We start from the raw sequence: 56,365 nt of genomic DNA, 5'->3' as shown, positions 1-56,365 counted from the left end.
ACGCTCGACGACGTCGCGGCGCTGCTCGCCGCCCTCGACCGGGTGCCCGTCCTCTTCGGCCTCGACGTCGAGCAGGGGCCCGCCGCGGTCGAGCTGACCCACGACGAGCCGGCGACGGCTGGAGCGAGCTGAGATGGACCTCTACCAGGAGCTCATCCTCGAGCACTCCAAGCGACCCCACCACGCGGGCCTGCGCGAGCCGTTCGACGCGGAGGTCCACCACATCAACCCGACGTGCGGCGACGAGGTCACCCTGCGGGTCGACGTGACGGGCGAGGGCGAGGACGCGGTCGTCACCGACGTGTCCTACCGCACCCAGGGTTGCTCGATCTCCGTCGCGTCGACCTCCGTCCTCGCCGACGAGGTCATCGGCCACCCGGTCACCGAGGCCCTCGAGACCTTCGCGGCGATGCGCGAGATGCTCACCTCGCGCGGCAAGGTCGTCGGCGACGAGGAGGTCATCGGCGACGGCGTCGCGCTGGCGGGGGTCTCGAAGTACCCCGCCCGCGTCAAGTGCGCCCTGCTCGGTTGGACCGCCTTCACCGACGCCCTGGCTCGCGCCGGCGTCGACATCTCGAACCGGGCCTCCGTCCCGGCCACCCTCCCGACCTCCCCCCAAGGAGTGCAGTCATGACCCAGACCGCCACCGGCTCCGGCAGCTCGGCCAACCCGGCCAACGTGGCCGACGTCGAGGAGGCCCTGCGCGACGTCGTCGACCCCGAGCTCGGCATCAACGTCGTCGACCTCGGTCTCGTCTACGGCATCACCGTCGACGCCCAGTCCCACGCCGTCATCGACATGACGCTGACGTCGGCGGCCTGCCCCCTCACCGACGTCATCGAGGACCAGACGGCCCAGGCCCTCGAAGGGCTCGTCGCGACGCATCGGATCAACTGGGTGTGGATGCCCCCGTGGGGCCCCGACAAGATCACCGAGGACGGGCGCGAGCAGCTGCGCGCGCTCGGTTTCAACCTCTGAGCCGCCGGCCCGGTCGATGACCACCCGCGTGGTCGAGGTCGCCCCCGAGCGCCTCGACCGGTGGCTCGCCGGGTTCGCCGAGCGGCACGGAGCGGTCGATGTCGCCACGGAGGAGACTCCGGGCGGCATCGTCGTGTCAGCCATGGCCGCCGACGGGTCGACCGCCGTGGCGACACCCTTCGCGTACGACCCCCTCGGTCTCGTCCTCATCCGCAGGGGCGGGTATGCCGTCGGGCTGGCCCACGCGGGCGCGTTCACCTCGTCGAAGGTGGGCACGCGGAGGGTCCAGTCCCGCACGGCCGCGGGCGGCTGGTCGCAGCAGCGCTTCGCCCGCCGCCGCGCCAACCAGGCCGACGAGCTGGTCGGCGCGGTCGTCGCGCACGCGCGGACGGTGCTCCTCGGGGACGACGAGTCGCCGCGGACGGGAGCGAGCGGCATACCCCGTGGTCTCGTCGTCGGGGGAGACCGGGCGCTCGTGGGCGAGGTGCTGGACGCGCCGGCGCTGCGGGCCCTCCGTGGGCTGCCCGTGCGCGAGCTCTTCGACCTGCCGGACCCGCGGCGCGACGTCCTCGAGACCGCCCTGCGCCGGGGCAGGGCGGTCCGGATCGCCCTCACCGAGACCACCCGGCCCGCGACCCCGGGCGCCTAGTGGCGTGGCCACGCCGTCCCCGACGACGCGCCACGCGGCTCGCGACGGGCTGCCTCAGCCGACCGTCGCGACGCCGAAGGTGTTGCACTGGTTGATGTCGCCGGTCTCGTAGCCCTGCATGAACCACTTCTGGCGCGCCGCCGCCGAGCCGTGGGTCCACGTCTCCGGCGTGACCCGGCCCTGGGCGGCCTGCTGGATCCGGTCGTCGCCCACAGCCGAGGCCGCCGAGAGCGCCGACTTGATGTCGGCATCGGTGATCGGCTTGAGCAGGGTCGTCCCGTTCGCGTCCGTCGTCTCCGTCGCGTGCTTGACCCACGTCCCGGCCAGGCAGTCGGCCATGAGCTCGATGCGCACCGCACCGGAGTTCGCCCCCTGCGGGTCCTGCTGGGCGCGGTTGAGGATGCCGAGGAGGTCCTGGACGTGGTGGCCGTACTCGTGGCCGATGACGTACTCCTTGGCCAGCTGCCCACCGTCGGCGCCGAAGCGGCTCTGCAGCTCCTGGAAGAAGCTGGCGTCGACATAGACCTTCTTGTCGAGCGGGCAGTAGAAGGGCCCGACCTGCGCGTTGGCGGTGCCGCAGCCGGACGGGGTCTGGCCCTGGTAGATGACGGTCTTCACCGGCTCGTAGTTGAGGTTGTACTTGGGCAGGGTCTTGGTCCAGTAGTCCTGGACGCTGTTGACCGTCGCAACGATGAGGCAGACGTCGTCCCTGTTGGCGTCGGCGCCCGTCTTGCACTGCGAGAAGGCCGAGTCCTGCACCTGCCCGGCCGCGGCGACCTGGTCGGTCTGCAGCTGCTGTGAGGGCACGCCGTTCGTCGTCGAGCCGGAGTCGCCACCGCCGAGGAGCCGGCTGCCGCCGAAGATCATCACGAGGATGAGGACGATGAGCCCGCCGATCCCGCCGCCGACCTGGATGCCCCCGGGGAAGCCGCCACCTCCGCCACCCCCACCGCCGAAACCGCCGCTCCCGCCGCTCTCGACCTGCGAGGTATCGAGCTGGGCATTCTCGTTGAAGCTCATGTCACCGCTCCTGGGCTCGGGGGACCGGCGCGTCCCGGGTCCACACCCGGTTCAGCCTAGTGCGGTGTCCGTCCTCGCGCCGGGGGCGCCCCGGGCATGTCACGACGGATCAGGAGACGACGACGGCGTCGGGGTAGGCCGTGGTGAGGCGCATCCTGACCGTGACCGTGTCCCCGACGCGCGGTGGCGCCACGCCCTCAGGCAGGGCGAGGAGGCTGCACTGCATGTGTGGCGGCTCGGCGAACCGGGGCGAGACCCCGGCGACGGTGAAGGGCGAACGGACGCGGTGCGCTGCCTCGAGCACACCCTCTGCCACGGCGATCGCGCGCGATCGCGCGGTCGCGGCGGAGGCGGGCGACTCCATCGCCACGCCATGGGACGTCCCACCGCTCACGACGACGAGGTGGCCGGCCGGCAGCGGCCGCTGGCGGTAGCCCGCCGTCTCACCCTTGGCGACGGGCCGGACGTCGAGGACGTGCGCCCGGACCTCGTACGCGGAGCGGTCGGCGAGCCACAGGTCCGTGCCGACCCGGGCGAGGAACCGGTGCTCGGGGTAGCGGCTGCGCAGGCTGGCCAGCTCGGACGGGGACACGTGCGAGAGATACCAGCGGCGCATGCCGGGGGCCGCCTCGATGAACGAGGTGATCTCGGCGACGTGGCCGGTGCCGAGGGGAAGGTGGAGGGTGACGCCGAGGGCGTCCGACGCGGCCACGAGGTCACCGAGGGCGGCGGCCGGCGCGCCGAAGCGCTTCATGGAGGTCAGCCCCTCGACGACGACGCGGGCCGTGGGCTGGAGGACCCGCAGGTGGTCGAGGTCGGGGCGCGTGGTGATCGTGTGGACGAGGCGCCGGTTGCCGAGGTCGGGCAGGTCCGCGTGGATCGCCGCGCGGTACGGCTCCATGACGAGGATGTCCCGCCCGAAGGCGGCGAGCGCCGACGGGACCTCGACGTAGGTGCCGACGGCGATCATCGGCACGTCGAGCCGCGAGGCCTCGGCGCAGAGCAGGTCCCGGCCGAACCCGTAGCCGTTGCCCTTGACGACCGGGACGATGCCGGGTCGGGCCGCGACGACGGCGTCCATGGCGGCGCGCCAGCGGGCGCCGTCGACGTGGAGCGTGAAGGTCATGCTCACCGCCTCTTCATGTAGAGCGAGAAGGCCTTGTAGAGAACGGGGTTGAGCGGGAGGTCCCACTCGCCGGCGAGGCGGACGGCCTCGCCCCCGGTGCCGACCTTGAACCGGATGAGCCCGATGTGGGGGTTGTCCGACGCCACGGTGTTGGTGATCCCGCGCAGGTCGTAGGTGGTGCAGCCCGCCGCGATCGAGTCACGGAGCATGCGCCACTGGATCGCCGTTGAGGCCTGGAGCTCGCGCTTGGCGGCGGTCGAGGCGCCGTAGGAGTACCAGGCGTGGTCGCCGACGCGGATCCAGAGCGTCGCGGCGAGCACGTCGCCCTCGTGCTCGGCGAGGTAGACGCGGATCCGGTCGGGGTCCTCGGCGGACAGGGCGGCATACATCTGCTCGAAGTAGCCCACCCCTCTGGGGGTGAAGCGGTCGCGCTCGGCCGTCTCGACGTAGACGCGGTGGAAGGCCGGGATGTCGGTGGCGTCGCCGACCCGGACCGTGACGCCGTTCTTCTCCGTCTTCTTGATGTTGCGCCGCCACAGCTGGTTCATTCCGGCGAGGACGTCGGCCTCGGAGCGACCAGCGAGCGGCACCTGGAAGACATACTCCGGCTGGCCGGCGGTGAAGCCGTCCTCGGCGGCGAGGTGCTCGAAGCCGAGACGGCGCAGCGTCGCGACGACCGCCGTCCCGACCGGCTCGACGACGTCGGGCCGGGCCTGGTCATAGCGCCGGATCGCGTCGTCGCCGATCGCCTCCTTGATCGTCGGTGCGTGCCAGCGGTGGGTCGCGACGGGCGGCCCGATCCGCAGGGCGAAGGCCTTCGATGCCTTGAGGTGGTCGCGCAGCGCCCGGAGCAGCTCCACGAGGCGCGGGGAAGCCCAGTCGATGCAGGGCCCCTCGGGGATGTAGGCGAGCGACCGGCCGATGCGCGGGAGGGAGCGGTAGAGCACGAGGGCCGCGCCGATCATCTGCTCGCCCTCGAACCATCCGACGGACCCGTGGCGCCAGTCCTGCTTGACCTGACCCCAGGCGGGGGTCTGCAGGAAGCTCGCCGAGGGCTGGGTGCGCAGCCACGCGAGGTGCTCGGCGGCGGTGATGTCTCGGACGGTGATGGGCGCGGTCACGGGGGCTCACGCTACCCGAGGCCGGACCCGCCGGTCGTCAGCCCCAACCCATCGTGCGGGGGTCCGGAGGCAGCCGAGGGTTGAGCAGGTGCGCCACGAGGGCGGTCCAGCCCGTCTGGTGCGTGGCGCCGAGCCCCTCGCCGGTGTCGCCGTCGAAGTACTCGGAGAACGTCGGGTGCTCCGACCAGAGCGGGTCGTCGCTGGATTCGATCCGGGCGCCGTCCGACGGCCGGCGGCCGTCGACCGGACGGAAGAGGGCGGTGAGTCCGGAGTCGATGACGTCGGCCGCCTCGTCGAGCGTGAGGTGGCGCCCCGAGCCGGTGGGGACCTCGACGGTGAAGCTGTCGCCGAAGAAGCGGCCGTACGTGCGCAGCTTGTCGGCGAGCAGGACGTTGACGGGGAACCAGACCGGGCCGCGCCAGTTGGAGTTGCCACCGAACATCCCCGTGCGCGACTCGCCCGGCTCGTACTCGATCGAGACCGTCTGACCACCGAGCGTCGCGGTGACGGCCTCGCGGGTGGCCGCCGAGAGCGAGCGGATGCCGTACGGCGAGAGGAACTCCTCGGTGTCGAACATCCGCTGCAGGATGCGCCGCAGCCGCCGCGGCGGGACGAGGGTGAGGAGCATCCGGCCGTCGGACTCGCGGGCGAGGAGCGGCTTGACGAGCTCGGGCCGCCGCTGCTGGAGCCACCGGAACCGGCTCGTCAGGTCGGGGCACTCGTCGAGGACCCACGCGGGGATCTCCGTCGCCCCGAGGATGGGCAGCAGGCCAACCATCGAGCGCACCCGCATGTGCGGCGCCCTACCGTCGGGGTGGACGAGGACGTCGTAGTAGAAACCGTCCTCCTCGTGCCAGAGGGACTTGTCGTGGGAGCCGAAGTGCCGCATGGCCTGGGCGATCGCGAGGAAGTGCTCCATGAACTTCGTCGCGACGTCGTCCCACGCCTTGTCGGTGCGGGCGAGCTCGAGGGCGATCTTCAGCATCTGCTGGCAGTAGAAGGCCATCCAGCTCGTCGCGTCGGACTGCTCGAGCCGGAAGCCGGGGGGCAGCGGTGCGGACCGGTTGAACAGGCCGATGTTGTCCATCCCGAGGAAGCCGCCCTCGAAGAGGTTGGAGCCGTTGGCGTCCTTGCGGTTGACCCACCACCCGAAGTTGAGCAGGAGCTTGGTGAAGACGCGGACGAGGAACTCGCGGTCGCGGTAGCCGTCGATCCGGTAGACGTGCCAGGCCGCCCAGGCGTGGACGGGCGGGTTGACGTCGCCGAACTCCCACTCGTATGCCGGGAGCTGGCCGTTGGGCGCCATCGCCCACTCCCGGCACATGAGGAGCAGCTGCTCCTTGGCGAAGTCGGGGTCGACGTGTGCGAGCGGGATCGTATGGAAGGCGAGGTCCCACGCGGCGAACCACGGGTACTCCCACTCGTCGGGCATCGACAGGACGTCGGCGAGGGCGAGGTGGCGCCAGTGGGCGTTGCGCCCGTGCGTGCGCTGCTCGGGGCTCGGTGGCCCGACCGGGTCGCCCTCGATCCACTGGCGCACGTCGTAGCGGTACAGCTGCTTGCCCCAGAGCAGGCCGGCATACGCCCGTCGGGCGACGTGCCGGTCGACGTCGGGCAGCGAAGGGTGGATGACGTGGGCGTAGAACTCGTCGGCCTCGGCGGCGCGCTCGGAGAGGACGGCTTCGAAGTCCTCCCCGAAGGTGCGCGGGCCGGGGTCGGCGGGGGAGAGGCGCAGGTCGACGGTCACCGTCTCGCCGGGCTCGACGGCGTCCCACCGGTACCAGAACGCCGCCTTGCTGCCGTACCCGCCGGGGTTGACCGCGGCGCGGCGCCCGTGGACGACGCGGTCGTTGATGCCGTCCTTGGGGTAGTGCGACTGGTTCTTCGTGCCGTAGAGGCGCTCGGCGTTGGTCTCGTTGTCGCAGAAGAGGACCTGGGGCGACCCGGCAGCGACGAGGACGTAGCGGCCGAGGAAGCCGTGCGTCACCTCCGCGGCTCGGCACCCGCGCGGGGGGCGACCGTTGCGACGGACCTCGCGCAGCTCGGTGACCCTGTCGTCGGTGCCCCAGGCCCACGTGTTCCGCAGCCAGATCGTCGGCAGCAGGTGCAGGGGCGCGGCCTCGGGGCCGCGGTTCGTCGCCGTGATGCGGATGCAGACGTCGTCCGGGCCCGCTTTCGCGTACGTCAGCATGACGTCGAAGAACTCGTTGCGGTCGAGGATCCCCGTGTCGGCGAGCTCGAACTCGCGCTCGGAACGACTGCGCTCGCGGTTCGCCCGGCGGAGCTGCTCGTAGGGGTACTCGGCCTGCGGGTAGCGGTAGAGCCACTCCATCCAGCTGTGGGTGGGCGTGCCGTCGACGGCCCACCAGTACTCCTTGGCGTCCTCCCCGTGGTTGCCCTCCTCGTTCGTCAGGCCGAAGAGGCGCTCCTTGAGGATGGGGTCCTTGCCGTTCCAGAGGGCGAGGGCGACGTTGAGGAAGCCGTACCGGTCGCTGATGCCGCCGAGCCCGTCCTCGCCCCAGCGGTAGGCGCGGGAGGCGGCGTGGTCGAAGGGGAACTCGGACCAGGCGCTGCCGTCGGGGGAGTAGTCCTCCCGGACGGTGCCCCACTGGCGCGCGGAGAGGTAGGGGCCCCAGAGACGCCACGGGCCGTCCGGGGCCGGTGACTCGGCGAGCCGGGCGTGCTCCGGGGTGAGGTGCTCGGGCTCCGTGGGCCCTGCGCTCGACGCGTTCATGCCCACCATGGTGGGCCATCGATGTGTCGGCGTCGTTACCCGCTGTTTCCGAGGGCATCTGCCGGGTCCCCCGACCACGGGGACCCTGCGCGACCCCGTCGCGGACTTGACCTTCAACCGGGTTGAGACGCGAGGGTTCTCGTCGTGAGCACCTGTGAGCACGACGACGAGCCCTTTCTGACCATCGGCGAGGTCGCCCGAGACAGCGGCCTGTCGGCGAGCGCCCTCCGCTTCTACGACCGTCAGGGTGTCCTCGTGCCCGCCGAGGTCGACCCGTCGTCCGGCTACCGCCGCTACACGGGGGCGCAGGTCCGCTCGGCGCGTCTCGTCGCGGGCCTTCGGCGCGTCGGTATGCCGCTGGGCGAGGTCGCGCTCGTCCTCGAGCAGGACGCCCGGGGCCAGGTCTCGGGCGCAGCCGCCGTCGTGGCCGCGCACGAGCGCCGGCTCGAGGAGGGCCTGGCCGACGCGCGGTGGGAGATCCGTCGCACCCTCGCCCTGCTGACCGGGGAGTCGGTGCCTGGAGTGGTCCGTGTCGCCGTGATGGCCCCCGCCCTGGCCCGGGCTGTCCGGTGCGTCCGGTTCGCCGTCGCCGACCCGGAGGGCGCGCCCGTCGTGGGGGCGCCGGGTGGCGCGGACCACGTCGTCCTCACGGGGGTCCTCCTCGAGATGGGCTCGTCGGGCCTGCGCCTCGTGGCGACGGACCGCCATCGGTTGGCCATCGGGGTGGCTCCCGTCGTGGAACCATCCCTCGCGCCCCAGGACCCCACCGGCCGCGTCGTCCCGACGGCCTGGCTCGACGCGGTCGTGGCGGCGTCGGCGCGGGACGACATCATCGAGATCGTCCTGCACGAGGCATCCGTCGAGGCATTCGCGGGCGGCGCTCGGCTCCAGAGTGCCTGCGTGCCGGGCACCTTCCCCGACTACCGACCGATCGTCGACCCGTACCTGTGGTCGAAGCCGGAGGCGACCATCGACGCCGGATCCGCCGGCGCGACGCTGCACGCCGGGCACCACGTGGACGCGGACGGTCTGGCCGCCCTCGTCGGGGCGCATTCCGGAAGGGCTGTCCTCGGCCTGCGGGTGCAGGACGGGTCCGTGGTTCTCGCGCAGGACTCCGCTGCTGCCGACGTCCACGTCGACCCTGGGTTTCTCCACGAGGCGCTCGTGGCGGTCGACGGACCCCCGGCCCTCGTCCTCGACGGTCCCGTCCGGCCCCTCGCGATCCGAGGGGCAGATGGCGGCTTCTCGGTGCTCATGCCCGTCGCGCAGCCGTGAGCGTCCTCGTCCACCTGTGCCGCGCCTGCGGTCACCAGCACGCCTGGCACGAGCCGCCGAACCGCGGCTACACCGGCTGCTCCTGCTGCCGCTACGGCAACGCTGACCTCGACCCCGAGCCGACCGAGCTGCCGACGATGACCGCGCCCGGCGGCATACGTGAAGGACTGTGGCCCCCTGACAGCGAGCGCAACGCGGGCAGTGTGCACGCCTCGCGGACGTGCGGGTGCCCGCGCTGCCGCGAGGCGGCTGCGCGACAAACGCGTCGAGACCACCCTCTCGACGCTGGCAGAATGGAGGGGTTGACTGGCCGCTGACGAGGTGCGGCACATGAGAGGGGAACGCCGTGATCGTCGCCACCGGGATCGAGCTTCGCGCTGGAGCGCGACTGCTCGTCGAGGACGCCAGCTTCCGCATCGATGCGGGCGACCGCATCGGCCTCGTGGGGCGCAACGGCGCCGGCAAGACGACCCTGACGAAGGTCCTCGCGGGGGAGGGCCAGCCTGCCGCGGGGACCGTGACGCGCACCGGCCCGGTCGGCTACCTGCCGCAGGACCCGCGCACCGGCGACCTCGAGATCCTCGCCCGCGACCGGATCCTCTCCGCCCGGGGTCTCGACGAGATCGTCCGCCAGCGCTCCGAGGCCGAGGTCCGGATGGGCAGCGACGACGAGCGGGTCCGCGACAAGGCGATGCGCAAGTACGCCCGGCTCGAGGTCGAGTTCGAGGCTCAGGGTGGATATGCCGCGGAGTCGGAGGCCGCGTCGATCGCGAGCGCGCTCGGGCTCGAGGAGCGGATCCTCTCGCAGCCCCTCCGGACGCTCTCGGGTGGTCAGCGCCGCCGGGTCGAGCTGTCGCGGATCCTCTTCTCCGGCAACGAGACCCTGCTGCTCGACGAGCCGACCAACCACCTCGACGCGGACTCGATCGTCTGGCTGAGGGAGTACCTCCGCGCCTACAAGGGCGGGCTCATCGTCATCAGCCACGACGCGGAGATGCTCGACGCCGTCGTCAACAAGGTCTACCACCTCGACGCCAACCGCTCGGCGCTCGACGTCTACAACGTCAACTGGAAGACCTACCTCCAGCAGCGCGAGACCGACGAGAAGCGCCGCCGCCGTGAGCTCGCCAACGCCCAGAAGAAGGCGAGCGCCCTGCTCGCCCAGGCCGACAAGATGCGCGCCAAGGCGACGAAGGCGACCGCGGCCCAGAACATGGCCAAGCGGGCCGAGCGGCTCCTCGCCGGCGTCGAGGGGGAGCGCGTCCAGGACAAGGTTGCCAAGCTGCGGTTCCCGAAGCCGGCGCCCTGCGGCAAGACGCCACTGCGCGCCTCCGGCCTGTCGCGGTCGTACGGGTCGCTCGAGGTCTTCACCGACGTCGACCTCGCCATCGACCGCGGGAGCAAGGTCGTCGTGCTCGGCCTCAACGGCGCGGGCAAGACGACTTTGCTGCGGATGCTCGCCGGCGTCGACCAGCCGGACACCGGCGAGGTCGAGCCCGGGCACGGGCTGCGGCTCGGCTACTACGCCCAGGAGCACGAGAACCTCGACGTCGAGCGCACGGTCCTGCAGAACATGAAGTCCTCCGCGCCCGACCTCGGCGAGACCGACGTGCGCAAGGTGCTCGGGTCGTTCCTCTTCTCGGGCGACGACGTCGACAAGCCGGCCGGGGTGCTGTCGGGCGGCGAGAAGACCCGGCTGTCGCTCGCGATGCTCGTCGTCTCCTCGGCCAATGTCCTGCTCCTCGACGAGCCGACCAACAACCTCGACCCGGCGTCGCGAGCGGAGATCCTCGGTGCGCTCTCGACGTACGAGGGCGCCGTCGTCCTCGTCACGCACGACGAGGGGGCCGTCGACGCTCTGGAGCCCGAGCGGATCCTCCTGCTGCCCGACGGGGTCGAGGACCTGTGGGGGCCCGACTACAAGGACCTCATCTCGCTCGCCTGAGCAACATAAGCAGAAGTGTTCGGTCACATAATGGACGCTTATTGTATTTTCTTGTCGGCTCGAGGACTCTTGGTGGCATGCCCGACGACCACCGCCTCGACTGCCCGTTCTGCGGCAGTGACGACCTGACGCCGCTGCCCGACCCGACCTCGGCCTGGTCGTGTCTCGCGTGCGTCCGGGTCTTCCGCGTCGAGCTCGTCCAGCCCGCCTCGGTCACCGGGTGGGGCGTGCTCCGCGTCCGGCCCACACCCGCTGCCGCATGAGGTGACCGGCCGGTAACGTCTCGGCCATGACACACCCCCATCTCACCGTCGAGACGGACGGCCCGGTCCGTACCCTCACCCTGGCGAACCCCGGGCGCCGCAACGCGCAGACGCCCTCGCTCTGGCGCGCGCTCGCCGAGCAGGCCGCGGCGGTGCCCGACGACGTCCGCGTGGTCGTCATCCGGGGGGAGGGGCCGTCGTTCTCCGCCGGGATCGACACCGCGATGTTCACGCCCGCAGGCGTCGACGGCGAGGAGAGCATGGTCGAGCTCGCCTCCGGCGGCCCCGAGTCCATCCAGGCGGGGATCGAGCGCTTCCAGGCAGGCTTCACCGGGTGGCAGCGCTGCCACGCCGTCGTCGTCGCCCAGGTGCACGGCCATGCCATCGGCGCCGGCTTCCAGCTCGCCCTCGCCGCCGACCTGCGCGTCGCGGCGACGGACGCGAGCTTCGCGATGCGCGAGACGAGCCTCGGCCTCGTGCCCGACCTCGGCGGGACCAAGCCCCTCGTCGACCTCGTCGGCTACGCGCGGGCCCTCGAGCTGTGTGCGACCGGCCGCGCCGTCAGCGGGCAGGAGGCGCTCGCGATGGGGCTCGTCAACGCCGCCGTCCCGCTGGACGAGCTCGACCGGGCGACGGCCGAGCTCGTCGGTCGCCTCGTCGAGGCCCCTCGAGACGCCGTCCGGGCGCTCAAGCCGCTCCTGCGCTCCGCGGTCGACGCCGACCACGCCACCCAGACCCGGAGGGAGCGCGAGGCGCAGACCGGCCTGCTCCTGTCGATGCTCGCCTCCTTCCGGCGGTGACCCAGGCGGACACGGGGAATCCCTGTCACCGCTTCGCGGTTTGATCGAGGGAGACGAAGGAGACCACCGTGGGCATGCAGCCTTGGATGGCGATGCGATCGATGTCGCGTGACGCGTCCGTCGCAGAGAAGACCCTGGCGCCGGGGACGCGGCGCCGCGTCCTCACGTATGCCGGCCCGTACCGTCGACCGATCATCGCCTTCCTCGCCGTCGTCGTCCTCGACTCGGTCCTCGTCGTCGCGGTGCCGCTCCTGCTCAAGCGTCTCGTCGATGACGGTGTCATCCCCAAGGACTCCGGGGTCGTCGTCCGGCTCTCCCTCGTCGTGGCGGCCATCGCCGTCCTCGACGCGATCCTGACCGTCGTCTCCCGGTGGTACTCCTCGCGCATCGGGGAGGGCCTCATCAACGACCTGCGCACCGAGGTCTTCGCGCACGTCCTGCGCCAGCCGATCGCGTTCTTCACGCGCGCCCAGACCGGCTCGCTCGTTTCGCGGCTCAACAACGACGTCATCGGGGCCCAGCAGGCCTTCACATCGGTGCTGTCCAACGTCGTCAGCAACGTCGTGTCCGTCGCCCTCGTCATCGCCGCGATGGCGTCCCTGTCGTGGCAGCTGACCCTCGGCTCCCTGGTGCTCGTGCCCGTCTTCCTCATCCCCGCCCGGCTCATGGGGCGCCGGCTCTCCACGCTGGCCCACCGCCAGATGACGCTCAACGCCGACATGGGCACCCGCATGACGGAGCGCTTCAACGTCGCCGGTGCCCTGCTCGTCAAGCTCTTCGGTGTTCCCGCTCGCGAGGAGGCCGAGTACGCCGAGCGCGCCGGCCGGGTCCGCGACATCGGGATCCAGATCTCGCTCAACCGGTCGATCTTCATGGCGGTGCTCACCTTCGTCGCCGCGCTCGCCACGGCCATGGTCTACGGCTTCGGCGGGGTCATGGCGGTGGCCGGCACCCTGTCGGTCGGCACCCTCCTCGCCCTGTCGGCGCTCCTCGCCCGGCTCTACGGCCCGCTGACCTCGCTCTCCAACGTTCGCGTCGACATCATGACGGCGCTCGTGTCCTTCGAGCGGGTCTTCGAGGTGCTCGACCTCCAGCCGCTCGTCGCCGAGCGGCCCGGGGCCGTCGACCTGCCTCCCGGACCTCTCGGGGTGCGGCTCGAGCACGTCGCGTTCCGCTACCCGTCCGCCGACGAGGTGTCGCTCGCCTCGCTCGAGTCGACCTCGTCCGGCGACCGCAAGGCAGGCGGCCCCGTCCTGCACGACATCTCGCTCGAGGCCCGGCCTGGCCAGCTCGTCGCGCTCGTGGGACCCTCCGGCGCGGGCAAGACGACGCTCACCTCGCTCGTCTCGCGCCTCTATGACCCCACCGAGGGCACTGTCCGGATCGGCGGTCTCGACCTGCGCGACGTGACGCTGGCCTCGCTCCGTGACCGGGTCGGCGTCGTGACGCAGGAGGCGCACCTCTTCCACGACACGATCCGCGCCAACCTGCGCTACGCCCGGCCGGACGCGACCGATGCAGAGATCCGCTCGGCGCTCGAGGCCGCCCAGATCAGCGGACTCGTCGACGAGCTGCCCGAGGGCCTCGACACCGTCGTCGGTGATCGTGGCCACCGCCTGAGTGGCGGCGAGAAGCAGCGCCTCGCGATCGCCCGGCTGCTCCTCAAGGCGCCCGACGTCGTCGTCCTCGACGAGGCGACCGCCCACCTCGACTCCGAGTCCGAGGTCGCAGTCCAGCGGGCCCTCGACGCCGCGCTCGCCGGCCGGACCTCGATCGTCATCGCACACCGCCTCTCGACGATCCGCCAGGCCGACCTCATCGTCGTCCTCGAGAAGGGCCGGGTCGTCGAGACCGGCCGGCACGAGGAGCTCCTCGCGAGCGGTGGTCTCTACGCAGACCTCCACGCCACCCAGTTCGCCACCACGAAGAACGGGTCGCACGCCGAGCCGGCCCTCGACATCGCGTGACCCCACTCGTCCCGGCTCGGGGCGGTGCAGCCACGGTGGCGGGACCACCGGTGGACGAGGTCTGACGCCGTCAGGCGTCTTCCTCGTCCCAGATCCGGACCTTCTTCGGCTTGCGGGCCGGCATCGCCTCGCGCCCCTCCGGGCCTCCCGTCTCCGCGCCCGCAGCGAGCTCGCGGCGCATGGCCCAGACGACGAAGACGAGCCCTGCGGGCATGGTGAGCCACCACTGGTAGGCATAGGCCTGGTGCGGGCCCAGCCCCTCCTCCGGGCGGGGGAGGAGGGCGAGAGGGTGCTCCCCGCGGGCCGGGGCCGGCGACTGCGCCCCCACGACGACGTAGACGTCCGCCGGTCCCACGGCGGGACGCTGGACCCGGGCGTCGGCGACGCTGATGCTCGCCAGCTGCGGCGGGGGAAGATCCCGGCCGAGACTCGGCTCGCCCGTGCGCAGCCAACCCGTGACCGTGACCTCGCCGGTAGCCGGTGCGTCGACGGGTGGCGTGGTCTCGGCATCGGCTGCGTTGGGCACCCAGCCCCGGTCGAGGAGCAGCGTCGTCCCGTCGGTCGTGAACGGGGTCAGCACCTCGAAGCCGACCGTCTGGTCGAGCGTCCGGTTGCGGACGAGCAGGTCGGCGCCGGCGGCATACGTGCCGGTGACGGTGACGTGCGTCCACTCGCGCTCGGGCGTGAGTGGACCGGCCGACAGGGCGTTCGCGAGCGGGACGGGCGGCGCACCGTAGTTCTCGGCGATGGCGGTGACCTTCGTCAGCTTCTCCTCGTGGCGTCCCCACTGCCACCGGCCGAGGAAGAAGCAGGCGACGGCGAAGACGATCGCGACGAGCGTCCCGATGATCCATCGACGAGTGAGCCAGAGCCGAAGCACCCTACGACGCTACCCGGCCTAGAGTGGGCCTCATGACGCGCCTCCCCGATCCGACCGCACGGCCCGAGGGCCTCGACGACCAGTTCGGCCGTCGCGCCCGCGACCTGCGCGTGTCGGTCACCGACCGGTGCAACCTGCGCTGCACCTACTGCATGCCGGCCGAGGGGCTGCCCTGGATGCCCAAGGACGAGATGCTGACCGACGAGGAGCTCCTGCGGCTCATCGGCCTCTTCGTGCGCGACGGAGTGACCCAGGTGCGCCTCACCGGGGGCGAGCCGCTCCTGCGGCGTTCCCTCGTCGACCTCGTCGCCGGGATCGCCGCCCTGCGACCGCGGCCCCGGATCGCGATGACGACCAACGGCGTGGGACTCGAGCGCGTCGCCACCGGCCTCGCCGCGGCCGGCCTCGACCGGGTCAACGTCAGCCTCGACACGATCGACTCCACCACCTTCACCCAGCTGACCCGCCGTGACCGGCTCGCCGACGTCGAGGCCGGACTGCGGGCCGCGGCCGAGGCCGGGCTCACCCCGGTCAAGGTCAACGCGGTCGCGATGCGCGGCGTCAACGACGCCTCCGTCGGCGACGTGCTGGCCTGGTGCCTCGAGCGCGGCTACGAGCTGCGCTTCATCGAGCAGATGCCCCTCGACGCCCAGCACGCCTGGGACCGGCGCGACATGGTCACGGCCGACGAGATCCGGGCACGCCTGTCCGAACGCTGGACGCTGACACCCCTCCCGGCGGCCGAGCGGGGGAGCGCCCCCGCCGAGCGTTTCCTCGTCGACGGCGGCCCGGCCACGGTCGGGATCATCGCGAGCGTCACCGCACCCTTCTGCGCCGCCTGCGACCGCACCCGGCTCACCGCCGACGGGCAGGTCCGCAACTGCCTCTTCTCGACGACCGAGACCGATCTGCGCGGGCCGATGCGCGCGGGAGCGAGCGACGAGGAGCTGCTCGACCTCATGCGCGGCGAGATGTGGCGCAAGCGCCGGGGGCACGGCATCGGCGAGCCCGACTTCGTCCAGCCCGAGCGGCCCATGTCGGCGATCGGCGGCTGACGTCCCTCCACGAGCCCGCCGGGCGCCGTGCTCGGAGGACCCGAGCATCGACCCGCGTCAGCCGTCCGCGTCAGCCGTCCGCGTCAGCCGTCCGGCTCAGCCGTCCGCGTCGGTCAGGTCCTCGACGCCGACGACCTCGATGAGGAAGCCGCGCAGCGCGACGAAGTCGGCGAGCGACTGGCGGTGGTCGTCGCACGCGAGCCAGACCTTGCGTCGGCCCTCGACGTGGAGCGTGGGGTTGCGCCAGATCACGGCGTGCCGCGCCGGGGCCCGGCAGCCCTTCGCGCTGCAGACGTGATCGTCCGGCCCGTCCGGCGCACCCGTGTCGACGGACCGGTTGGTCGGCGACGTCACTGCTCGAGGCGCCTGGTCTGGTCGGGCTGCGGGGTGACAGGCTCGATGGTGCCGGTCTGGCGGGGGCTGACCGCGTTGGCGACGACGACGGCGAAGTAGGGCAGGACCACTGCCCCGGCGATCGCGACCCACCGCATCCACCCGGTCGTGACGAAGAGCAGACCGAAGCAGGCCACGCGGATCCCCATCATCGTGAGGTAGCGCCGGACCCGTTGGTCCTGGTCGTCGGTGGTCGACGTCGCGGCCGACGTGACGGTGTGGACCACCGGCTGCTGCTTGGAATCTGCCACCACTTCACTGTAAGCCCGTGAACGCGTCCGCGTACCGGCGGGTAGTCCGTTAGGTTCTGCTCAGTCGTGCCCGCGGGACGGGCCACGCATGCCGGACGAGCAGCCAGAAGGAGCACACGTGGATTCGAGCGAGCAGCGCAACGTGCTGGTGACGGGGGGCAACCGCGGCATCGGCCTCGCGATCGCGCGCGCCTTCGAGGCGGCCGGCGACCGGGTCGTCATCACGTACCGCTCCGGAGAGCCGCCCGAGGGCCTGACCGGGGTCAAGGCGGAGGTCACCGACAGCGCGTCGGTCGACAACGCCTTCACCGAGGCCGAGAAGATCTTCGGAGGCCCGGTCGACGTCGTGGTCGCCAACGCGGGGATCACGCGCGACACCCTCCTCATGCGGATGAGCGACGAGGACTTCGACGCCGTCATCGACACCAACCTCGCCGGCGCCTTCCGCTGCGCCCGCCGGGCGGTCACCGGGATGATCCGCAAGCGCCGCGGCCGGATCATCCTCATCAGCAGCGTCGTCGGTCTCTACGGCTCGCCCGGTCAGACCAACTACGCCGCCTCCAAGTCCGGCCTCGTCGGCCTCGCGCGCTCGATCTCCCGCGAGCTCGGCGGGCGGGGGATCACCGCCAACGTCGTCGCCCCCGGCTTCATCGACACCGAGATGACTGCGGTGCTGCCCGAGGAGCAGAAGAAGGCCTACCTCGCGACCATCCCCGCCGGCCGCTTCGCCACGCCCGAGGAGGTCGCCGCCGTCGTCCGCTTCATCGCGAGCGACGAGGCCGCCTACATCACCGGGGCCGTCATCCCCGTCGACGGGGGCCTCGGGATGGGTCACTGACCCAGCCCCGGCCCGCAAGCCCGCCCAGCGGCATACAGCCGTATGCCGCCCACCGACCTCGGCGCCCGACGCGCCCACCACGCAGAAAGCTCTCAGACATGGGAATCCTCGAAGGCAAGAAGCTCCTCGTCACCGGTGTCCTCATGGACAGTTCGATCGCGTTCCACGTCGCGAAGATCGCGCAGGAGGAAGGCGCGGAGGTCGTGCTCACCTCCTTCGGGCGCACGATGAAGATCACCCAGACCATCGCGAAGCGCCTGCCCGAGACGCCCCAGGTGATCGAGCTCGACGTCGCGAACCAGGAGCACCTCGACACCCTCGCCGACCGCCTGCGTGAGCACGTCGACGGTCTCGACGGGGTGCTCCACTCGATCGGCTTCGCGCCGCAGGGCGCGTTCAACTTCCTCGAGGGCACGTGGGAGGACGTGGCGACGGCCCTGCAGATCTCGGCCTACAGCCTCAAGTCGCTCGCCGTCGCGGCACTGCCCCTCATGTCCGAGGGCGGCGCCGTCGTCGGTCTCACGTTCGACGCGAAGTTCGCGTGGCCGGTCTACGACTGGATGGGTGTCGCCAAGGCGGCCTTCGAGTCGACGAACCGCTACCTCGCCCGGGACCTCGGCCCCAAGGACGTGCGCTGCAACCTCGTCGCGGCCGGGCCGATCCGCACGACGGCCGCCAAGTCGATCCCGGGCTTCGAGCAGTTCGAGCAGATCTGGGACGAGCGGGCGCCCCTCGGCTGGGACGTCAACGACCCGGTGCCCGCGGCCAAGGCCTGCGCCGCGCTGCTCTCCGACTGGTTCCCCGCGACGACGGGCGAGATCGTCCACGTCGACGGCGGCGTCCACGCGATGGGGCAGTGACGGCCGCTGTACGGCCGCAGCGACGACCGCATTGACAGCTGAGGTGGCGGCTGAAGTGACGGCTGCGGCGGCGTCCGTAGGGACGACCGTAGTGCCTGTCGCGGCTCGCTAGAGTCCTGCTCATGTCTGACGCCGGCACCCCGCCCAGCACGCCCTCCACCGCTCCCGTCGACGACCTCCAGCCGCCGGAGGCCGGGGCGTTTACCGGTCTGTCGGAGCGTGTCGCGGGAGCCGGTCCCAGCGACGTGAGCAGCCCGACGAACGGCTCGGACAACGGCTCGGCGACGCGTGCCGCGAGGGGCTCGACGAAGCGCGCCGCGAAGCGGGCGAGCAAGAGGGGCCCGGTGGCCGAGCCTCCGGTCCGGGTCGACGAGGTCCGCGTGCTAGACGGACCCAACCTCTACTTCGCCCGTCCCGCGATCAAGGTGAGCCTGCACCTGCCCGGCTACCTCGACCTCAGGCGCACGGAGGCCGAGGCGCTCGCGTCCCGGCTCGGGATGCGCTCGGCCCGGCCGGGCAAGCGCGGGACCGCCCTGCGCCAGCGCTTCGTCATGCGCCTGCTCCGCACGGTCACCCGTCGGCTCGGCACCGAGATCGGCGCCGGACGCCTCGGGGTCCGCGTCCGTGCAGGGCGTAGCGCCGCCGACGTCGTCATCGCCTTCCCTTGGGTTCATCGGACCCGCGGGCGCGTGGCGGGGGAGCAGATCGGCGCCGTGCTCGCAGGGTTGCTCGATGCCCCGCTCCGCGCCGACGAGGTCATCGAGGCCGCGGCCGCCGTCATCCTCGAGGCTCCTGACGGCCCCGGCCCGAGCGTCATCACCCCCACCGTCCCGGTCGCCTCCGTCACCGGCACCAACGGCAAGACGACGACGACGCGCCTCCTGGCGCATATGTGCATGACGGCCGGTCTCACGACCGCTTGGAGCTCCACCGACGGCGTCGTCGTCATGGGGGAGACGAAGGAGGAGGGCGACTTCTCCGGTCCGGCCGGCGCCCGGGCCGTGCTCGAGACCCCGGGGCTCGACATCGGCATCCTCGAGACCGCCCGGGGCGGCATGCTGCTCAAGGGGATGGGCGTCACCACCAACGACGTCAGCGTCGTCACCAACGTCAGCGCCGACCACCTCGGCCTCCAGGGGATCGACACGCTCGACCAGCTCGCCGAGGTGAAGGCGATCGTGACGACGGTGACCAAGCCTCAGGGCTGGGTCGTCCTCAACGGCGACGACCCGCGGGTCTGGGCTATGCACTTCGGGATCAGGGCCAAACCGTGGGCGCTCAGCCTCGACCCCGGGTCGCCGGCCCTCTGGGAGTCGATCAACGCCGGCGGGCGGGGCATCACCGTGCTCGACGGGGAGATCGTGGTCCTTTCCCCCAACGGGGATCCCGACCGGCTCGTGCGGATCGTCGACGTCCCGATGACGATGAGCGGCCTGTCACGCAACAACATCGCCAACGCCCTGGCCGGTGCGGCCGCCGCCCTCGGCCTCGGCGTCCCCCGCTCGGCCGTGATCGAGGGCCTGCGGACGTTCGCACCCGACCCCGAGCACAACTGGGGACGCCTCAACACCTACACCCTGCCGCTCGAGGGCGGCGGGCGCGCCACGGTCATCATGGACATGGCCCACAACGAGGCAGGCCTCGAGTCGCTCCTCGAGGTCGCGCGCGGCCTCGCGGCACCGGGCGGCGCGGTGCGCCTCAGCCTCGGCTGCGCGGGCGACCGGGCCGACGAGGCCGTCGTGTCGATGGGCGAGATCGCGGGTCACGGCGCCGACGAGGTCGTCCTCAAGATCGCCGAGCACTACCTGCGCGGGCGTGACCCGGAGGCCCTGCTCGGACTCTTCCGGGAGGGCCTGGCGAAGGTCGGCGTGCTCGACGTGCCCGGCTACGGGACCGAGCTCGCGTCCTTCCGGGCGCTGGTCCCGCACACCCTTGACGGCGATGTCATCGCCCTCATGTGCCACGCCGAGCGGGCCGAGGTCGACCGCTGGATCCGCGAGCACGGCGGGAAGGTCGACGACGCGCGCGCGATCCGGCGCAAGGTCGTCTCGGCCCGCGGCGAGCACGAGCTCGAGGGCGAGATCGCAGCCGTCTGGGCCCTCGACGACGAGGACGCCCGGATCGCGGCCGCCCAGCGGCTCGTCGACCAGCACCCGGGAGATCCCCGCCTTCTCCACGAGCTCGCGGGGACCAAGGACTCGGCCGGGGACGAGCAGGGGGCGATCGGCCTCTACGAGGCCGCGCTCGCCGCCGGCCTCAAGGAGCCGCACCGGCACCGGGCCCAGATCCAGCTCGCGTCGAGCCTGCGGGTCGTCGGACGGCCTGAGGACGCCGCTGCGCTCATCGCCAGGGTTCTCGAGAGCCGGCCTCACAACACGGCGGCCCTCGTGCTTCGGGCGCTCGTCCAGGCCGACCTCGGCCAGGAGCGTCAAGCGGTGGCGGACCTCATCCGGGCGACCCTGGAGGGGACGACCGACACCGAGACCCAGGCCTACCGGCGGGCACTGCGGGCGTATGCCGACGAGCTCGCTCCCGTTCCCCCGGCTCCCTCCGCCGGGGGCTGAGCCCACCGAATCGGGCCGGAGGACCTGCCAGAGGGCGGTGCCGATCCCCGCACCGCCCTCTCGCGCCAGCCAGGGTCAGATCGCCGTGTCGTCGCTGCGCTCGGGCTGGATCTCCGACGTGGCCGCCGCCATCGCGTCACCTTCGGCCTCGGCGGACTCGGTCAGCGTCCCGGGGTCGAGGTCGGGGTCGCTGACCGCCGAACCGGCTGCGCCGGCTCGGGAACCCGCCTGGGCGTGCTGTGTCCGCTCCTCGAGCTCGGCGAGGACGCTGGCGTGCTGGTCGACACAGAGGACGACGAGGTCGCCGGGGTTGGTCCGCCCCATGATGTGGCGCATCGCGACGAGCTCGTCGAGGACGATCTCCACCTGGCGGCAGCGCGCGCCCTCGGCCATCGCGGCGCGGGCGCCCTCGGCGACGAGCTCGGCGGACTCGCCCGGCTTGCGCCCGCGCAGCCTGGCGTCCTCGCGCACGACGAGGACGTCGAAGTGCCGCGCCGCGACGGCGCCCAGCTCACGCATGTCGTCGTCGCGCCGGTCGCCGGCGGCACCGATCATGCCGATGCGTGAGGGACGGGCGAGCTCGTGCTGGCTCTTGCGCTGCTCGGAGTAGCGGTCGACGAAGGCGCCGAGCTCCTTCATGCCCGCCGCGTTGTGGCAGTAGTCGATGAAGACGTCGGCGTTGTCGACCTGGACGAGGTTGAGGCGGCCGGGGGAGAGGTAGTACGACGTCGCGAACGTGCGCAGCCCCTGACGGATGTCGTGAAGCGGGGCGCCCGCCGCGAACGCCGCTCCCGCTGCCGCGAGGGCGTTGGCCACGTTGAAGCGGGCCGCGCCTCCGAACGTCGACGGGAGCAGGTGCGTCCAGGCGAGCTGCATGCTCCTGCGCCCGTGCTTGATGACGATCATGTCGCCCTTGTCGCTCGGGTCGAGCACGACGGCGCGGCCGCCCCGGCGGCAGTAGTCGTCGACGAACTCGCGCACCTCGCTGCCGGGCTCGGACATGGTGAACCAGACGATGCCGCCGGAGCAGCGACGACGCATGTTGCGCACGTGGGGGTCATCGGCGTTCAGCACCGCAAAGCCGTCCCTGGGCACCGCCTCGACGATGACGGCCTTGACGTCCGCCAGCTGGCGCAACGTGTCGATCCCCTTGAGCCCCAGGTGATCCGGGGCGATGTTGGTGACGACGGCAATGTCGTTGCGGTCGTAGCCGAGACCCTCTCGCAGGATGCCCCCCCGAGCGACCTCCATCACGGCGAAGTCGACCCGGGGGTTTTGCAGGACCATGCGTGCCGACCGGGGGCCGGAGGCGTCGGCCTTGATGACGAGTCGCTCGTCGATGACGACGCCGTCGGTCGAGGTCATCCCGACCTTGCGCCCGAGCCCCTTGAAGATGTGCGCGATCATCCGCGCCGTCGTCGTCTTGCCGTTGGTGCCGGTCACGGCGACGATCGGCACGCGCGACTGCGAGCCGGGCGGGAACAGCAGGTCGACGACGGGCTTGGCGATGAACTGCGGCTCGCCGATCGTCGGGTGCGTGTGCATCCGGAAGCCGGGCGCGGCGTTGACCTCGCAGATCGCGCCGCCCGTCTCGCGGACGGGGAAGGTGATGTCGGGGCAGATGAAGTCGATCCCGGCCACGTCGAGGCCGACGATCCGCGCGGCCTCCTCGGCGATCTCGACGTTGTCGGGGTGGGCGTCGAACGTCCGGTCGATCGAGATGCCGCCCGTGGACATGTTGCCGGTCAGGGCGAGCTTGACCGTGACACCTTCGGCGGGGACGGAGTCCAGGGTGTAGCCCTGCCCGGCCAGCACGTCCTCGGCGTTGGCATCGACCTTGATCCTCGTGAGGACCTTCTCGTGGCCGACCCCCCGACGTGGGTCGGCGTTGGTGATGTCGACGAGCTCGCGCACGGTGTGGGCGCCGTCTCCGACGACGTGGGCGGGAACGCGCTCGGCGATCGCCTGCATCTTGCCGCCGACGATGAGGCAGCGGTAGTCGCGACCCGTGACGAACGACTCGACGATGATGGTGCCTCGGCGGGACTCGCTCCGCGCGATGTCGTAGGCCTTCTCGACCTCTGCGTCGCTCGTGAGGTTGAGGCAGACACCTCGCCCGTGGTTGCCGTCGAGGGGCTTGACCACGACGGGGTAGCCGATACGCCGCGCCGCGTCGAGCGTGCCGCGGAGCGTGCGCGTGGCCTCCTGCTTCGGGACCGGGAGACCGGCCGACCCGAGGAGCTTGGTCGTCAGGTCCTTGTCGCCGGCGATGTCGACGGCCAGGGCCCCGGTCTTCGAGGTCATCGTCGCTCGGATGCGCTGGGCATGGACCCCCTGGCCGAGCTGCACGAGAGAGGCGGAGTTGAGCCGGATGAAGGGGATGTCCCGCGAGGCTGCCTCCTCGAGGATCGCGGCGGTCGACGGGCCGAAGGCGACGCGGTCGGCCTGGCGCAGGAACGCGTTGAGCTCGGTCTCGAAGTCGAAGCCCTCCTCCGGTGTGACGAGATGGTTCATGAGCCGGACGGAGAGCTGGCCCGCGGCGACGCCGACGGTCTCGTCGGTGTAGCCGTAGATCACGTTGTAGTGACCGGGCCTGCCCTTGACGCTCCTGGTCTTGCCGCGGCGCTGGTCGTGGCCCGCGAGCGTCTGCAGCTGGAGCGCGACGTGCTCGGCGACGTGCCCGAGCCACGTCCCCTCGCGCATCCGCTCGATGAAGCCCCCGCGCCGGCCGAGCGAGCACGTGTGCCGCTCGAGACCGGGAACCGCGTCGAGGAGCCGGTCGGTGAAGCCGGGCAGCGAGACGGTGGGGTACTCCTCGAGGCTTCCGAGGTCGACGACGAGATGGATCGCCTGGCTGTAGGACCAGACGTTGGGGCCGCGGTAGATCCGCGTCTCGAGGATCCTCAGATCCGGACGGGCCGGGCCCGTGGGAGTGGGTACCTCGATGGCCATGGGCGATCCTCCTGCTGGTTGGTCGGGACACGCATCGTTTCGTGGCCCTCGGGCGCGTGGGTGCCGGATGGTCAGCGCGCTGCGGTGGTCGTGCGGGCGGCCCGCACCGTCGCAGGGACGACCGCCCCGGCGATGTCGGGATGCCGCTCGACGAAGTCGGTCAGCTCGACGTGCTCGAGGTCGAAGGTACTGCCCGTGGGGAGCGTGTGCACCACCGCGCCCGAGACGAGCAGCGGAGCCCCCCGGCGGGCGTCGGGCGCGTCGGTGATGGCGTTGCGGGCGTCGACGAGGAAGATCGCGCCGGCTCCGATCACCGACATGACCCGTCCGTCGCGGATCTCGGCGGCGGTGTTCTCGTCGATCCCCATCCCGAGCAGGTTGGGTGACGCCGCGACCATCGACATGAGGCGGCCGTAACGTCCCCGCTGGTCGAAGTGCTGGTCGATGATGACGTCCTCGACGAGCCCGAGGCCGGCGGAGATCTGGCTCGCGCGCTGCCGGGGGGTGAGGCCCTCCTCGCCGAGCGAGATCATGAACCGGCTCATGATCGAGGCGCCGGCCGAGGTCCCCGCGATGACCGCCCCCCGGTCGTAGGCCCGGAGGATCGCGTTGCCGACCGGGGTCCCGACGACGTTCTGCGCGAGCTTGACCTGGCTCCCGCCGGTGAGGAAGACGCCGGTCGCCGCATCGAGGTGGGCGATCATGGCCGGGTCTCCCGCCTCCCGTCGCGTCGTCGGGTGGACGACGGAGATCTCGCCGCCGCGCAGCCGGGTGAAGACGTCGCGGTAGGCGTCCGAGACCTCATCGGCATACCCGGAGGCGGTCGGGATGACGACGATGCGGGACCGGCGTCCGCCGGCGAGCTTGACGAAGCGCTTGAGCACGACCGAGCGGCCGATGCGGTCCTCGGCCCCGCCGATGATGAGCAGGGTGCGGCGGACGGGGCCCTGGGCGCCTTCTGCGGTCGGCGCGGCGCTGGTCTGCATCCGGTCAGCCTAGTGATCCTGGTGAGGGACGGGCGGCGCCTGGGTCGGCGTGCCGTCGCCCAGGTCGGCCTCCTCGATCTCCTCGCGCGAGATCCCGAGCAGGTAGAGCACGGAGTCGAGATAGGGGACGTTGACCGACGTGTCGGCCTGCGCGCGCACGAGCGGCTTGGCGTTGAAGGCGACTCCGAGGCCGGCGATGTCGAGCATGTCGAGGTCGTTGGCTCCGTCGCCGATCGCGACGGTGCGGCTGAGCGGCAGGCCCTCCTGCTCGGCGAAGTCGCGCAGGGCCCGGGCCTTTCCGGCGCGGTCGACGACCTCGCCGACGACGGCCCCGGTGAGCCTGCCGTCGCGGATCTCGAGCCGGTTGGCCCGCGCGTGGTCGATGCCGAGCTCGTCGGCGAGCTGCCCGACGATCTCGATGAACCCGCCGCTCACGAGGCCGACCGTGAACCCCAACCGCTTCAGGGTGCGCACGAGGGTCCGGGCACCGGGGGTGAGGACGATGTCGGCCCGAACCTCGTCGAGGACGCTCTCGGGCAGCCCGGCGAGCACGGCGACCCGGGCGCGCAGCGACTCCTCGAAGTCGAGCTCGCCGGCCATCGCCCGCGCGGTCACCGCCGCCACCTCCTCCTCACGGCCGCAGTGGGCCGCGAGCATCTCGATCACCTCCTGCTGGATGAGGGTGGAGTCGACGTCGAGCACGACGAGGCGTCGGCCCCGCCGGGCCAGACCTCCGGGGGCCACCGAGATGTCGATGCCCTCCGACGCGGCGACGAGCGCGAGCTCCTTGCGCAGTGACGCGACGTCGGCACCGGAGATGTCGAACTCGACCGTGGTCACCGGGTAGCGCGAGAGCCTCCGGATCCGGTCGATGTTGGCGCCGTGCTCGGCGATGCGGCTCGTGACGAGCGAGACGGCCGCCGCGTTGAGCGGGGCCCCGAGGACGACGACCGCGGCGCGTCCCTTCCGGGGGCGGGCGTTGTCCCCGACGCCCTCCGCCACCGTGAGCGTGAGCCCGAGGCGGTGGGCGGCGACGGCGGCGGCGTCACGAAGCTCCTCGACGTTGGGCCCGGGGGCGAGGACGACGGCCAGGGTGAGGTGACCGTGGACGACGACCTGCTGGATGTCGAGGACCTCCGCACCGACTCCCGCGAGGGCACCGAGAAGGCTGCCCGTGACCCCGGGACGGTCCTCTCCCGTGACGGTGATGCTGAGGGTCTGCGCGTTCGGTGAAGTCACGCGCGTCAGGCTAACCATCGTCACGGTCGGGCTCGCCGACCATCCGCGATGCGACCGCCCGGTCCGGCATCAGGAGGAGACGGGTCGCACTCCGCGGTTGACGTCGTCGCGCCACGCGAGGAGGTCGCGGACCCGGCCGAGGTCGGGTGCGGCCGCGGCCACGCTCGCGGTGAACAGGCGGGTGCCGATGTCGTGGAGCTGCTGGGCGTTGCTCGCGTAGTCCGCGCGCTGATCGGGGTTGCGACCCGGCACGAACGCGACCCCCGCGGAGCGCTCGATCTCGAGCGGGTCGCGGCCGAGCCGCGCGCACCAGGCGTCGAGGACTCGGTGCTTGTGGGCGATCTCTGCCGCGTCGCCGAAGCCGTGCCAGATGTTCGCGTGCTCGGCGACGATCCGCAGGGTCTTCTTCTCGCCGCCGCCGCCGATGAGGATCGGGATGTCGCGGGTGGGGGCCGGGTTGAGGCGGGTCCAGCGGTCGCGGATGACCGGCAGGTCCCGGGCGAGGGCATCGAGCCGCCCGCCCGCCGTCCCGAACTCGTAGCCGTACTCGTCGTAGTCGAGCTGCGCCCACCCCGAGCCGATACCGAGGACGAGCCGGCCGCCGCTGATGTGGTCGACGGTCCGGGCCATGTCGGCGAGCAGATTGGGGTTGCGATAGCTGTTGCACGTCACGAGCGCACCGATCTCGACGCGCTCGGTGGCCTCGGCCCACGCCCCCAGGATGGTCCAGCACTCGAAGTGGAGCCCGCCCTTGTCTCCACTGAGCGGGAAGAAGTGGTCCCACGTGAGCAGTTGGTCGACCCCCATCTCCTCGAGCGCCGCGCAGGTCCGGCGGATGTCGGCGTATGCCGCGTGCTGGGGTGGGACCTGGACGGCCACTCGGGCGGGCCTCGGGTCGGCGGCGCTCAGCGGCGCGGACTCGTCGACCGGATTGACGGCCCGGTTGACGAGCGGGTTGACGGGCTGGGATGTCATGACGGGCTCCTCGGGTTCGGCACTCTCGGCAGGTCAGGGTCTCATCACCCCGACATCGAGGCGGAGGAGTCTCCGCCCGGGGGCGGGGGCGGGGACGGGGGCAGGACAGGGGTGCAGATGACGACGATCCAGTCGACGACCGGGCCGCTCTCGACCTCGAGCGCGACGACCTCGAGTCCGGCCGCCTCGATCTCGGCCCGCAACGCAGCCGGCTGCCAGTAGTGGAAGAAGCGCGGGACCCCGAGCTTGTGGGTGCTCCACTCGGAGCCCTCGCCGACCTTCACCGTGAAGCCGAGCAGGCCCCCCGCCACCAGCGCGTCGCGGACCTTGACCAGGACCGTCCGGAGCTGCGCGGGCGTGAAGTGCAGGAAGACCGCGTCGGCCAGCACCGCGGCATACGGCCCGACCGTCTCGTCGACGAGACGGTCGGTCAGGACGTCGAGCACGTCGGCGACATGGCCGTCGGCACGCTGCATCTCGACGAACGCGCGGGTCGCGTCGGTGCGGCGCACCTGCCGCCCGAGCGACTCGAGGACGTCGGCATCGCGGCCATGGGCGCTGCCGATCTCGAGCACGGTCCCCTCGGGTGCCTGCGTGGCCAGCGTGCGCAGCAGCGCGTCGACGGCGCCGCCGCCGGCCCCGCGCGTCTGCTCGCGATAGAGCTGGGCCCGCTGCTCGTAGGCTGCGAGCGTCCTCGCGTTGTCGTCGGCCCGGGCGGGGGCGCCGGTCATCGGGTGACGACCTGCCCCTTCCCGACGACGACGATGCCCGTCTCGGTCACGTGGAAGCCGCGGGCGCGGTCGTGCTCGTGGTCGATCCCGATCTGGCATCCCGCGGGGACCACGACGTTCTTGTCGATGATGGCCCTCCGGATCTGTGCGTGGCGGTTGACCGTGACGTTGTCGAGGATCACCGAGCCCTGGATGCTGGCGTACGAGTGGACGTGCACGAGCGGCGAGAGGACCGACGCGTAGATGTGCGCGCCCGAGACGACGACACCCGGGGAGACGGCCGAGTTGAGGGCCTCACCGATCCGGTCGCCGCTGCCATGGACGAACTTCGCCGGCGGGTACGGGCTGTGCTGCGTGTAGATCGGCCACTCGTAGTTGTAGAGGTTGAAGACCGGGTGGATCGAGACGAGGTCCATGTGCGCGTCGTAGTACGACTCGATCGTCCCGACATCGCGCCAGTAGCCGCGGTCGCGGTCCGTCGCCCCCGGGACCGGGGTGTCCTTGAAGTCGTAGACGGCGGCCTCGCCCCGGCTGACGAAGTCGGGGACGATGTCGCCTCCCATGTCGTGCTTGCTGCCCTCGCGCTCCCGGTCGCGGCAGACGGCGTCCTCGAGGGCGGCTGCCGTGAAGACGTAGTTGCCCATGGAGGCGAGGATCTCGTCGGGGCTGTCCGGGAGACCCTTGGCGTCGGTCGGCTTCTCGCGGAAGGCGGCGATCTTGGTCGGGTCATCGGCCCCGACCTCGATGACCCCGAACTGGTCGGCCATCGAGATCGGCTGGCGGATCGCGGCCACGGTCACGCTCGCCCCCGACTCGATGTGCTGCTCGACCATGTGGCTGAAGTCCATGCGGTAGACGTGGTCGGCGCCGACCACCACGACGATGTCGGGCCGCTCGTCATGGATCAGGTTGAGGCTCTGGAAGATCGCGTCCGCGCTGCCGAGGTACCAGTTCTTGTCGACCCGCTGCTGGGCCGGGACCGTCGTCACGTAGTTGCCGAGAAGCGTCGACATGCGCCACGTCTTCGTCACGTGCGCGTCGAGGCTGTGCGACTTGTACTGCGTCAGGACGACGACCTTGAGGTAGCCGGAGTTGACGACGTTGGACAGGGCGAGGTCGATGAGGCGGTAGATCCCGGCGAAGGGAACCGCTGGTTTGGCCCGGTCGGCGGTGAGGGGCATCAGCCGCTTGCCCTCACCCCCCGCGAGCACGATGGCGAGGACTTTCGGACCTGCGGATGGGCTTCGTCGGGCCATGTCGTCACCCTAGGGCCAGAGGATGGGACCGCAACAGGAACTGTCCGCAGAACACGGGCCGTTTTCTCGTGGCCCGGCTACGCTCGCCCTGTGCGCGTCGACATCCTGAGCAAGGAGTACCCGCCGGCCATCTACGGAGGCGCCGGGGTCCATGTGGCAGAGCTGGTCCGGGCCCTGCGCGCGCGGGGGGACATCGACGTCAGGGTCCGCTGCTTCGGCGCGCCCCGCGACGAGGAGGGGACCACGGCCTACGCGGACCTGCCCGAGCTCGCCTCGTCCAACCCGGCGCTCCAGACGCTCGGCGTCGACCTGACCCTGGCCGGTGACTGCGTCGGCGCCGACCTCGTGCACTCGCACACGTGGTACGCCAACTTCGGTGGCCACGTCGCGTCGCTCCTCGGCGGCATGCCGCACGTGGTCACGGCTCACTCGCTCGAGCCGATGCGGCCGTGGAAGGCCGAGCAGCTCGGCGGCGGCTACCGCGTGTCGTCGTGGGCGGAGCGCACCGCCTACGAGGCCGCCGCGGGCGTGGTCGCCGTGAGCGCGGGGATGCGCGAGGACATCCTCAAGAGCTACCCGTCCCTCGACCCCGGCCGGGTTCACGTGGTGCACAACGGGATCGACTCCGAGCTCTGGGCGGCCGACCGGTCGCCCGCCGCGCGCGAGACGGTCATCAGGCATGGGGTCGACCCCGACCGCCCGGCCGTCGTCTTCGTCGGCCGGATCACCCGCCAGAAGGGCCTGCCCTACCTCCTCCGCGCGTGCGCGCAGCTTCCGGCCGGGGTCCATCTCGTCCTGTGCGCCGGTGCGCCCGACACGCCCGAGATCCTGGCCGAGGTCGAGCACCTCATGGAGGGCCTCCGGGCGGAGCGCGAGGGCGTCGTCTGGATCCCCGACATGCTTCCTCGTGCCGAGGTCATCGCCCTGCTCAGCCACGGAACGGTCTTCGCGTGCCCCTCCGTCTACGAGCCCCTCGGCATCGTCAACCTCGAGGCGATGGCGTGCGAGCTGCCCGTCGTCGCGACGGCAACCGGCGGCATCCCCGAGGTCGTCGTCGACGGCGAGACCGGCTGGCTCGTGCCGATCGAGCAGGTCCAGGACGGCACGGGCACACCGGTCGACCCGGACCGGTTCGTCGACGACCTCGCGGCCGCCCTCACGAACGCCGTGTCCGACACCGAGCGCGCCCGCCGGTTCGGCCTCGCCGGGCGGCAGCGCGCCGTCGACTCGTTCTCGTGGGGCTCGATCGGCGAGCGCACGCTCGAGGTCTACCGGCAGGTGCTCAGCTGACGAGGCGCCCGGCGACGGCGTGCTCGACGTCGAGTAGCTCCGCGGGCCCGCCGAGGATCCGCTGGAGCAGGTCGCGCGGGCTCGGATACTCCGGCCCGAGCGCCGACAGGTAGCGCTCGTGCCGTGACAGCGAGGCCACCGCCGCCTCGTAGTGACCCGAGACGTCGACCCAGTGGGTCGGTGCCGGGTCCGCGCAGACGAGCACCTGGCGCACCTGCCACGGTTCGAGCCCCTCGTCGACGAGCTCGGGGAAGATCCACCGGTTGCCCGCATCCGCCTTCGCGTCGATGACGGCGAGACCGACCGCGCGGTGGTCGGCCTGGTTGGTCCCTCCACCCGCGAACTGCTCGGCGTGGGTCAGGGTGACGAGCAGGTCGGGTCGCCGGATCCGGATCTCGCGGGCGAGCGCGCGCCGCAGGGGGAGGCCGTACTCCACGACGCCGTCGCGGAACCCGTCGAGGAACTCGACGACCTCGACGCCGACCTCCGCCGCCCCGTCGCGCTCCTCCTGCTCGCGAAGCGGGCCCGCCTCGTCGGGATGGACCGTGTCGATGCCGGCCTCACCTCGCGTCACGAGCAGGTAGGTCACCGTCTTGCCGGCCCGGACCCAGCGGTCGACGGCTGCCGCAGCGCCGTACTCCAGGTCGTCGGGATGGGCGGCGATGCACAGGACGGTCTCGAACGTCGACTCGTCGATGGGGGTCAGCTCGGGTGGGCTCGTCATGCGGCCAATGTAGGCGGACCTTCCGACGTCGACGAGGGGATGTGAGGATGGGGCATGCTGACGATCGAGCTCGCCCGCCGGCTCACCGACGCGGGCCTGACCTGGCGGCCCGCGACCGGGGACCGGTTCGTCCTTCCCGTCGACGGGATGGAGGACGAGGTCTTCGTCATCAGCGACCTCACCGTCGACGTGCACCACTTCGCGACAGGAGACGTCATCGGCTTCAACGGCACGACGGAGTGGGCGCTCGACAGCATCGAGCAGAGCAAGGTCGTCTGGCTCCCGAGGGAGGACCAGCTGCGCGAGGTCCTCGGCGAGGCGTTCGTCGCGCTCGAGGCCCTCGAGGGTGGGTATGCCGTGTCGCTGCGCACGAGTGTCGGCATCGTCGCGCGGTGCGTCGACATCGACGCCGAGCGCGCCTATGCCAGGGCCGTCGTCGCCCTCCTCACCGGAGCCGGCTGACCGGTCGGCTGACCGGTCGCGCTCAGGCCGGGCGCCATCCCGCGAGGGCCATGACGGCGATGTTCGTCGCGTCCGCGAGCGCCGCGTCGGCATCGCCCGCGAGCGTCCGGAGGAGCACGTCGCGTCGTCCCGCCGTCACGGCGTCGAGCCCTCCGGAACCGAGGGCGCTCAGGCTGCTCGCGTGGTGGGCCAGCTGGGAGGCGTTCGCGGCGAGCGCCATGACGCGCAGCGCGCGGCCGGGCGTGTCGTCGGGCAGCCCCCAGAGTCCGGTGTCGACGGCGGCCTCGGCCTCCGCCCGCGCCGCGTGGCCCCACGGGGCGCCGCCGACCGACTCGAAGGCGCGGACGTGGTCGCGCAGGCGCTCGAGCAGGTCACGCTCGACCTGACGCAGGTCGAGCATCTCCATCCGGTGCCGCGGGACGGGGTCCGCGTCGTAGGCCGTCCAGTCGACCCGGAGGCCGATGTCGCCCTCGGGCCCGAACTCGGTCAGGGTGGGGACGAGCAGGCCGCCCAGTCCCGCGACGAAGACGCACTCGCCCGTCGCCGCGGCGTGAGCAGAGCCGCTCGCCGAGCCCCGCGGCATACGGCTCAGGTCGCCCGGGCGGGGGAGCGCGACGAAGAGCGCCCGCTCGCCGAGGTCGCGCCACACGTCGAGCCGGGCGAGGTCGCCGGCGACGTGGTCGACGTCGGGGAAGGAGCGGCGGAGCGCGTCGGACGTGCTCAGCTCACCCCGCCACGCCGTCGTCACCCAGAGCGCGAGTCGCACGGAGGCGGGCAGCTCGGACATCCCGCCATCGTAAGGGTGTGCCCCCGTCGCAGCCCTGTGGCGGTGTCATAGGGTCATCGCATGAGTGACGTCCTCGCCCTCGCCGGAGTCACCGTGAGACGCGGTGCCACGACGCTGCTCGACGACGTCACCTGGGAGGTCGAGGAGGGCGAGCGCTGGGTCGTGCTCGGCCCCAACGGCGCCGGCAAGACGACGCTCCTGCAGATCGCCGCGGCCCGGATGCACCCGACAACCGGTGTCGCGGGCATCCTCGGCGAGGTCCTCGGGGCCGTCGACGTCTTCGAGCTGCGTCCGCGGATCGGTCTCGCCAGCTCGTCGATGGCCGAGCGAATCCCCGGCGACGAGCTCGTCGGCAACGTCGTCGTCACTGCCTCCTACGGCATCATCGGACGCTGGCACGAGTCCTACGACGACCTCGACTACGTCCGGGCGATGCAGCTGCTCCGGACGCTCGGCGCAGAACACCTCGCCGACCGTCGCTACGGCACCCTGAGCGAGGGCGAGCGCAAGCGCGTCCAGATCGCCCGGGCCCTGATGAGCGACCCCGAGCTCATGCTCCTCGACGAGCCGGCCGCGGGCCTCGACCTCGCCGGCCGCGAGGACCTCGTGCGTCGGCTCGGCGACCTCGCTGCCGACACCGAGGCGCCCGCGATGGTCCTCGTGACCCACCACGTCGAGGAGATCCCCCCGTCCTTCACCGATGTCCTCATGCTCCGCGGCGGACGCGTGGTGGCGGCGGGGCCGATCGCGCTGACCCTGACCGAGGACAACCTCTCCGCGACCTTCGGGCTGCCGCTCGTCCTCGAGCGCCACGGCGACCGCTGGTCCGCCCGCGCACGCGCCTGACCGACACCGGGGCCGGTCCCGAGGGGACCAGGTGACGCCCGACGGAGGGCCCCGCGACCGCTGGTGCATCGCTCCAGGACCGTCGCATCCGCCCCGAATCGTGACCTCGTGATCCGGTTGTCCACGCAGGGAACTGAGGCAGAATCGGAGACGTCACAGGGGTGACACATGGGGACGTGGCGCCATCGGCGTGACGCGAGAGAAGGCAGGGTGGCGCAGTGTTCGAGGGATACGCGTGGTTGGTCTGGCTCGGTGCCGCCCTCGTGCTCGTCGCCATCGAGGCGGCCACCGTCGACTTCACCTTCCTGATGCTCGGTGGGGGAGCCCTCGGTGGTGCGGTCGCCGCCGCCCTCGGCGCATCCTTCCCGATCCAGGCCGTCGTGGCCGCCGTGGTCGCGGTGGCCCTTCTCGCCCTCGTGCGTCCGTGGCTCAAGAGGCGGCTCAGCGTCACCGAACCCCACCGCATGGGGACCGACGCCAATCTCGGTCGAGCCGCGTTCGTCCTCGACCGGGTCACGACCTCCGGGGGACAGATCAAGCTCGCCGGTGAGACGTGGTCGGCGCGCACGCTGGGCGAGAGCATCGAGCCGGGCGAGGAGGTCATCGTCGACGCCATCGACGGGGCCACGGCGGTCGTGAGCCGCGCCCGCGTCATCGGCAGCTGAGTCGTCAACGAACGACGGGTGGGCCGACCGGTCCGCCCGAGAGACTGCGCGTCCTCCGGACGCGTACGAGCAGGGAGTAGGACGTGGACCCGGTACTCATCATTCCGCTGCTGGTCATCGCCGTCGCGCTGATCATCGTGCTGCGCACCGTGCGAATCGTGCCGCAGCAGACGGCGCAGATCATCGAACGGCTCGGCAGCTACAACAGGACGCTGACGGCGGGGATCCACTTCCTCATCCCGTTCGTCGACAAGGTCCGCGCCAACATCGACCTGCGCGAGCAGGTCGTCACCTTCCCACCCCAGCCGGTCATCACCTCCGACAACCTCGTGGTCAACATCGACACGGTCATCTACTACTCCGTCAACGACGCGAAGGCTGCCGTCTACGAGATCGCCAACTTCATCCAGGGCATCGAGCAGCTGACGGTCACCACGCTGCGCAACGTCATTGGCTCGCTCGACCTCGAGCAGACGCTGACGAGCCGCGACCAGATCAACGGCCAGCTGCGCGGCGTGCTCGACGAGGCCACCGGCAAGTGGGGCATCCGGGTCAACCGCGTCGAGCTCAAGGCCATCGACCCGCCGGCCTCGGTGCAGGACTCGATGGAGAAGCAGATGCGCGCCGAGCGTGACCGTCGCGCGGCGATCCTCACCGCCGAGGGCTTCAAGCAGTCGGCCATCCTCACCGCGGAGGGCGAGAAGCAGAGCCAGATCCTGCGCGCCGAGGGCTCGGCCCAGGCCCGCATCCTCGAGGCCCAGGGCCAGGCCCGGGCGATCCAGCAGGTCTTCAGCGCGATCCACCGCGGCAAGCCCACCCAGAAACTGCTCGCCTACCAGTACCTCCAGGTCCTGCCCCAGATCGCGAGTGGCGACTCCAACAAGATGTGGATCATCCCGTCGGAGCTGACCGATGCCCTCCGTGGCATCGGTGGGGCGCTCGGCGGCACCGACTCCAAGGCTGCCCTCGCCGAGGAGGAGGAGTGGGTCGAGCCCGGCGACCTCGGCACCGACGCCTTCGCCGAGACCGTCCTCGAGGACCCGGCCAAGGCCCTCGCGGAGGCCCGCGGCCAGGCGGCCCAGGCCAGTGCCGAGTCGACGGAGCACGCCGCGCCGATCCCACGTGAGCAGCCGCCGATCCGCCGTGCGCCCGGCCGGGCCCCGTCGACGCGGAAGGCGGCAGACCCCCCGGCAGCTGACTCCTCGATCCCCGACCCGGAGCCGCCCACGGCCGGCTGAGTCCAGACCCAGACCCGCGCCGGACACCCGGTCACCCGCTTGTAGGGTGACCGGGTGTCCTTCTGGTCGGCCCTCGCCATCGCGCTGGCAGGCGTCGGTGCCGGCCTGATCAACACGATCGTCGGGTCCGGCACCCTCATCACGTTCCCGACGCTGCTCTTCTTCGGTGTCAACCCGCTCGTTGCCAACGTGTCCAACAACATCGGGCTCGTCGCCGGCGGGATGACCGGGTCGTGGGGCTACCGGCACGAGCTGACCGGTCAGGCGCCGACCCTGCGACGGCTCATGCCGCTGTCCTTCGTGGGTTCGGTCATTGGCGCCTCGCTCCTGCTCGTCCTGCCCCCGAGCGCCTTCAGCGCGATCGTGCCGGTCCTCATCCTCATCGCGGTGGTCCTCGTCATCGCCGGGCCGCGGATCCAGGCGAGCACCGTCGGGCACGAGGGCCGGCCGGTGCCGGCCTGGCACGGGCCCGTCATGGGAGCCGGGGTCCTGCTCGCCGGCGCCTACGGCGGCTACTTCGGTGCCGCCCAGGGTGTCCTGCTCATGGGCCTGTTCAGTGCCCTCAGCTCCGAGCCGCTCCAGCGGCTCAACGGCTACAAGAACGTCCTCGCCCTCATCGTCAACGTCGTCGCGGCCGTCGTCTTCGTCCTCTTCGCCCGCGACGAGGTCGACTGGCGGATCGTGGCCCTCATCGCCGCAGGGTCCTTCGTCGGCGGCATCGTCGGGGCGCGGGTCGGCCGACGCATCCCGCCCGCCGTGCTCCGAGGGCTCATCATCACGATCGGGCTCGTCGCCTTCGTCAAGCTGGTCTGGCTGTCCTGACGGGTCGGGCCGGTCACCGGGCACCGCGTAGCCTGTGCGGCGTGCCGACCGAGATCACCGACCCGTCCGACCCGTGCCTGCGCGACTACGTGTCCTTGACCGACGTCGCCCTGCGCCGGCGGGCCGAGCCCGAGCGGGGCCTCTACATCGCCGAGAGCGAGAAGGTGATCCGCCGGGCCCTCAGGGCGGGCCACCGCCCGAGGTCGTACCTCATGGCGCGCCGTTGGCTCACCGACCTCGCGGACCTGGTCGAGCAGGCGGAGGCCGACGGGGTGCCGGTCTATGTGGGGGAGCACGAGGTCATCGAGCGCCTGACGGGGTTCCACCTCCACCGGGGGGCACTCGCGTCGATGCAGCGTCCGGTGCTCCCAGAGGTGACCGACCTCGTCCGGGAGGCGCGCCGCGTCATGGTGCTCGAGGACATCGTCGACCACACCAACGTGGGTGCGATCTTCCGCAGCGCCGCAGCCCTCGGAGTCGATGCCGTCCTCGTGACGCCGCGCTGCGCGGACCCGCTCTACCGTCGGTCGATCCGGGTGTCGATGGGCACGGTCTTCCAGGTCCCGTGGACACGCATCGACCCCTGGCCCGGGGGGATCGAGGTGCTCCATGACGCCGGATTCACGGTCGCGGCCATGGCCCTGTCCGACGACTCGGTCTCCCTCGACGAGCTCGAGGCGGCCCCGCCGGAGCGCCTCGCCCTCGTGGTCGGCACGGAGGGCGACGGCCTGTCCTCGCGCACGGTCGCCGCCGCCGACCTGACCGTGCGGATCCCGATGGCGGGTGAGGTCGACTCGCTCAACGTGGCCGCGGCCTCCGCCGTCGCCATGTGGGCCCTGCGACGCCGTTCCTGAGCAGTCCCCGGCGCTTCGTCGGTACCCAGCGAGGGCGCGTCACACTCGTACGAGATGGTCGAGGAGCCGCTGGAGCTCGTGCGCGGGGTCGTCGCAGAGCCCGCCGTGCACCGGGCCCGGCTGGACGACCGTGGAACGGGGGGCGATGATCCAGCCGAACCGCTGGCCGGGCTTGTCGAGGGTCGGCAGTCCACGTCCCGTCTCACCGTGGCAGACCGCGCGGACCCGCTCGAGCATGCCGCGGACCCCGTCGAGGTCGCACGTCGGCGCGAGCGCCGCGGCGCGGTCCTCGTCGAGCTCCCAGGCGGCGTCGAGGAACCCGGCGTCCTGCGAGTAGAGCACCACCCCGACGTTGATGAACTCCTCGCGGTCGACCCGGGGGACGAGGCGGAGCAGGACGTACTGGTAGGCGTTCACGCGCGCACCCCTGTCGGCAGCCAGGCGCCTGGGGTCGCGAGGCGGGCCCGGAGCATCGTGCCGTATGCCGCTCGCACCGCGGGCGCGTCCGGGAGCTCGGCGGTCGGCTCGAGCCACTGCTCCGGCACTTCGGCGACGGCTGCGTCGATGGCATCGTCCGTCAGCCGCTCCGCGAGCTCGTCGTGGCGGGCCGCAACGTTGCCGGCGACGTCGCGCAGGACGTGCCGGCTCGCGTCGAAGGCCTGGGCGGCGAACCGCTCGGGGGCCGGCGGGCGGCTCGGCCAGGAGTGGTGGAAGTAGAGCGCGGCCCCATGGTCGATGGCCCACGTCCGCCCGTGCCAGACGAGCAGGTTGGGGTTGGACCAGGTCCGGTCGACGTTGGCCGTGAACGCGTCGAGCCAGATGATCCGCTCTGCGAGGTCGGCTCCGGGCGGGCGGGAGCCGTCGTAGCCGAGCGACCCGGGGAGGAAATCGACGCCGAGGTTGCTGCCCACGGACGCGGTGAGGAGGTCCTGGACCTCCTCGTCCGCCTCGTACTTCGCGATCCGCGGGTCGAGCTCGATGACGGCGAGGTCGGGGACCGGCACCTCGATGAGTCGGGCCAGCCCGGCGACGAGGACCTCCGCGACCAGGACCTTGAGGCCCTGCCCCGCCCCACGGAACTTGAGGACGTAGGTCCCGTCGTCGTCGGCTTCGACGATGCCGGGCAGGGAGCCGCCCTCCTTGAGCGGCGTGACGTAACGCGTCGCGGTCAGCTGGGGGAGCACGCGGTCAGCCTAGTGGCCGGGTGCGGTCGAGGCGGCTTGCCCAGCGCCACACGGGGGACAGGCTCCAGGCCGCCACGGCGTAGAGGACCGCGAGCCCGAGGAGGGGCCACCATGCAAGGCCGGACTCCGGGAGCGTCAGCGCCCCGAGCGCTGCGGCCGCGACGAGGCCGGCGTTGTAGACCATGTCGTAGACGGAGAACGCCCGCCCGAGCAGCTGGTCGGGGACGTGTGCCTGCATGAGGCTGTCGACGGTGATCTTGATGCACTGGGACGCGAAGGCGACGACGAAGGCGACGACGAGGATGCTCCACGGCGCGAGGAAGGGCCCGAGCGCCGCGCAGGTGAGCCCCCCGAGCGCGAGGTTTCGGACGGCATACGGGATCTGGGAGAGGCGCGGCGAGAGCCACGGCGTCACGAACGCAGCGAGGGAGAAACCAACCGCGGAGGCGGCCGCTGCGGCGACCACACCGGCGGCACCCATCGCCTCGCCGAACGGGCCGCGGAAGAGCAGGAGGGACTGGAGCAGGAGCAGGCCCATCGGGACCCGCGTCACGAAGACGAGCGTGAGGAGCACCCACGCTCTGCGGGGGAAGGTGTGGGCGGCTTCCACGAGGCCCTCGACGACGCTCCCGAGCACTTCCCGCACCGTCCGCTCCGGCTCGTCGTCGGGCCCCACGAACGGCAGGCGCGAGGCGGCCCAGGCGGCGACGAGCACTGCCCCGGCAGCCACGAGCGCGACCAGGAGGTCGGTCCCGATCGCCCGCAGCCCGGTGCCGACCGCGCCTCCGATGAGGTAGGCGAAGGAGCCGCAGGTCGGAGCGACCGAGTTCGCGCTGACGAGCAGGTCGCGCGTCACGACGTGGGGGAGCGCGGCGCCGAAGCCGGCGAGGATGAGCCGGTTGAGGGAGAAGACGACGAGGACCGCGCCGAAGAAGAACGGCCCCGAGTCGGAACCGGTGACAAGCAGGGCCACGGTGAGCATCGCCGCGACCCGGATCAGCTGGCTCACGACGATGACCTGGCGGCGCGGCCACCGGTCGAGCAGCACGCCGACGAAGGGACCCAGGAGGCTGTAGGGCAGGAGCACCACTGCAAAGGCGATGGCGATGCTGCGCGCGTCGGCGGCCTTCTCGGGGTTGAAGAGCACGTGGCTCGCGAGTGCGACCTGGAAGATTCCGTCGCTGCCCTGGGACGTCACGCGGCTGACGAAGAGCCGACGGAAGTCACGGAGGCGTAGCAGCGTCGCAAGCGCCCGCAGGAAGGTCACGGGCGACAGCGTAGGGCTCGCGCCCGTCGCGGCGACCGGATGGACGGGAGGCGGTCGGTTCGCCCCCTTTGAGGGGATGCTCCTGGCCGGTTGCCTCGCCTCGTCGGCCCCTGCCCCTATTTGTCCCTTGCCGCGTTTGGTTGCGGTTCCGCGGCCGACGCCCTCCTCATCGCCGCACCGCTCTATAACCTGGGGATCCCGGCCGGTCTCAAGTCCTGGCTCGACCACATCTACACCGACATCCGGCTCTTCCCCGGCTTCAGCATCACCTACCCCCTGGCCGGCCGTCGCTGCGTCGTCGTCACGGCGCGCGGGGGTGCCTATGGACCGGGCAGTCCGACGCACGGCTGGGACTACGAGAACCCGTTCATGCGCCGGCAGCTCGTCGACATCCTCGGGCTCGACCTGACCGAGATCGTCGTCGACCTCACGCTCGCCCACCTGGACCCGCGCAAGGCCGAGGTCCTGAGCGTGGCGGAGGAGAGCCACCGGCAAGGGCATGCCGAGGCCGAGCGGCTCGGCCGCGAGCTGATGCTGGAGCAGACCGCCTGAGGGAGCGGGTGAGCCTGTGCATCCGCATGCGAGAAGGGCCCGGGTCAGATGACCCGGGCCCTGCTCCGTGGTGTCGAGGGGGGGACTTGAACCCCCACGCCCGTTAAGGGCACTAGCACCTCAAGCTAGCGCGTCTGCCATTCCGCCACCCCGACAAGGTGATGAGCAAGGGGCCTTTTCGGTGTCCCTTGCGGCGAGAAGAACGTTAGCACGGGTCCGGCTGGAAGACGAAACGGGCATCCCAGGGGCCGTCCCGCCACCCGCGTGAGCCGCGGCCTACGCTGAGGCGCATGACGATCCACGCCGCAGACCGCCCGATCGCCGCCGAGGACGAGGTCGCCCGGATCTGCTCGGAGCTGATCCGTATCGACTCGTCCAACTACGGCGACGGCTCCGGGCCGGGGGAGCGCAAGGCGGCGGAGTACGTCATGGGCGAGCTCGCCGAGGTCGGCCTCGACGCCGAGCTGCTCGAGAGCGAGCCCGGTCGTGCGACCGTCGTCGTCCGCGTCGAGGGAGCGGACCCGAGCCGGCCGGGGCTCGCGGTCCACGGCCACCTCGATGTCGTGCCGGCCAGCGCCGACGACTGGCAGGTCGACCCGTTCGCGGCCGAGGAGCGCGACGGCTGCATCTGGGGCCGCGGCGCGGTCGACATGAAGGACATGGACGCGATGATCCTCGCGAACATCCGCGAGTTCGCCAGGTCCGGCACCAAGCCCGCCCGCACGACGACGTTCGTTTTCTTCGCCGACGAGGAGGCGGGCGGCGAGCTCGGCAGCCACTGGCTCGTCGACCACCACCCCCAGTGGTTCGACGGGGTGACCGAGGCCGTCAGCGAGGTCGGCGGCTACAGCGTCACCGTGCCCACCCCGGAGGGCGATCGGCGCGCCTACCTCCTCCAGACCGCAGAGAAGGGCATCGCCTGGCTCCGGCTGCACGCCCACGGCCGCGCCGGGCACGGCTCGGTCCCCAACGACGAGAACGCCATCGTCCGGCTCGCAGCCGCCATCGGACGCATCGCGGCCCACGAGTGGCCGCGCGAGTACATCGCCTCCGTGCGCCAGCTCCTCGACGGCCTGAGTTCCCTGACGGGCATCGGGTATGCCGCTGACCTCGAGCCGCTGCTGGGGACCTTGCGCGGCGCGCAGGGCTTCGTGCGGGGGACGCTGCGAGACACGTCCAACGTGACCATGCTCGAGTCGGGCTACAAGCACAACGTCATCCCGCAGACGGCGAGCGCGGCGGTCGACTGCCGGTTCCTGCCGGGGCACGAGGGGACGCTCATGGCGACGATCCGCGAGCTGGCGGGCGAGCACGTCGAGGTCGAGGTCGTCCACCGCGACATCGCGATCGAGTCGCCGTTCGACGGCGACCTCGTCCAGTCGATGAAGCAGTCGCTCCTCCGGGAGGACCCGACCGCGGCCGTCCTGCCCTACTGCCTGTCCGGCGGCACGGACAACAAGGCGCTCGCCCGGCTCGGCATCACCGGCTACGGCTTCGCGCCGCTCCGGCTGCCCGCGGACCTTGACTTCGCGCCGATGTTCCACGGGGTCGATGAGCGCGTCCCACTGGACTCACTGAGGTTCGGTGCGCGCGTGCTCGGCGACTTCCTGCGCACCTGCTGAAGGATGCCGCGGCCGTGACCGGCGGCCCACCCGCCCCGATGCGGCGCTGGCGCGCTCAGGCTGTGCGGTCGACGCGCATGATCCGACGGCGCAGCCACATCCGGCGCACCCCGCCGACGTAGATCACGGTCCGGGAGAGCTCCCACCGGCCGTACTCCGCGTGCTCGCGGACGGCTTGGCGTGCATCGGCCTTGGACGTGTGGCGGTCGAAGGTCAGCACGCGGTACTCGTACTCGGTCATCGTCGACATTGTGGCACCGGCCCGGGCGCTCTGTGGCGAGGATGCCGACGTGCCCGTCCCCGAGCGCTGCGGCGGGGGGAGCGAGGGCCGCTCCGGGGCGCAAACCGGTTCTCAGGCGTCTCCGGGTCGACTACGGTCGATTCCATGACCGTCGACCCGCGCGCCGCCCTCGAGCGGCTCATCACCGCCCTCGAACGCCACTTCGAGTCCGCGCACCAGAGTCGCGATCCCGACCACCCCATGGCCATCGCGGCCGCCCAGGACCTTGCCGAGGCCTTCGACGACTACGACGAGGCCCTCTTCGAGGCCACCGGGGTGGCCACCCCGCTCGCGATCTACGGCGACGACTTCGACGGTCACGAGAACGAGGAGGGCAGTCCGGGGGTCTACGCCGGTCTCGACTCGGACGAGTACGACGACGAAGACGACGACGAAGACGACGACGAGGACGACGAAGACGAGGACGACGAGGACGACGAGGACGAGGACGACGAGGACGAGGAAGACGACGAGTACGAGGACGACGAGTACGAGGACGACGACGCGGAGGACGACGACGACGAGGACGACGACGACGACCTCGCGGAGCCCGACGACGAGAACGACCGGCAGAGCGACGGCACCGCCGGCGCCCGCGCCTGACCGATCGGGTCAGTCTCCGGCCGTCGCGCCGTGGCGGCCGGTCAGTCGGTGAGCGAGACGTCGTCCAGGGCCGCCACGATCTCCTCGGGTAGCGTGAGGTCGAGGCTCTTGAGCGCGGTGCGCAGCTGTGCGACGGTCCGCACCCCGACGATCGGCGCCGCGACGCCGGTCCGGTCGCGGACCCAGGCGAGGGCCACCTCCGTGGTCCCGACGCCGAGGCCCCGAGCCGCCATCGCGAGCGCGTCGGTCACCCTCGCGCTGTGCTCGTCGAGGAACCGCTGGGCGAAGTTCGGGAAGTCCGGTGACGCGGCCCGTGACCCCGACGGGATCCCGTGGCGGTACTTCCCCGTGAGGACACCACGACCGAGAGGGGACCACGCGAGCAGCCCGAAGCCCAGTGCAGCGGCAGCCGGCGCGACCTCGGCCTCGGGTGAGCGGCATACGAGGGAGTACTGCACCTCGTTGGCGACGAGGGGCACGCGCGCCTGCTCGAGGAGGCTGAAGGCCCGGGTCGCCTGCCAGCCGCTGTAGTTCGAGACGCCGACATAGCGCGCCCGCCCGGACGAAACCGCCCACTCGAGCGCCGACAGGGTCTCGGTGAGCGGGACGTCATCGGACCACGTGTGGACGAGCCACAGGTCGACGTGGTCGGTGCCGAGCCGCGCCAGAGACGTCTCGAGCTGGTTCATGAGGCCGCGTCGGGACACGTCGACCCGCCGCTCGTCCCCGACTCGGGAGATCCCCGCCTTCGTGCAGATGACGAGGTCATCGCGGGGGATCGTCGTGCCGATGAGCGAGCCGAGGATCATCTCGGCGTCTCCGCCCCCATAGCCGTACGCGGTGTCGACGACGTCACCGCCCGCGTCCACGAACGCGCGGACGTGGTCGCCCGCCTCGTGCCGGTCGACGGCGCTGCCCCACGTCATGGTGCCCAGGGCCAGCGGGGTGATCGTGAGACCGGACGAGCCGAGACGCCTGCGCATGACTCCGAACCGTAGTGGGTCCCGACGCCGGCCGGCCGCCGCCCGTGAGACGCTGCCGTCCATGAGACTCGGACTCAACCTCGGCTACTGGGGTGCAGGTGTCGGTGCGGACAACATCGCCCTGGCGACGGAGGCCGACCGACTCGGCTACGACAGTGTCTGGGTCGCCGAGGCGTACGGCTCGGACAGCCCGTCGGTGCTCGCCTGGGTCGGAGCCCTGACCGAGCGCGTCGTGCTGGGCTCGGCCGTGATGCAGATCCCGGGCCGGACGCCGACGATGACCGCGATGACTGCGGCCACGATCGACACGCTCTCGGGTGGCCGGTTCCGGCTCGGCCTCGGGGTCTCGGGGCCGCAGGTGAGCGAGGGCTGGCACGGGGTCCGCTTCGCCGACCCGCTCGGCCGCACCCGCGAGTACGTCGAGATCGTCCGGTCAGCCCTGCGCCGCGAGACCGTCACCCACTCCGGCCGCCACTTCACGCTCCCGCTGCCGGACGGTCCCGGGAAGGCCCTCAAGCTGACGGTGCGACCGGTCCAGGACCCCCTGCCGATCTACCTCGCCGCCGTCGGGCCCCGCAACCTCGAGCTGAGCGGCGAGATCGCCGACGGGTGGCTTGCGATCTTCTACAGCCCCGAGCACTCCGCAGACCTCCTCTCCGCGATCGCGGCCGGGCGCCGGCGCGGCGGCGGGGCCGCGCCCGAAAGCACGCAGGAGGAGGCACTGCGCGGCTTCGACGTCGTGCCCACGGTGCCCGTCGTCCTCGACGACGACGTGGAGCGCGCAGCGGACGCGGTCCGGGCGTACTGCGCGCTCTACATCGGCGGGATGGGCTCCCGGGAGAAGAACTTCTACAACCAGCTCGCCTGCCGCATGGGCTTCGAGGAGGAGGCCGCGCGGATCCAGGACCTCTTCCTCGGCGGGTCTCACCGGGAAGCGGCGCAGGCCGTCCCCTTCGAGTTCATCGACGAGACCGCGCTGATCGGCTCGCGCGAGCGGGTCGCGGAGCGGCTCACCCGTTACGCGGAGGCCGGCGTGACGACGCTGTCGATCTCGCCGTTCGCCGGGAGCACCCCGCAGCGGATCGAGGTCGTCCGGACGCTCGCCGAGCTCGCCGGCTGAGCGCCTGGCTGAGAGCCCGACTGAGAGCCTGGCTGAGAGCCTGGCTGAGAGCCTGGCTGAGAGCCCGACTGAGAGCCCGGCTGAGCGTCTGGCTGAGAGTCAGGGCGGGGGCCCGCTGGGCGGACGCCGTGGCCGGGCAGGGCAACCGGCAATCCGGCCCGGGTGTCTGTAGGGTGACACACCGTGCCCGTCGCGACCTGCGGCGAGGGCTGCCCACCTGCATCCAGAAGGTTGAGTGAATCGTGGCTGACCTGAGCTACCTCGACGCCGTCGTCCTCGGCGTCGTCGAAGGCCTCACCGAGTACCTCCCGGTCTCGTCGACCGGGCACCTGACCATCGCCGAGAACCTTCTCGGGCTCGAGGTCGACGCGCCGGCCGTCACCGCGTACACCGCGGTGATCCAGCTGGGGGCGATCGCCGCCACGCTCATCTACTTCTTCAGGGACATCGTCCGGTTCGCCGTCGCCTGGTTCCGCGGCCTGACCGACGCCGAGGCGCGCCACGACCCCGACTACGGGCTGGCCTGGGCAGTCGTCATCGGCTCCATCCCCGTCGGCATCGTCGGCTTCGCCGCCAAGGACCTCATCGAGGGCGGCCTGCGCAGCCTCTGGGTCGTCGCGACGGCCCTCATTCTCTGGAGCGGCGTCATGGTCGTCGCCGAGCGGATGCACACCTCCTACGAGCGTCGGGGCCTCGTCCGCGGTGAGCACTCGGTCACCCCGGTCGACGGGCTCCTCATCGGCCTCGCGCAGTGCTTCTCGCTCATTCCCGGCGTCTCGCGCTCGGGCGCCACGATCTCGGCCGGCCTGGCCCGCGGCATCGACCGCGTCACGGCCACGCGCCTCAGCTTCTTCCTCGCCATCCCGGCGCTGACCGCGGCCGGACTCTTCCAGTCGGTCCAGCAGAAGGACGACCTCGCGGCGTTCGGCGTCGGCCCGATGATCGTCGGGATCATCGTCGCCTTCCTCGTCGCCTACCTCTCGATCGCGTGGCTGCTCCGGTTCGTCGCGAGCAACAGCCTCATGCCGTTCGTCGTGTACCGCGTCGCCCTCGGTCTCGTCCTCGCAGGCAGCCTCGCCGCGGGCGTCATCAGCGCCACCTGACCCGGCCTGACCGCACCAGGACCCCGCTCCTTCTCGGGCTGGCTTTGACCCGTCAGAGCCAGCCCGACTTCTTGAACTGGCGGTAGAGGAAGGCGCACACGGACGCCATCACCGCAAGGGCGACGAAGTAGCCGTACTCGTACTCGGTCCCGCCGATGTCGAAGCTCGCCGTCAGCTCCGGCATCTTCTCGAAGTTCATCCCGTAGATCCCCGCGATCATCGTCGGAACGGCGGCGATGGCGACCCACGCGGAGATCTTGCGCATGTCCTCGTTCTGCTTGACCGCGACGCCGGCGAGATGCGCCCCGAGGATGTCGGTCAGGAGCCGGTCGTAGGACTCGACGTGGTCGTTGACCTGGCGCAGGTGGTCGGCGACGTCGCGGAAGAGGTGCTGCACGTCCATGGAGAGAATGCGCTTCTCGGCGCCACGCTCGACGAAGCCGAGCAGCGCGTCGGCGAGCGGTCCGCTCGCCCGCCGGAACTCGAGGACCTCACGCTTGAGGCGGTAGATCGCGTTGGCGTCGGCCGCCGCCGTGTCGTCGAAGACGCGGGTCTCGATGTCGTCGAGGTCGAGCTTGAGCTCGCGGTCGACGGCAACGTAGTTGTCCACGACCGAGTCCATGACCGCGTGGAGGACCGCGATGGGGCCGTGGCCGAGCCGCTCCTGTTCCGCCTCCAGTCGCTGGCGCACTCCCATGAGGGGGTTGCCCTCGCCGCGACGGACGGTGACGACGAAACGGTCACCGATGAACAGCATGACCTCGCCCGTCTCGATGTCGCTCGTCTCGTCGATGTAGCGCAGCGTCTTCAGCACGACGAAGACCGAGGACTCGTACTGCTCGATCTTGGCGCGCTGGTTGCCGTTGACCGCGTCCTCGACGGCGAGCGGGTGGAGGTTCAGCTCCTCGTTGACGAGCGCGAACTCCGCGTCCGTCGGGTCCTTGAGCCCGATCCAGAGGAAGCCCTCCGCGCCAGCCCGAAGCGCGTCGAGCTCGTCGCTGAGGTCGCCGCACTGGTGCCGGCGCCCGTCCCGGTAGATGGCCTGGTCGACGATCACAGCCCTACTCCACCACGACATGCCTCCCGGGCGCGCGCCGTCCCCGCGACGTGGCCGCTCGGCGTGTGACCTCGGCGTGTGACCTCCGCAGGTCCTGCCGAGCTTCGTGCACCTCCGGGACGACCGCGACCACGCCTCCCGTATGCCGTTCACCGGGGACACGCGTCTACGCTGGCTCGCGTGCCCACCGTGATCTTCGTGCGCCACGGCCGCTCGAGCGCCAACACCGCCGGTCTGCTCGCCGGCTGGATGCCCGGCGTCTTCCTCGACGAGCTGGGTGAGTCGCAGGCCACCGCGGTGGGGGAGCGGATCGCCGCCGCATCGTTGCCCGTCGCCGAGGTGGTCTCCTCGCCGCTCGACCGGTGCGTCCAGACCGCCGACCGGATCAGCGCCCCGCTCGACGGCGTCGCGCGCAGCATCCACCCGGGCCTCGGAGAGTGCCACTACGGCGCATGGACCGGCCGGAGGATCGCCGAGCTCGTCTCCGACGAGCTGTGGAAGGTCGTCCAGGACCGACCGAGCGAGGCCCGCTTCCCCGACTCGACGGCATACGACGCCGAGTCGCTCATGCAGATGCAGGGACGCGCCCTGCAGGCGGTCCGCGAGACCGACGCGCGCATCCGCGAGACGCACGGCGCCGACGCGGTGTGGGTGGCCGTCTCGCACGGCGACGTCATCAAGGCGATCCTCTCGCACGCGCTCGGTGCGCACCTCGACGACTTCCAGCGGGTCCATGTCGACCCGGGCTCGGTGAGCGTCGTGCGCTACACGAGCCGCCGCCCCTTCGTCCTGCGCATGAACGACCTCGGAGGCGCCCTCGTTGGTCTGCGCCCGCCCGAGCACCCGACGGCACCCGAGGGCGACGCGGAGGTCGGCGGCGGGGCGGGCGAGGTCGGATAGGGTCGAGAGCATGACGGTCCAGGACTTCGATCCCGCCGAGCGGTTCGTCGCCGGCACGGTCGGTCCCGCGGGTCAGCGGGCCTTCTACCTCCAGGCACGCGACGGCGCCCGGCTGCTCACGGTCGCCGTCGAGAAGCAGCAGGTCTCCATCCTCGCCGACCGGATCAACGACGTCCTCGACGAGCTCGCACCCGCCGCGGCCGTGGAGCCCGGGCAGCCCGGTGGCGCCCCCGAGGACACCGACCCGCTCGAGACCCCCTTCGACGAGGACTGGCGGGTACAGACACTGTCGCTCGCCTGGGACGAGGGACACCAACGCATCGTCATCGAGTGTCACGACCACGACCCCGACGAGGAGGACCCCGACGAGTCGGAGGCGGCTCCGCTCGGGCGCAACACGCTGCGCGTCGCCCTCGACCCCGCCCAGGCGCGGGCCTTCGCACGTAGGACGGCACGGATCGTCGCTGCCGGGCGTCCGCCCTGCCCGTTCTGCGGCGGCCCGCTCGACCCGTCGGGCCATGTCTGTCCCCGGGCGAATGGCTACAAGCGCTGAGCCGACCCCCGTCCAGCCGGGCCGTGCGCCGGGTGGCGTGCCGACCGACCTGACGGGTGAGCTCGAGGTCCTCGGGCGGGTCACCGACTCGTCCAACCTCGCGGTGCTCGCCCGGCTCGTCGAGAACCCGGACGTGCACGTCATCTACAAGCCGGTCCGCGGCGAGCGGCCACTCTGGGACTTCCCCGACGGAACCCTCGCCGGGCGGGAGGTCGCGGCGCGCGTCGTGTCCGACCTCGGCGGCTGGGGCCTCGTGCCGCCGACGATCCTGCGCGACGGGCCCCTCGGCCCGGGGTCGGTCCAGCAGTGGATCGGCGACCCCTTCTCGCCCCTCGACGACGACGAGGTCGTCGACCTCGTCCCCGCCGGGCGCGCGCCCGAGGGCTGGCTCGAGGTCCTCGACGGCGAGACCCCCACCGGAGCGGCCGTGACGGTCGTCCACTCGGGCGCCGACGACGTCCGCTCCCTCGCGGTCCTCGACGCCGTCCTCAACAACTCCGACCGGAAGGGCTCGCACTGCCTCCGCGACGAGAACGGGCGCCTCTGGGCGATCGACCACGGGGTCAGCTTCTCCCCGACTCCCAAGCTGCGCACCGTCCTCTGGGGCTGGGCCGGGCAGCCCCTGCCGGAGGCCGAGCTCGAGCGCCTGCGCGGCCTGGCCAGCCGGCTGGCCGACGCCGCGACGAGGGACCTGCTGAGGGACCTGCTGCCCGAGGCGGACGTGGTCGCTCTCGTGTCGCGCGTCGACCGGCTCCTCGCCGACCGTCGCCACCCCCGCCCGAGCCGCGACTGGCCGTCCGTGCCCTGGCCGCCCCTCTGAGGCGGTGCAGCCGGCGCCGGAGCGCGGCCGCCGCTGCCGGGACAGGGCACGTTCGGCCGGCGGCCGGGGGTGCGACCCGCCGGGATAGAGTCTCCGCGTGAAGAGTTGGCCGACCCCGTTCATCCCGCAGGTTCCCGGTCACTCGCCCGTGGTCCGTGTCCGAGACACAGCCTCAGGCGAGCTCGTGCCGGCGGCGGCCGACGACACCGCCACCCTCTACGTCTGCGGCATCACCCCCTACGACGCCACGCACCTCGGCCACGCGGCGACCTACGTCACCTTCGACCTGCTCGGCCGCGCCCTGCGTGACAGCGGGGTCACCGTCCGCTACGTGCAGAACATCACCGACATCGACGACCCGCTCCTCGAGCGAGCCGAACGCGACGGTCTCGACTGGCGCGAGCTCGCGACCCGCGAGATCGGCCTCTTCCGGGAGGACATGACGGCGCTCGCGGTCATCCCCCCCGACGAGTACCTCGGCGCGGTCGAGAGCATCCCGACCTTCGTCGCCCCCATCGAGCGACTCCTCGCCGACGGCTGGGCGTATGCAGTCCCCGCGCCCGACGCCACACGCGAGGGCGCCGTGGACATCTACTTCGACGTCTCCCGCGATCCTCGGTTCGGTGCCGTCAGCCACCTCGACGAGGACGGCATGATGGCGGTCTTCGCCGAGCGCGGGGGAGACCCCGACCGCGAGGGCAAGCGCAACCGTCTCGACGCCCTGCTGTGGCGGGCCCACCGCGAGGGCGAGCCGGAGTGGGACGGCGGCTCCCTCGGGTGGGGCCGGCCCGGCTGGCACATCGAGTGCGCCTGCATCGCCATCGACCACCTCGGCGTCCCGATCGACGTCCAGGGCGGCGGCAGCGACCTCATCTTCCCGCACCACGAGATGAGCTCCGCCCATGCACGCGCCCTGAGCGGCTCGACCTCCTTCGCCAGAGCCTTCGTGCACCAGGGCATGGTCGGCCTCGACGGCGAGAAGATGAGCAAGAGCCGCGGCAACCTCGTGCTCGTCTCCACGCTCCGCCGCGACGGCGTCGACCCGATGGCGATCCGGCTCGCACTCCTCGCGAGGCACCACCGTGACGACTGGATCTGGACCGACGCCGACCTCGATGCGGCCCAGCAGCGGCTCGAGACCTGGCGCTCGGCGCTGTCGGGCAACGGCGGACCGGTCGCGGACCAGACGATCGACGACGTGCGCGCTGCCCTCAGCAACGACCTCGACAGCCCGACCGCCCTCGCAGCCGTCGACCGCTGGGCGAGCCAGACGCTGACGCGCGGCGGCGAGGACCCGGGCGCGCCCGGCGTGCTGGCGCGGGCCCTGGACGCCCTACTCGGCATCCGCCTCTGACCGATCACGGCCTGGGGGTCGAGGGGCCGTCCGTCCGTCGATCAGCCGGCGGATCAACCGGCAGATCACCTGGCGTCTGGTGCTGCTCTGGCAACCACAGGTGCGAGTTGATCTGCAGTCAGATCCGGTGGGGGCGCATCCCGGGCCGTCGACGGATCAACCGGCAGATCAACCGGCAGATCACCTGGCGTCTGGTGCTGCTCTGGCAACCACAGGTGCGAGTTGATCTGCAGTCAGATCCGGTGGGGGCGCATCCCGGGCCGTCGACGGATCAACCGGCAGATCAACCGGCAGATCACCTGGCGTCTGGTGCTGCTCTGGCAACCACAGGTGCGAGTTGATCTGCAGTCAGATCCGGTGGGGGCGCATCCCGGGCCGTCGACGGATCAACCGGCAGATCAACCGGCAGATCACCTGGCGTCTGGTGCTGCTCTGGCAACCACAGGTGCGAGTTGATCTGCAGTCAGATCCGGTGGGGGCGCATCCCGGGCCGTCGACGGATCAACCGGCAGATCAACGTGCGGATCAGCTGGCGGATCAGCTGGCGTCTTGTGCGGTCTGGGGGACCACGAAAGGGAGCTGGCCGCGGCGACCGGGCCCTGCGGCATACGGCCGAGGGTGATGACGCGGGTCAGCGACCCGTCTGGTCGTCGTCGCGCCCGCGCAGGTAGCGCTCGAACTCGCGGGCGATGGCGTCGCCGCTCGCCTCGGGCAGCTCCGCGGTGTCCTGCGCCTCCTCGAGCGACTGGACGTACTCGGCGACCTCCTCGTCGGACTGCGCGAGCTCGTCGACCCCACGCTCCCACGCCCGCGCGATCTCCTCGAGGTCGCCGTGGGGGATCGTGGCGCCGAGGAGGGACTCGATCCGGCGCAGCAGGCTCAGGGTCGCCTTCGGGGAGGGCGCCCCGCCCGCGTAGTGCGGCACGGCAGCCCACGCCGAGACGGTCGGCAGACCGGCCTCGGTCGCCGTGTGCGTCAGGACACCGACGATGCCCGTCGGGCCCTCGTAGCGGCTCGTCTCGACGTCGAACCGGTGCATGACGTCCTCGTCCTCGGCCGTCGCCGTCACCGGGATGGGGCGCGTGTGCGGGACGTCGGCGAGCAGGGCCCCGATCGTGATGAACGTCGTGACCCCGAGCTGCTGAGCCAGCTCGAGCAGCTCGATGGTGAACGCCCGCCACCGCATCGACGGCTCGATGCCCTGAACGAGGACCACGTCGCGCTCGAAGCCCGTCTCGGTCGCGACGAGGATCCGGGTCGTGGGCCAGGAGAGGATGCGCTGCCCGTCGTCCATGGCGACCCGCGGGCGGTTGACCTGGAAGTCGTAGTAGTCCTCGGGGTCGAACGCTGCGACGACCTCGGCGTCCCAGACGTCGGCGAGGTGTCGCACGACGCTCGTGGCAGCCTCACCGGCGTCGTTCCAGCCCTCGAAGGCGGCGATGAGCACCGGGTCGTTGAGCATCGGCATGTCCTCGAACTCGAGCATCTTGCCCCCTTCGCGTCGTCGTGGCGGGTAGGTCTGCCCCCACCTCCACCCTATGCCCGGCCACGTCGGTGACGGCCACGCCTCGGTCACGATTCGGGCCCGCGCCGTGCCCGCGCCGTGTCCGCGCCCTGCCCGCGGGGTGCCCGCGGCGTGCCCACTCCGCGGGCGCCGTGGGCGGCCCCTCTGCGCGAGTCCGTAGAATCGGGCCGTTGCAGCCCCCACCGAGAGAAGCCCCGTGCCCGACTCCAGCCTGATCCGACCCGATGCGACACCGGTCCTGACGGAGGCGCTCCTGCAGCGCGTCCTCATCATCGACGGCGCCATGGGAACGATGATCCAGCGGTTCGGCCCGGGTGAGGCGGACTACCGGGGCGAGCGCTTCGCGGACTGGCCGACCGACGTCAAGGGCAACAGCGACCTGCTCGTGCTCACCCAGCCCGAGATGATCCGCTCGATCCACCGCGAGTACCTCCAGGCGGGCGCCGACATCATCGAGAGCAACACCTTCGGGGCGACCCGGATGGCCCAGGCCGACTTCGGCATGGAGGGCCTCGCCTACGAGCTCAACCGCGAGGGTGCACGCCTCGCCCGCGAGACGTGCGACGAGCTCGCGACCCCCGAGCACCCCCGGTTCGTCGCGGGTGCACTCGGCCCGACGAACCGCACCGCCTCGATCTCGCCCGACGTCAACGACCCGGGCGCCCGCAACGTCAGCTTCGACGAGCTCGTCACGGCCTACCTCGAGCAGGCCAACGGGCTCGTCGACGGCGGCGCCGACCTCCTGCTCATCGAGACGATCTTCGACACGCTGAACGCGAAGGCCGCGATCTTCGCACTGGAGACGCTCTTCGAGGAGCGGGGGCGTCGCTGGCCCGTCATCGTCTCGGGGACGATCACGGACGCCTCCGGGCGCACCCTCTCCGGCCAGGTGACCGAGGCGTTCTGGAACTCGATCCGTCACGTGCGTCCCCTCGCCGTCGGCCTCAACTGCGCTCTCGGTGCCGCAGAGCTGCGGCCGTACGTCGCCGAGCTGAGCCGCCTGGCCGACAGTTTCGTGTCGGCCTACCCCAACGCCGGTCTGCCCAACGCGTTCGGGGAGTACGACGAGACGCCCGACGAGATGGCTTCGACGCTGGGGGAGTTCGCCCAGAGCGGTTTCCTCAATCTGGTCGGCGGGTGCTGTGGCACGACCCCGGCACACATCGAGGCCATCGCCCGGGCGGTCAAGGGAGCGGCGCCACGCGAGCGCCGCGACCTGGCACCCGCGATGCGACTCTCCGGCCTCGAGCCGCTCGCCATCACCGACGACAGCCTCTTCGTTAACGTCGGCGAGCGCACCAACATCACGGGCTCGGCCCGCTTCCGCAAGCTCATCAAGGACGGCGACTACGACACCGCCCTCACGGTCGCCGCCCAGCAGGTCGAGAGCGGCGCCCAGGTCATCGACGTCAACATGGACGAGGGCATGATCGACGGCGTCCGCGCCATGGACCGGTTCCTCAAGCTCGTCGCGAGCGAACCGGACATCAGCCGCGTGCCCGTCATGGTCGACTCCTCGAAGTGGGAGGTGATCGAGGCGGGGCTCAAGTGCGTCCAGGGCAAGGCGATCGTCAACTCGATCTCCCTCAAGGAGGGCGAGGAGAAGTTCGTCGAGCAGGCCCGGCTCGTGCGCAAGTACGGCGCTGCGGCGGTCGTCATGGCGTTCGACGAGCAGGGCCAGGCCGACTCGCTCGAGCGGCGCAAGGAGATCTGCGCGCGGGCTTACCGCATCCTCACCGAGGAGGTCGGTTTCCCGGGCGAGGACATCATCTTCGACCCCAACGTCTTCGCCGTGGCGACGGGCATCGAGGAGCACGCGAGCTACGGCCGTGACTTCATCGAGGCGACCCGCTGGATCAAGGAGAACCTCCCGGGCGCGCTCGTCTCGGGCGGCATCTCCAACGTGTCGTTCTCCTTCCGCGGAAACAACCCCGTGCGCGAGGCGATCCACGCCGTGTTCCTCTACCACGCCATCGCGGCAGGCCTCGACATGGGCATCGTCAACGCCGGCGCCCTCGCGGTGTACGACGAGGTCGACGCCGAGCTGCGCGACCGCATCGAGGACGTCGTGCTCAACCGCCGACCCGACGCCGCCGAGCGGCTCCTCGAGATCGCCGAGTCCTACAACCGCGACGGCGAGGCCGCGGAGGCGTCCGAGGAGGAGTGGCGGTCCCTTCACGTCCGGGAGCGGATCACGCACGCCCTCGTCAAGGGCCTCGACGCGCACGTCGAGGCCGACACCGAAGAGCTCCGCGCCGAGATCGCCGAGCGCGGTGGGCGCCCGATCGAGGTCATCGAAGGGCCTCTCATGGAGGGGATGGATGTCGTCGGTGACCTGTTCGGCGCCGGCAAGATGTTCCTGCCCCAGGTCGTCAAGAGCGCCCGGGTGATGAAGAAGGCGGTCGCCTACCTCATCCCCTTCATCGAGCAGGAGAAGCTCGACGACCCGAGCCTGGCCACGCAGAAGGACACCAACGGCACCATCGTCATGGCGACCGTCAAGGGAGACGTCCACGACATCGGCAAGAACATCGTCGGCGTCGTCCTCCAGTGCAACAACTACGAGGTCATCGACCTCGGGGTCATGGTGCCGGCGCAGAAGATCCTCGACGCCGCCAAGGAGCACCAGGCCGACGTCATCGGCCTGTCCGGCCTGATCACGCCCTCCCTCGACGAGATGGTCAACTTCGCCGCCGAGATGCAGCGCCAGGGCCTGACCATCCCGCTGCTCATCGGCGGCGCGACGACGTCCCGCGCCCACACGGCCGTCAAGGTCGACGGGCGCTACGACGGGCCGGTCGTCTGGGTCAAGGACGCCTCACGCTCGGTCCCGACGGTGGCAGCCCTGCTCAGCGACGAGCGGCGCCCCCAGCTGCTCGCCGCCCTGCAGCAGGACTACGACGCGCTGCGGGCCCGGCACGCGGCCAAGACCGAGCGCCCGCTCATCTCGCTCGAGCAGGCGAGGTCCAACCGGTCCCCGATCTCGTGGCACGGGCACCGACCGCCGCGACCGCACCTGCTCCTCCAGCAGGACAAGGACGTCTCGCCGATCATCGGGCACCGGGGCCGGACCGAGCACGTGCGGGTGCTCCACGACTACCCGCTCCACGAGCTGCGCCGCTACATCGACTGGCAGCCGTTCTTCAACGCGTGGGAGATGAAGGGCTCGTTCCCCGACCTGCTCAACAACCCGGCCAGCGGTCCGGCGGCGCGCAAGCTCTACGACGACGCCCAGGCGATGCTCGACCGGATCATCGAGGAGAAGTGGCTGCGCGCCAACGGCGTCCTCGGCCTGTTCCCGGCCAACTCCGTGGGCGACTCGATCGAGCTCTACCTCGACGAGGCGCGCAGCGAGCCGCACGAGCGGCTGCACCACCTGCGCCAGCAGGGAGCGCACCGCGACGGCGTGCCCAACCGGTCGCTCGCCGACTTCGTCGCGCCCAAGGAGACCGGCCTGCGCGACTATGTCGGGGCCTTCGCCGTGACGGCAGGCCTCGGGAGCCAGGAGCGAGTCGCGCAGTTCAAGGCGGCCCTCGACGACTACAACGCGATCATGCTCGAGGCGCTCGCGGACCGTCTCGCCGAGGCCTTCGCCGAGCGGCTGCACGAGCGGGTCCGCAAGGAGTTCTGGGGGTACGCCCCCGACGAGCACCTCGACAACGTCGGCCTCATCAAGGAGAAGTACGCCGGGATCCGGCCGGCTCCGGGTTACCCGGCCTGCCCGGAGCACACCGAGAAGGCGACGCTGTGGCGCCTGCTCGACGTCGAGGCCCACACCGGCATCAGGCTCACCGAGAACATGGCCATGTGGCCCGGGGCGGCAGTCTCCGGGTGGTACTTCTCGCACCCGCAGGCGCAGTACTTCGTCGTCGGGCGCCTCGGGCGCGACCAGGTCGAGGACTACGCCGCCCGCAAGGGGTGGACGCTCGCCGAGGCCGAGCGGTGGCTCGCCTCCAACCTCGCCTACGACCCCGAGGACTGACGATGACCGACCCCGACACCCTGCTCAGGGAGGCACGACTCGGCGACGACCAGCTGCCGGCCGCGGTGCTCTGGGACATGGACGGCACCCTCGTCGACACCGAGCCCTACTGGATGGCCGCCGAGTTCGACCTCGTAGAGGCGAACGGCGGTGTGTGGACCGAGGAGTTCGCCCACGAGCTGGTCGGCAACGCCCTCGAGGTCTCGGCGCAGATCATCATCGACCGCTCGGGGATCGACCTGTCGGTGGCCGAGGTCGTCGACGGTCTGATCGGGCAGGTCGTCGCCCGCGTCCGGCAGGAGATCCCGTGGCGTCCCGGCGCCCGAGAGCTCCTCGCCGAGCTGACCGGGCTCGGCGTGCCGTCGGCGCTCGTGACCATGTCGTGGCGCTCCCTCGCGGACGCGGTCGTCACGACCCTGCCGGAGGGATCGTTCGCCGTGCTCGTGACGGGTGACGAGGTGGTCCATGGCAAGCCGCACCCGGAGCCGTACCTGACCGCCGCGCGAAGGCTCGGCGTCGAGCCGGGCGACTGCGTGGCCATCGAGGACTCGCCGACCGGCGTCCGGTCCGCCACGGCGGCGGGCGTGCCGACCCTGGCCGTCCCGCACATCGTGCCCATCCCGCAGATCGCCGGGTCGATGCGGATCGGCAGCCTCGTCGGGGTCACGGCAGCCGACCTGACGGCCCTGACGGGCGCCGCGCCGGCGGTTCCCTGACCGGGTGTGACCTCACCCGACCTGACCCTCGGCGCCGGTATGCCGCTGGGCTGAGTCCGCGAGCACGGTCGGTGACGCGCTGGCCCGGGGGACGGGGATGGCGTGTCGCTCAGCTGCGGCCGCGACGTCGCGGCGCGCGCCGGCCCGCAGTGCCCGATCGGCTACCTGAGCGCCGGGCGCCGCGGTGCCCGGCGCTCG

General features: G+C 71.6%; 53 protein-coding genes and 1 tRNA gene (1 of these 54 cut by a window edge). 31 read left to right on the top strand and 23 right to left on the bottom strand.

Annotation, left to right across the window (positions count from 1 at the left end; translation table 11 throughout):
• The 4 genes in view from N865_RS09685 to N865_RS09670 are tightly spaced (at most 16 nt apart) and all read left to right on the top strand, a layout consistent with a single transcriptional unit that may run on beyond the window.
• Positions 1-132, top strand: the final stretch of a protein-coding gene (locus N865_RS09685) for an aminotransferase class V-fold PLP-dependent enzyme (protein WP_051510416.1). The gene continues 1,221 nt to the left of window position 1, outside the view; 132 of the gene's 1,353 nt are visible here — the last part of the coding sequence; the start codon falls outside the window, past its left edge; the stop codon is at positions 130-132.
• 1 nt (position 133) lies between these two features.
• Positions 134-634 (top strand): Fe-S cluster assembly sulfur transfer protein SufU, encoded by a 501-nt coding sequence (gene sufU / locus N865_RS09680; protein ID WP_034804797.1) that lies wholly within the window; start codon positions 134-136, stop codon positions 632-634.
• A complete protein-coding gene (locus N865_RS09675) occupies positions 631-978 on the top strand; it encodes a metal-sulfur cluster assembly factor (RefSeq protein WP_034804794.1) in 348 nt (115 codons plus the stop codon). The genes sufU and N865_RS09675 overlap by 4 nt, the downstream gene beginning before the upstream one ends.
• A gap of 16 nt (positions 979-994) precedes the next feature.
• The gene (locus N865_RS09670; protein WP_034804791.1) at positions 995-1,627 is read left to right on the top strand and encodes an acVLRF1 family peptidyl-tRNA hydrolase; all 633 of its coding nucleotides are present in this window, start codon (positions 995-997) and stop codon (positions 1,625-1,627) included.
• A gap of 54 nt (positions 1,628-1,681) precedes the next feature.
• On the opposite strand, the gene ypfJ is transcribed toward N865_RS09670, so the two are convergent.
• The 4 genes from ypfJ to N865_RS09650 form a co-directional block, all read right to left on the bottom strand.
• A complete protein-coding gene (ypfJ, locus tag N865_RS09665; protein WP_034804788.1) occupies positions 1,682-2,647 on the bottom strand; it encodes a KPN_02809 family neutral zinc metallopeptidase in 966 nt (321 codons plus the stop codon).
• A gap of 109 nt (positions 2,648-2,756) precedes the next feature.
• On the bottom strand, positions 2,757-3,773 hold the full coding sequence (locus N865_RS09660; protein WP_034804785.1) for an alanine racemase: 1,017 nt from the start codon (positions 3,771-3,773) through the stop codon (positions 2,757-2,759).
• Positions 3,774-3,775: 2 nt separating this feature from the next.
• Positions 3,776-4,894, bottom strand: coding sequence for a lipid II:glycine glycyltransferase FemX (locus tag N865_RS09655; protein WP_034804782.1), 1,119 nt, complete (start codon positions 4,892-4,894; stop codon positions 3,776-3,778).
• 37 nt (positions 4,895-4,931) lie between these two features.
• Positions 4,932-7,628 (bottom strand): MGH1-like glycoside hydrolase domain-containing protein, encoded by a 2,697-nt coding sequence (locus N865_RS09650; protein WP_034804780.1) that lies wholly within the window; start codon positions 7,626-7,628, stop codon positions 4,932-4,934.
• A 144-nt stretch (positions 7,629-7,772) separates the two neighbouring features.
• Between N865_RS09650 and N865_RS09645 the strand changes: the two genes are divergently transcribed.
• The 5 genes from N865_RS09645 (at position 7,773) to N865_RS09625 (ending at position 13,878) form a co-directional block, all read left to right on the top strand.
• A complete protein-coding gene (locus N865_RS09645; RefSeq protein WP_051510415.1) occupies positions 7,773-8,903 on the top strand; it encodes a DNA polymerase III subunit beta family protein in 1,131 nt (376 codons plus the stop codon).
• A gap of 346 nt (positions 8,904-9,249) precedes the next feature.
• Positions 9,250-10,848, top strand: a complete 1,599-nt coding sequence (locus N865_RS09640) for an ABC-F family ATP-binding cassette domain-containing protein (protein ID WP_034804778.1) — start codon at positions 9,250-9,252, stop codon at positions 10,846-10,848.
• A 77-nt stretch (positions 10,849-10,925) separates the two neighbouring features.
• Positions 10,926-11,111 carry a hypothetical protein gene (locus N865_RS09635; protein ID WP_034804776.1) on the top strand — a complete coding sequence of 62 codons (186 nt, stop codon included), beginning with the start codon at positions 10,926-10,928 and terminating at the stop codon, positions 11,109-11,111.
• Between the two features lie 26 nt (positions 11,112-11,137).
• Complete coding sequence (locus tag N865_RS09630) at positions 11,138-11,911, top strand: enoyl-CoA hydratase/isomerase family protein (protein WP_034804774.1); 774 nt, start codon at positions 11,138-11,140, stop codon at positions 11,909-11,911.
• 74 nt (positions 11,912-11,985) lie between these two features.
• Positions 11,986-13,878, top strand: a complete 1,893-nt coding sequence (locus tag N865_RS09625) for an ABC transporter ATP-binding protein (protein ID WP_051510419.1) — start codon at positions 11,986-11,988, stop codon at positions 13,876-13,878.
• Positions 13,879-13,948: 70 nt separating this feature from the next.
• On the opposite strand, the gene N865_RS09620 is transcribed toward N865_RS09625, so the two are convergent.
• Entirely contained in the window at positions 13,949-14,758 is an 810-nt protein-coding gene (locus tag N865_RS09620) for an SURF1 family cytochrome oxidase biogenesis protein (RefSeq protein ID WP_034804772.1), read from the bottom strand.
• A gap of 32 nt (positions 14,759-14,790) precedes the next feature.
• Between N865_RS09620 and moaA the strand changes: the two genes are divergently transcribed.
• Positions 14,791-15,813 carry a GTP 3',8-cyclase MoaA gene (gene moaA, locus N865_RS09615; RefSeq protein ID WP_034804891.1) on the top strand — a complete coding sequence of 341 codons (1,023 nt, stop codon included), beginning with the start codon at positions 14,791-14,793 and terminating at the stop codon, positions 15,811-15,813.
• 96 nt (positions 15,814-15,909) lie between these two features.
• Here the strand turns inward: moaA and N865_RS09610 are convergent, their stop codons facing one another.
• On the bottom strand, positions 15,910-16,167 hold the full coding sequence (locus tag N865_RS09610) for a hypothetical protein (RefSeq protein WP_034804769.1): 258 nt from the start codon (positions 16,165-16,167) through the stop codon (positions 15,910-15,912).
• Positions 16,164-16,457, bottom strand: coding sequence for a DUF3099 domain-containing protein (locus N865_RS09605; RefSeq protein ID WP_034804889.1), 294 nt, complete (start codon positions 16,455-16,457; stop codon positions 16,164-16,166). Before N865_RS09605 ends, N865_RS09610 begins: the two co-directional genes overlap by 4 nt.
• An 88-nt stretch (positions 16,458-16,545) precedes the next feature.
• On the opposite strand from N865_RS09605, the gene fabG reads away from it, so the two are divergent.
• From fabG to N865_RS09590, 3 genes are all read left to right on the top strand, one after another.
• Positions 16,546-17,295, top strand: coding sequence for a 3-oxoacyl-[acyl-carrier-protein] reductase (gene fabG, locus N865_RS09600; protein ID WP_051510414.1), 750 nt, complete (start codon positions 16,546-16,548; stop codon positions 17,293-17,295).
• A gap of 98 nt (positions 17,296-17,393) precedes the next feature.
• On the top strand, positions 17,394-18,155 hold the full coding sequence (gene fabI / locus N865_RS09595; protein WP_034804764.1) for an enoyl-ACP reductase FabI: 762 nt from the start codon (positions 17,394-17,396) through the stop codon (positions 18,153-18,155).
• A gap of 122 nt (positions 18,156-18,277) precedes the next feature.
• Entirely contained in the window at positions 18,278-20,719 is a 2,442-nt protein-coding gene (locus tag N865_RS09590; RefSeq protein WP_245603718.1) for a tetratricopeptide repeat protein, read from the top strand.
• 75 nt (positions 20,720-20,794) lie between these two features.
• Here the strand turns inward: N865_RS09590 and cphA are convergent, their stop codons facing one another.
• From cphA to glgC, 6 genes are all read right to left on the bottom strand, one after another.
• The gene (gene cphA, locus N865_RS09585; RefSeq protein WP_034804762.1) at positions 20,795-23,671 is read right to left on the bottom strand and encodes a cyanophycin synthetase; all 2,877 of its coding nucleotides are present in this window, start codon (positions 23,669-23,671) and stop codon (positions 20,795-20,797) included.
• Positions 23,672-23,742: 71 nt separating this feature from the next.
• Positions 23,743-24,657 carry a cyanophycinase gene (locus N865_RS09580; RefSeq protein WP_051510413.1) on the bottom strand — a complete coding sequence of 305 codons (915 nt, stop codon included), beginning with the start codon at positions 24,655-24,657 and terminating at the stop codon, positions 23,743-23,745.
• Between the two features lie 9 nt (positions 24,658-24,666).
• A complete protein-coding gene (gene serB / locus N865_RS09575) occupies positions 24,667-25,896 on the bottom strand; it encodes a phosphoserine phosphatase SerB (RefSeq protein ID WP_034804760.1) in 1,230 nt (409 codons plus the stop codon).
• Positions 25,897-25,965: 69 nt separating this feature from the next.
• A complete protein-coding gene (locus N865_RS09570) occupies positions 25,966-26,871 on the bottom strand; it encodes an LLM class F420-dependent oxidoreductase (RefSeq protein WP_084328106.1) in 906 nt (301 codons plus the stop codon).
• Positions 26,872-26,915: 44 nt separating this feature from the next.
• Positions 26,916-27,602 (bottom strand): class I SAM-dependent methyltransferase, encoded by a 687-nt coding sequence (locus N865_RS09565; RefSeq protein ID WP_051510411.1) that lies wholly within the window; start codon positions 27,600-27,602, stop codon positions 26,916-26,918.
• On the bottom strand, positions 27,599-28,858 hold the full coding sequence (glgC, locus tag N865_RS09560) for a glucose-1-phosphate adenylyltransferase (RefSeq protein WP_034804757.1): 1,260 nt from the start codon (positions 28,856-28,858) through the stop codon (positions 27,599-27,601). Before glgC ends, N865_RS09565 begins: the two co-directional genes overlap by 4 nt.
• Before the next feature lie 90 nt (positions 28,859-28,948).
• Here glgC and glgA point away from each other — a divergent pair, with 90 nt between their 5' ends.
• Complete coding sequence (glgA, locus tag N865_RS09555) at positions 28,949-30,148, top strand: glycogen synthase (RefSeq protein WP_034804754.1); 1,200 nt, start codon at positions 28,949-28,951, stop codon at positions 30,146-30,148.
• Here the strand turns inward: glgA and N865_RS09550 are convergent.
• Complete coding sequence (locus N865_RS09550) at positions 30,141-30,872, bottom strand: PIG-L deacetylase family protein (RefSeq protein WP_034804751.1); 732 nt, start codon at positions 30,870-30,872, stop codon at positions 30,141-30,143. The two genes, glgA and N865_RS09550, sit on opposite strands and share 8 nt — an antisense overlap.
• A 54-nt stretch (positions 30,873-30,926) precedes the next feature.
• On the opposite strand from N865_RS09550, the gene N865_RS09545 reads away from it, so the two are divergent.
• A complete protein-coding gene (locus tag N865_RS09545) occupies positions 30,927-31,334 on the top strand; it encodes a hypothetical protein (protein ID WP_034804748.1) in 408 nt (135 codons plus the stop codon).
• 22 nt (positions 31,335-31,356) lie between these two features.
• On the opposite strand, the gene N865_RS09540 is transcribed toward N865_RS09545, so the two are convergent.
• Entirely contained in the window at positions 31,357-32,121 is a 765-nt protein-coding gene (locus N865_RS09540; protein ID WP_034804745.1) for a hypothetical protein, read from the bottom strand.
• Positions 32,122-32,181: 60 nt separating this feature from the next.
• Here N865_RS09540 and N865_RS09535 point away from each other — a divergent pair, with 60 nt between their 5' ends.
• The 5 genes from N865_RS09535 to N865_RS09515 all read left to right on the top strand — a co-directional run bounded on the left by N865_RS09535 (position 32,182) and on the right by N865_RS09515 (position 36,546).
• Positions 32,182-32,967, top strand: coding sequence for an ABC transporter ATP-binding protein (locus tag N865_RS09535; protein ID WP_034804742.1), 786 nt, complete (start codon positions 32,182-32,184; stop codon positions 32,965-32,967).
• Positions 32,968-33,185: 218 nt separating this feature from the next.
• Positions 33,186-33,632, top strand: coding sequence for an NfeD family protein (locus tag N865_RS09530; protein ID WP_034804740.1), 447 nt, complete (start codon positions 33,186-33,188; stop codon positions 33,630-33,632).
• A gap of 83 nt (positions 33,633-33,715) precedes the next feature.
• On the top strand, positions 33,716-34,870 hold the full coding sequence (locus N865_RS09525; protein ID WP_034804737.1) for an SPFH domain-containing protein: 1,155 nt from the start codon (positions 33,716-33,718) through the stop codon (positions 34,868-34,870).
• A 54-nt stretch (positions 34,871-34,924) separates the two neighbouring features.
• The gene (locus N865_RS09520; protein WP_034804734.1) at positions 34,925-35,692 is read left to right on the top strand and encodes a sulfite exporter TauE/SafE family protein; all 768 of its coding nucleotides are present in this window, start codon (positions 34,925-34,927) and stop codon (positions 35,690-35,692) included.
• Between the two features lie 41 nt (positions 35,693-35,733).
• Positions 35,734-36,546 (top strand): TrmH family RNA methyltransferase, encoded by an 813-nt coding sequence (locus tag N865_RS09515; RefSeq protein ID WP_034804731.1) that lies wholly within the window; start codon positions 35,734-35,736, stop codon positions 36,544-36,546.
• A gap of 39 nt (positions 36,547-36,585) precedes the next feature.
• On the opposite strand, the gene N865_RS09510 is transcribed toward N865_RS09515, so the two are convergent.
• From N865_RS09510 to N865_RS09500, 3 genes are read right to left on the bottom strand one after another with little or no spacing between them, the layout of a single operon-like run.
• Positions 36,586-36,963 (bottom strand): DUF3037 domain-containing protein, encoded by a 378-nt coding sequence (locus tag N865_RS09510; RefSeq protein WP_034804728.1) that lies wholly within the window; start codon positions 36,961-36,963, stop codon positions 36,586-36,588.
• Complete coding sequence (locus N865_RS09505; RefSeq protein ID WP_034804725.1) at positions 36,960-37,730, bottom strand: HipA family kinase; 771 nt, start codon at positions 37,728-37,730, stop codon at positions 36,960-36,962. Before N865_RS09505 ends, N865_RS09510 begins: the two co-directional genes overlap by 4 nt.
• A gap of 4 nt (positions 37,731-37,734) precedes the next feature.
• On the bottom strand, positions 37,735-38,997 hold the full coding sequence (locus N865_RS09500) for an MFS transporter (protein ID WP_034804711.1): 1,263 nt from the start codon (positions 38,995-38,997) through the stop codon (positions 37,735-37,737).
• Positions 38,998-39,117: 120 nt separating this feature from the next.
• Here N865_RS09500 and N865_RS09495 point away from each other — a divergent pair, with 120 nt between their 5' ends.
• Positions 39,118-39,549, top strand: coding sequence for an NAD(P)H-dependent oxidoreductase (locus tag N865_RS09495; RefSeq protein ID WP_051510410.1), 432 nt, complete (start codon positions 39,118-39,120; stop codon positions 39,547-39,549).
• 68 nt (positions 39,550-39,617) lie between these two features.
• Here the strand turns inward: N865_RS09495 and N865_RS09490 are convergent.
• Positions 39,618-39,704 (bottom strand) — tRNA-Leu (locus tag N865_RS09490).
• A 135-nt stretch (positions 39,705-39,839) separates the two neighbouring features.
• On the opposite strand from N865_RS09490, the gene N865_RS09485 reads away from it, so the two are divergent.
• Positions 39,840-41,171, top strand: a complete 1,332-nt coding sequence (locus tag N865_RS09485; RefSeq protein WP_034804708.1) for a M20/M25/M40 family metallo-hydrolase — start codon at positions 39,840-39,842, stop codon at positions 41,169-41,171.
• A 55-nt stretch (positions 41,172-41,226) separates the two neighbouring features.
• On the opposite strand, the gene N865_RS09480 is transcribed toward N865_RS09485, so the two are convergent.
• Complete coding sequence (locus tag N865_RS09480) at positions 41,227-41,412, bottom strand: DUF5703 family protein (RefSeq protein WP_084328114.1); 186 nt, start codon at positions 41,410-41,412, stop codon at positions 41,227-41,229.
• Positions 41,413-41,652: 240 nt separating this feature from the next.
• Between N865_RS09480 and N865_RS23285 the strand changes: the two genes are divergently transcribed.
• Positions 41,653-42,054 carry a hypothetical protein gene (locus N865_RS23285; protein ID WP_157557641.1) on the top strand — a complete coding sequence of 134 codons (402 nt, stop codon included), beginning with the start codon at positions 41,653-41,655 and terminating at the stop codon, positions 42,052-42,054.
• Positions 42,055-42,095: 41 nt separating this feature from the next.
• Here the strand turns inward: N865_RS23285 and N865_RS09470 are convergent, their stop codons facing one another.
• Positions 42,096-43,037, bottom strand: a complete 942-nt coding sequence (locus tag N865_RS09470) for an aldo/keto reductase (RefSeq protein WP_034804699.1) — start codon at positions 43,035-43,037, stop codon at positions 42,096-42,098.
• Positions 43,038-43,098: 61 nt separating this feature from the next.
• On the opposite strand from N865_RS09470, the gene N865_RS09465 reads away from it, so the two are divergent.
• Positions 43,099-44,157 carry an LLM class F420-dependent oxidoreductase gene (locus N865_RS09465; protein WP_034804696.1) on the top strand — a complete coding sequence of 353 codons (1,059 nt, stop codon included), beginning with the start codon at positions 43,099-43,101 and terminating at the stop codon, positions 44,155-44,157.
• 242 nt (positions 44,158-44,399) lie between these two features.
• Complete coding sequence (locus N865_RS09460) at positions 44,400-45,260, top strand: undecaprenyl-diphosphate phosphatase (RefSeq protein WP_034804685.1); 861 nt, start codon at positions 44,400-44,402, stop codon at positions 45,258-45,260.
• A 52-nt stretch (positions 45,261-45,312) separates the two neighbouring features.
• Here N865_RS09460 and corA read toward each other — a convergent pair whose 3' ends face one another.
• On the bottom strand, positions 45,313-46,317 hold the full coding sequence (gene corA / locus N865_RS09455) for a magnesium/cobalt transporter CorA (RefSeq protein ID WP_034804682.1): 1,005 nt from the start codon (positions 46,315-46,317) through the stop codon (positions 45,313-45,315).
• A gap of 180 nt (positions 46,318-46,497) precedes the next feature.
• Here corA and N865_RS09450 point away from each other — a divergent pair, with 180 nt between their 5' ends.
• From N865_RS09450 to mshC, 4 genes are all read left to right on the top strand, one after another.
• A complete protein-coding gene (locus N865_RS09450) occupies positions 46,498-47,217 on the top strand; it encodes an MSMEG_4193 family putative phosphomutase (protein WP_034804679.1) in 720 nt (239 codons plus the stop codon).
• Positions 47,218-47,227: 10 nt separating this feature from the next.
• Positions 47,228-47,770, top strand: coding sequence for a DUF3090 domain-containing protein (locus N865_RS09445; RefSeq protein ID WP_034804676.1), 543 nt, complete (start codon positions 47,228-47,230; stop codon positions 47,768-47,770).
• Positions 47,754-48,590 (top strand): SCO1664 family protein, encoded by an 837-nt coding sequence (locus tag N865_RS09440; protein WP_084328104.1) that lies wholly within the window; start codon positions 47,754-47,756, stop codon positions 48,588-48,590. Before N865_RS09445 ends, N865_RS09440 begins: the two co-directional genes overlap by 17 nt.
• Positions 48,591-48,687: 97 nt before the next feature.
• A complete protein-coding gene (gene mshC / locus N865_RS09435) occupies positions 48,688-49,944 on the top strand; it encodes a cysteine--1-D-myo-inosityl 2-amino-2-deoxy-alpha-D-glucopyranoside ligase (RefSeq protein ID WP_034804672.1) in 1,257 nt (418 codons plus the stop codon).
• A gap of 631 nt (positions 49,945-50,575) precedes the next feature.
• On the opposite strand, the gene N865_RS09430 is transcribed toward mshC, so the two are convergent.
• Positions 50,576-51,430, bottom strand: a complete 855-nt coding sequence (locus N865_RS09430; RefSeq protein WP_034804668.1) for a PAC2 family protein — start codon at positions 51,428-51,430, stop codon at positions 50,576-50,578.
• 235 nt (positions 51,431-51,665) lie between these two features.
• Here N865_RS09430 and metH point away from each other — a divergent pair, with 235 nt between their 5' ends.
• Positions 51,666-55,451 carry a methionine synthase gene (gene metH / locus N865_RS09425; RefSeq protein WP_034804666.1) on the top strand — a complete coding sequence of 1,262 codons (3,786 nt, stop codon included), beginning with the start codon at positions 51,666-51,668 and terminating at the stop codon, positions 55,449-55,451.
• 2 nt (positions 55,452-55,453) lie between these two features.
• Positions 55,454-56,167 (top strand): HAD family hydrolase, encoded by a 714-nt coding sequence (locus N865_RS09420; RefSeq protein ID WP_051510409.1) that lies wholly within the window; start codon positions 55,454-55,456, stop codon positions 56,165-56,167.
• The last annotated feature ends 198 nt before the right edge of the window (positions 56,168-56,365 follow it).

Origin of the sequence: Intrasporangium oryzae NRRL B-24470 (genome assembly GCF_000576595.1) — a bacterium.
In the GTDB taxonomy this organism is placed as follows: domain Bacteria; phylum Actinomycetota; class Actinomycetes; order Actinomycetales; family Dermatophilaceae; genus Intrasporangium_C; species Intrasporangium_C oryzae.
The sequence above is the reverse complement of the archived record's forward strand: the minus strand, read 5'-3'. Positions and strand labels throughout refer to the sequence as shown.

Excerpts from the sequence above, each read along its gene's own strand:
- N865_RS09550 (WP_034804751.1), bottom strand. The coding sequence starts at position 30,872 with ATGACGAGCCCACCCGAGCTGACCCCCATCGACGAGTCGACGTTCGAG.
- N865_RS09440 (WP_084328104.1), top strand. The coding sequence starts at position 47,754 with ATGGCTACAAGCGCTGAGCCGACCCCCGTCCAGCCGGGCCGTGCGCCG.
- N865_RS09485 (WP_034804708.1), top strand. The coding sequence starts at position 39,840 with ATGACGATCCACGCCGCAGACCGCCCGATCGCCGCCGAGGACGAGGTC.
- glgC (WP_034804757.1), bottom strand. The coding sequence starts at position 28,858 with ATGGCCCGACGAAGCCCATCCGCAGGTCCGAAAGTCCTCGCCATCGTG.
- N865_RS09625 (WP_051510419.1), top strand. The coding sequence starts at position 11,986 with ATGCAGCCTTGGATGGCGATGCGATCGATGTCGCGTGACGCGTCCGTC.
- fabI (WP_034804764.1), top strand. The coding sequence starts at position 17,394 with ATGGGAATCCTCGAAGGCAAGAAGCTCCTCGTCACCGGTGTCCTCATG.
- N865_RS09480 (WP_084328114.1), bottom strand. The coding sequence starts at position 41,412 with ATGACCGAGTACGAGTACCGCGTGCTGACCTTCGACCGCCACACGTCC.
- N865_RS09580 (WP_051510413.1), bottom strand. The coding sequence starts at position 24,657 with ATGCAGACCAGCGCCGCGCCGACCGCAGAAGGCGCCCAGGGCCCCGTC.
- N865_RS09635 (WP_034804776.1), top strand. The coding sequence starts at position 10,926 with ATGCCCGACGACCACCGCCTCGACTGCCCGTTCTGCGGCAGTGACGAC.
- sufU (WP_034804797.1), top strand. The coding sequence starts at position 134 with ATGGACCTCTACCAGGAGCTCATCCTCGAGCACTCCAAGCGACCCCAC.
- N865_RS09565 (WP_051510411.1), bottom strand. The coding sequence starts at position 27,602 with ATGACCGGCGCCCCCGCCCGGGCCGACGACAACGCGAGGACGCTCGCA.
- N865_RS09545 (WP_034804748.1), top strand. The coding sequence starts at position 30,927 with ATGCTGACGATCGAGCTCGCCCGCCGGCTCACCGACGCGGGCCTGACC.
- N865_RS09535 (WP_034804742.1), top strand. The coding sequence starts at position 32,182 with ATGAGTGACGTCCTCGCCCTCGCCGGAGTCACCGTGAGACGCGGTGCC.
- N865_RS09540 (WP_034804745.1), bottom strand. The coding sequence starts at position 32,121 with ATGTCCGAGCTGCCCGCCTCCGTGCGACTCGCGCTCTGGGTGACGACG.
- N865_RS09430 (WP_034804668.1), bottom strand. The coding sequence starts at position 51,430 with ATGCTCGAGTTCGAGGACATGCCGATGCTCAACGACCCGGTGCTCATC.
- fabG (WP_051510414.1), top strand. The coding sequence starts at position 16,546 with ATGCCGGACGAGCAGCCAGAAGGAGCACACGTGGATTCGAGCGAGCAG.
- N865_RS09630 (WP_034804774.1), top strand. The coding sequence starts at position 11,138 with ATGACACACCCCCATCTCACCGTCGAGACGGACGGCCCGGTCCGTACC.
- ypfJ (WP_034804788.1), bottom strand. The coding sequence starts at position 2,647 with ATGAGCTTCAACGAGAATGCCCAGCTCGATACCTCGCAGGTCGAGAGC.
- N865_RS09470 (WP_034804699.1), bottom strand. The coding sequence starts at position 43,037 with ATGCGCAGGCGTCTCGGCTCGTCCGGTCTCACGATCACCCCGCTGGCC.
- N865_RS09420 (WP_051510409.1), top strand. The coding sequence starts at position 55,454 with ATGACCGACCCCGACACCCTGCTCAGGGAGGCACGACTCGGCGACGAC.
- cphA (WP_034804762.1), bottom strand. The coding sequence starts at position 23,671 with ATGGCCATCGAGGTACCCACTCCCACGGGCCCGGCCCGTCCGGATCTG.
- N865_RS09465 (WP_034804696.1), top strand. The coding sequence starts at position 43,099 with ATGAGACTCGGACTCAACCTCGGCTACTGGGGTGCAGGTGTCGGTGCG.
- N865_RS09670 (WP_034804791.1), top strand. The coding sequence starts at position 995 with ATGACCACCCGCGTGGTCGAGGTCGCCCCCGAGCGCCTCGACCGGTGG.
- moaA (WP_034804891.1), top strand. The coding sequence starts at position 14,791 with ATGACGCGCCTCCCCGATCCGACCGCACGGCCCGAGGGCCTCGACGAC.
- N865_RS09570 (WP_084328106.1), bottom strand. The coding sequence starts at position 26,871 with ATGACATCCCAGCCCGTCAACCCGCTCGTCAACCGGGCCGTCAATCCG.
- N865_RS09445 (WP_034804676.1), top strand. The coding sequence starts at position 47,228 with ATGACGGTCCAGGACTTCGATCCCGCCGAGCGGTTCGTCGCCGGCACG.
- N865_RS09650 (WP_034804780.1), bottom strand. The coding sequence starts at position 7,628 with ATGAACGCGTCGAGCGCAGGGCCCACGGAGCCCGAGCACCTCACCCCG.
- N865_RS09590 (WP_245603718.1), top strand. The coding sequence starts at position 18,278 with ATGTCTGACGCCGGCACCCCGCCCAGCACGCCCTCCACCGCTCCCGTC.
- N865_RS09660 (WP_034804785.1), bottom strand. The coding sequence starts at position 3,773 with ATGACCTTCACGCTCCACGTCGACGGCGCCCGCTGGCGCGCCGCCATG.
- N865_RS09675 (WP_034804794.1), top strand. The coding sequence starts at position 631 with ATGACCCAGACCGCCACCGGCTCCGGCAGCTCGGCCAACCCGGCCAAC.
- N865_RS23285 (WP_157557641.1), top strand. The coding sequence starts at position 41,653 with ATGGCCATCGCGGCCGCCCAGGACCTTGCCGAGGCCTTCGACGACTAC.